At 66.4% G+C, this 53035-nt stretch carries 55 protein-coding genes and 1 pseudogene (1 of these 56 running past the window's edge); 46 read left to right on the top strand and 10 right to left on the bottom strand.

The window, feature by feature from the left end; genetic code table 11:
• From dprA to V9E98_03525, 17 genes are all read left to right on the top strand, one after another.
• A protein-coding gene (dprA, locus tag V9E98_03445) for a DNA-processing protein DprA (protein ID MEI2716043.1) crosses the window boundary here: on the top strand, positions 1-77 show its 3' portion. The gene continues 598 nt to the left of window position 1, outside the view; only the last 77 of its 675 coding nucleotides appear in the window; its start codon lies off the left edge, out of view; the stop codon is at positions 75-77.
• 98 nt (positions 78-175) lie between these two features.
• Complete coding sequence (locus V9E98_03450; protein ID MEI2716044.1) at positions 176-1081, top strand: tyrosine recombinase XerC; 906 nt, start codon at positions 176-178, stop codon at positions 1079-1081.
• On the top strand, positions 1056-1871 hold the full coding sequence (gene whiG / locus V9E98_03455; protein MEI2716045.1) for an RNA polymerase sigma factor WhiG: 816 nt from the start codon (positions 1056-1058) through the stop codon (positions 1869-1871). The genes V9E98_03450 and whiG overlap by 26 nt, the downstream gene beginning before the upstream one ends.
• A gap of 85 nt (positions 1872-1956) precedes the next feature.
• Positions 1957-2430, top strand: a complete 474-nt coding sequence (locus V9E98_03460) for a M23 family metallopeptidase (GenBank protein MEI2716046.1) — start codon at positions 1957-1959, stop codon at positions 2428-2430.
• Between the two features lie 284 nt (positions 2431-2714).
• Positions 2715-3725 carry a 30S ribosomal protein S2 gene (rpsB, locus tag V9E98_03465; protein ID MEI2716047.1) on the top strand — a complete coding sequence of 337 codons (1011 nt, stop codon included), beginning with the start codon at positions 2715-2717 and terminating at the stop codon, positions 3723-3725.
• Positions 3726-3776: 51 nt separating this feature from the next.
• Positions 3777-4595, top strand: coding sequence for a translation elongation factor Ts (gene tsf, locus V9E98_03470; GenBank protein MEI2716048.1), 819 nt, complete (start codon positions 3777-3779; stop codon positions 4593-4595).
• Between the two features lie 85 nt (positions 4596-4680).
• Positions 4681-5457, top strand: coding sequence for a UMP kinase (pyrH, locus tag V9E98_03475; protein ID MEI2716049.1), 777 nt, complete (start codon positions 4681-4683; stop codon positions 5455-5457).
• 18 nt (positions 5458-5475) lie between these two features.
• Entirely contained in the window at positions 5476-6033 is a 558-nt protein-coding gene (frr, locus tag V9E98_03480; GenBank protein MEI2716050.1) for a ribosome recycling factor, read from the top strand.
• 2 nt (positions 6034-6035) lie between these two features.
• Positions 6036-6890 (top strand): phosphatidate cytidylyltransferase, encoded by an 855-nt coding sequence (locus tag V9E98_03485; GenBank protein MEI2716051.1) that lies wholly within the window; start codon positions 6036-6038, stop codon positions 6888-6890.
• Positions 6887-8068, top strand: coding sequence for a 23S rRNA (adenine(2503)-C(2))-methyltransferase RlmN (gene rlmN / locus V9E98_03490; protein MEI2716052.1), 1182 nt, complete (start codon positions 6887-6889; stop codon positions 8066-8068). Before V9E98_03485 ends, rlmN begins: the two co-directional genes overlap by 4 nt.
• Positions 8065-9297, top strand: a complete 1233-nt coding sequence (gene dxr / locus V9E98_03495; protein ID MEI2716053.1) for a 1-deoxy-D-xylulose-5-phosphate reductoisomerase — start codon at positions 8065-8067, stop codon at positions 9295-9297. Before rlmN ends, dxr begins: the two co-directional genes overlap by 4 nt.
• A 143-nt stretch (positions 9298-9440) precedes the next feature.
• Entirely contained in the window at positions 9441-9725 is a 285-nt protein-coding gene (locus V9E98_03500; protein ID MEI2716054.1) for a site-2 protease family protein, read from the top strand.
• A complete protein-coding gene (locus tag V9E98_03505) occupies positions 9722-10753 on the top strand; it encodes a site-2 protease family protein (protein MEI2716055.1) in 1032 nt (343 codons plus the stop codon). The genes V9E98_03500 and V9E98_03505 overlap by 4 nt, the downstream gene beginning before the upstream one ends.
• A 68-nt stretch (positions 10754-10821) precedes the next feature.
• On the top strand, positions 10822-11973 hold the full coding sequence (gene ispG, locus V9E98_03510; protein ID MEI2716056.1) for a flavodoxin-dependent (E)-4-hydroxy-3-methylbut-2-enyl-diphosphate synthase: 1152 nt from the start codon (positions 10822-10824) through the stop codon (positions 11971-11973).
• Positions 11970-12839, top strand: a complete 870-nt coding sequence (locus V9E98_03515) for a GNAT family N-acetyltransferase (protein ID MEI2716057.1) — start codon at positions 11970-11972, stop codon at positions 12837-12839. Before ispG ends, V9E98_03515 begins: the two co-directional genes overlap by 4 nt.
• A 158-nt stretch (positions 12840-12997) precedes the next feature.
• Complete coding sequence (locus V9E98_03520; GenBank protein MEI2716058.1) at positions 12998-13822, top strand: matrixin family metalloprotease; 825 nt, start codon at positions 12998-13000, stop codon at positions 13820-13822.
• Positions 13823-13888: 66 nt separating this feature from the next.
• A complete protein-coding gene (locus tag V9E98_03525; GenBank protein ID MEI2716059.1) occupies positions 13889-15637 on the top strand; it encodes a proline--tRNA ligase in 1749 nt (582 codons plus the stop codon).
• On the opposite strand, the gene V9E98_03530 is transcribed toward V9E98_03525, so the two are convergent.
• Positions 15638-16147: a DUF4439 domain-containing protein gene (locus tag V9E98_03530; protein ID MEI2716060.1), complete on the bottom strand. Its 510-nt coding sequence runs from the start codon at positions 16145-16147 to the stop codon at positions 15638-15640.
• Positions 16144-16629, bottom strand: coding sequence for a hypothetical protein (locus V9E98_03535; GenBank protein MEI2716061.1), 486 nt, complete (start codon positions 16627-16629; stop codon positions 16144-16146). Before V9E98_03535 ends, V9E98_03530 begins: the two co-directional genes overlap by 4 nt.
• 95 nt (positions 16630-16724) lie before the next feature.
• Between V9E98_03535 and rimP the strand changes: the two genes are divergently transcribed.
• The 8 genes and pseudogenes from rimP to V9E98_03575 all read left to right on the top strand — a co-directional run bounded on the left by rimP (position 16725) and on the right by V9E98_03575 (position 23686).
• The gene (gene rimP, locus V9E98_03540) at positions 16725-17192 is read left to right on the top strand and encodes a ribosome maturation factor RimP (GenBank protein ID MEI2716062.1); all 468 of its coding nucleotides are present in this window, start codon (positions 16725-16727) and stop codon (positions 17190-17192) included.
• A gap of 4 nt (positions 17193-17196) precedes the next feature.
• A complete protein-coding gene (nusA, locus tag V9E98_03545) occupies positions 17197-18189 on the top strand; it encodes a transcription termination factor NusA (protein MEI2716063.1) in 993 nt (330 codons plus the stop codon).
• 24 nt (positions 18190-18213) lie between these two features.
• Entirely contained in the window at positions 18214-18498 is a 285-nt protein-coding gene (locus V9E98_03550) for a YlxR family protein (GenBank protein ID MEI2716064.1), read from the top strand.
• 86 nt (positions 18499-18584) lie between these two features.
• A pseudogene (locus V9E98_03555) lies at positions 18585-18725 on the top strand (translation initiation factor IF-2 N-terminal domain-containing protein).
• Positions 18726-19460: 735 nt separating this feature from the next.
• A complete protein-coding gene (infB, locus tag V9E98_03560; GenBank protein ID MEI2716065.1) occupies positions 19461-21302 on the top strand; it encodes a translation initiation factor IF-2 in 1842 nt (613 codons plus the stop codon).
• A gap of 115 nt (positions 21303-21417) precedes the next feature.
• On the top strand, positions 21418-21849 hold the full coding sequence (gene rbfA / locus V9E98_03565; GenBank protein MEI2716066.1) for a 30S ribosome-binding factor RbfA: 432 nt from the start codon (positions 21418-21420) through the stop codon (positions 21847-21849).
• Complete coding sequence (truB, locus tag V9E98_03570) at positions 21846-22736, top strand: tRNA pseudouridine(55) synthase TruB (GenBank protein MEI2716067.1); 891 nt, start codon at positions 21846-21848, stop codon at positions 22734-22736. Before rbfA ends, truB begins: the two co-directional genes overlap by 4 nt.
• Complete coding sequence (locus tag V9E98_03575; protein MEI2716068.1) at positions 22733-23686, top strand: bifunctional riboflavin kinase/FAD synthetase; 954 nt, start codon at positions 22733-22735, stop codon at positions 23684-23686. The genes truB and V9E98_03575 overlap by 4 nt, the downstream gene beginning before the upstream one ends.
• Positions 23687-23693: 7 nt before the next feature.
• On the opposite strand, the gene V9E98_03580 is transcribed toward V9E98_03575, so the two are convergent.
• Complete coding sequence (locus tag V9E98_03580; GenBank protein ID MEI2716069.1) at positions 23694-24302, bottom strand: TMEM175 family protein; 609 nt, start codon at positions 24300-24302, stop codon at positions 23694-23696.
• Positions 24303-24578: 276 nt separating this feature from the next.
• On the opposite strand from V9E98_03580, the gene rpsO reads away from it, so the two are divergent.
• The 7 genes from rpsO to V9E98_03615 all read left to right on the top strand — a co-directional run bounded on the left by rpsO (position 24579) and on the right by V9E98_03615 (position 31941).
• Positions 24579-24848 carry a 30S ribosomal protein S15 gene (gene rpsO / locus V9E98_03585; protein ID MEI2716070.1) on the top strand — a complete coding sequence of 90 codons (270 nt, stop codon included), beginning with the start codon at positions 24579-24581 and terminating at the stop codon, positions 24846-24848.
• Positions 24849-24998: 150 nt separating this feature from the next.
• Positions 24999-27206 (top strand): polyribonucleotide nucleotidyltransferase, encoded by a 2208-nt coding sequence (locus V9E98_03590; GenBank protein ID MEI2716071.1) that lies wholly within the window; start codon positions 24999-25001, stop codon positions 27204-27206.
• Position 27207: 1 nt separating this feature from the next.
• Positions 27208-28599 (top strand): pitrilysin family protein, encoded by a 1392-nt coding sequence (locus V9E98_03595; protein MEI2716072.1) that lies wholly within the window; start codon positions 27208-27210, stop codon positions 28597-28599.
• Positions 28599-29024 carry a hypothetical protein gene (locus V9E98_03600; protein MEI2716073.1) on the top strand — a complete coding sequence of 142 codons (426 nt, stop codon included), beginning with the start codon at positions 28599-28601 and terminating at the stop codon, positions 29022-29024. The genes V9E98_03595 and V9E98_03600 overlap by 1 nt, the downstream gene beginning before the upstream one ends.
• Positions 29002-29355, top strand: a complete 354-nt coding sequence (locus V9E98_03605; GenBank protein MEI2716074.1) for a dihydrodipicolinate reductase C-terminal domain-containing protein — start codon at positions 29002-29004, stop codon at positions 29353-29355. Before V9E98_03600 ends, V9E98_03605 begins: the two co-directional genes overlap by 23 nt.
• Positions 29352-29750, top strand: coding sequence for a hypothetical protein (locus V9E98_03610; GenBank protein MEI2716075.1), 399 nt, complete (start codon positions 29352-29354; stop codon positions 29748-29750). The genes V9E98_03605 and V9E98_03610 overlap by 4 nt, the downstream gene beginning before the upstream one ends.
• A gap of 73 nt (positions 29751-29823) precedes the next feature.
• The gene (locus tag V9E98_03615) at positions 29824-31941 is read left to right on the top strand and encodes a hypothetical protein (protein MEI2716076.1); all 2118 of its coding nucleotides are present in this window, start codon (positions 29824-29826) and stop codon (positions 31939-31941) included.
• Positions 31942-31988: 47 nt separating this feature from the next.
• On the opposite strand, the gene V9E98_03620 is transcribed toward V9E98_03615, so the two are convergent.
• A complete protein-coding gene (locus V9E98_03620; protein MEI2716077.1) occupies positions 31989-33569 on the bottom strand; it encodes a glycerol-3-phosphate dehydrogenase/oxidase in 1581 nt (526 codons plus the stop codon).
• Entirely contained in the window at positions 33566-34219 is a 654-nt protein-coding gene (locus V9E98_03625; GenBank protein MEI2716078.1) for a TetR/AcrR family transcriptional regulator, read from the bottom strand. The genes V9E98_03620 and V9E98_03625 overlap by 4 nt, the downstream gene beginning before the upstream one ends.
• A 137-nt stretch (positions 34220-34356) precedes the next feature.
• Between V9E98_03625 and V9E98_03630 the strand changes: the two genes are divergently transcribed.
• From V9E98_03630 to V9E98_03660, 7 genes are all read left to right on the top strand, one after another.
• Positions 34357-36000, top strand: coding sequence for an FAD-binding oxidoreductase (locus tag V9E98_03630; protein ID MEI2716079.1), 1644 nt, complete (start codon positions 34357-34359; stop codon positions 35998-36000).
• Positions 36001-36119: 119 nt separating this feature from the next.
• Positions 36120-36851: an FAD-dependent thymidylate synthase gene (gene thyX, locus V9E98_03635; GenBank protein MEI2716080.1), complete on the top strand. Its 732-nt coding sequence runs from the start codon at positions 36120-36122 to the stop codon at positions 36849-36851.
• Positions 36848-37738, top strand: coding sequence for an RDD family protein (locus tag V9E98_03640; GenBank protein ID MEI2716081.1), 891 nt, complete (start codon positions 36848-36850; stop codon positions 37736-37738). Before thyX ends, V9E98_03640 begins: the two co-directional genes overlap by 4 nt.
• A complete protein-coding gene (dapA, locus tag V9E98_03645) occupies positions 37735-38640 on the top strand; it encodes a 4-hydroxy-tetrahydrodipicolinate synthase (protein ID MEI2716082.1) in 906 nt (301 codons plus the stop codon). The genes V9E98_03640 and dapA overlap by 4 nt, the downstream gene beginning before the upstream one ends.
• Positions 38637-40307: a ribonuclease J gene (locus V9E98_03650; GenBank protein MEI2716083.1), complete on the top strand. Its 1671-nt coding sequence runs from the start codon at positions 38637-38639 to the stop codon at positions 40305-40307. The genes dapA and V9E98_03650 overlap by 4 nt, the downstream gene beginning before the upstream one ends.
• 46 nt (positions 40308-40353) lie before the next feature.
• The gene (locus V9E98_03655; protein ID MEI2716084.1) at positions 40354-40779 is read left to right on the top strand and encodes a DUF393 domain-containing protein; all 426 of its coding nucleotides are present in this window, start codon (positions 40354-40356) and stop codon (positions 40777-40779) included.
• Entirely contained in the window at positions 40766-41497 is a 732-nt protein-coding gene (locus tag V9E98_03660; GenBank protein ID MEI2716085.1) for a DUF2071 domain-containing protein, read from the top strand. The genes V9E98_03655 and V9E98_03660 overlap by 14 nt, the downstream gene beginning before the upstream one ends.
• A 40-nt stretch (positions 41498-41537) precedes the next feature.
• Here the strand turns inward: V9E98_03660 and V9E98_03665 are convergent, their stop codons facing one another.
• Genes V9E98_03665 through V9E98_03680 form a run of 4 tightly spaced genes read right to left on the bottom strand, consistent with a single transcriptional unit; the run spans position 41538 to position 43434 of the window.
• Complete coding sequence (locus V9E98_03665; protein ID MEI2716086.1) at positions 41538-41798, bottom strand: hypothetical protein; 261 nt, start codon at positions 41796-41798, stop codon at positions 41538-41540.
• A complete protein-coding gene (locus tag V9E98_03670; protein MEI2716087.1) occupies positions 41741-42493 on the bottom strand; it encodes a hypothetical protein in 753 nt (250 codons plus the stop codon). Before V9E98_03670 ends, V9E98_03665 begins: the two co-directional genes overlap by 58 nt.
• Before the next feature lies 1 nt (position 42494).
• On the bottom strand, positions 42495-43268 hold the full coding sequence (locus V9E98_03675) for a hypothetical protein (GenBank protein ID MEI2716088.1): 774 nt from the start codon (positions 43266-43268) through the stop codon (positions 42495-42497).
• The gene (locus tag V9E98_03680) at positions 43222-43434 is read right to left on the bottom strand and encodes a hypothetical protein (protein ID MEI2716089.1); all 213 of its coding nucleotides are present in this window, start codon (positions 43432-43434) and stop codon (positions 43222-43224) included. The genes V9E98_03675 and V9E98_03680 overlap by 47 nt, the downstream gene beginning before the upstream one ends.
• A 26-nt stretch (positions 43435-43460) precedes the next feature.
• On the opposite strand from V9E98_03680, the gene V9E98_03685 reads away from it, so the two are divergent.
• The 7 genes from V9E98_03685 (at position 43461) to V9E98_03715 (ending at position 50906) form a co-directional block, all read left to right on the top strand.
• Positions 43461-44531 (top strand): Ku protein, encoded by a 1071-nt coding sequence (locus tag V9E98_03685; GenBank protein ID MEI2716090.1) that lies wholly within the window; start codon positions 43461-43463, stop codon positions 44529-44531.
• Positions 44532-44581: 50 nt separating this feature from the next.
• Positions 44582-46963: a DNA translocase FtsK 4TM domain-containing protein gene (locus V9E98_03690; GenBank protein MEI2716091.1), complete on the top strand. Its 2382-nt coding sequence runs from the start codon at positions 44582-44584 to the stop codon at positions 46961-46963.
• A gap of 38 nt (positions 46964-47001) precedes the next feature.
• Complete coding sequence (locus V9E98_03695; GenBank protein MEI2716092.1) at positions 47002-48408, top strand: radical SAM protein; 1407 nt, start codon at positions 47002-47004, stop codon at positions 48406-48408.
• Positions 48405-48995 (top strand): CDP-diacylglycerol--glycerol-3-phosphate 3-phosphatidyltransferase, encoded by a 591-nt coding sequence (pgsA, locus tag V9E98_03700; GenBank protein MEI2716093.1) that lies wholly within the window; start codon positions 48405-48407, stop codon positions 48993-48995. Before V9E98_03695 ends, pgsA begins: the two co-directional genes overlap by 4 nt.
• A complete protein-coding gene (locus V9E98_03705) occupies positions 48992-49528 on the top strand; it encodes a CinA family protein (GenBank protein ID MEI2716094.1) in 537 nt (178 codons plus the stop codon). Before pgsA ends, V9E98_03705 begins: the two co-directional genes overlap by 4 nt.
• Before the next feature lie 172 nt (positions 49529-49700).
• Positions 49701-49982 carry a helix-turn-helix transcriptional regulator gene (locus tag V9E98_03710; GenBank protein MEI2716095.1) on the top strand — a complete coding sequence of 94 codons (282 nt, stop codon included), beginning with the start codon at positions 49701-49703 and terminating at the stop codon, positions 49980-49982.
• A 3-nt stretch (positions 49983-49985) separates the two neighbouring features.
• Entirely contained in the window at positions 49986-50906 is a 921-nt protein-coding gene (locus tag V9E98_03715) for a PAC2 family protein (protein MEI2716096.1), read from the top strand.
• 3 nt (positions 50907-50909) lie between these two features.
• Here the strand turns inward: V9E98_03715 and V9E98_03720 are convergent.
• On the bottom strand, positions 50910-53035 hold a 2126-nt coding region (locus V9E98_03720), incomplete at its 5' end, for a hypothetical protein (GenBank protein MEI2716097.1).

The raw sequence follows: 53035 nt of genomic DNA on the forward strand, positions 1-53035 counted from the left end.
GTCGCGCGGAGCTGGTGCGCGACGTCGCGGATGTACTGGAGGCGTTGCGAGCTGATGGCCCGCCGCAGCGGGAATGAGCGGGCAGTGCGCCACCTCGAGACAAGCGGTCGTCGAAACGGTTCGCTCGGAAGGCGATTCAAGGCGCCGGAGACCCGAATCGGGGCACTATGGGCAGGTGAGAGACCACGATCGCGACGTGCTGGTTGCGTTCGCGCGTCATCTCGAACTGGAGCTGGGGCGTAGCGCCGCAACCTGTCGTGCTTACGTTTCCGATATCACCGGACTACTCGATCATGCGGAGTCGATCGGGGTCGAGCTAGGGCAGTTGGACATCCGGCTGCTGCGTAGTTGGTTGGCCGCGATGAGCGCAGGCGGAGCATCGGTGAGGTCGATGCAGCGGCGCGTGTCGTCCGTGCGTGTCTTCACATCCTGGGCCACTGAAGCCGGCGTACTGGAGGTCGACCCCGGACTGCGGTTGCAGGCGCCCGCTGCCCCTGCCCGCCTGCCCGGGGTGTTGTCGACGGAGCAGGCGGACGATCTGATGGCGGCAGCGGAAACGGCTGACGACGATCCAGTGGCAACTGCCTGTGATCGAGCGATGTTCGAACTGCTCTACGCGACCGGTATCCGCGTCTCGGAACTGTGCGGACTGGACATCGATGACATCGACTGGAACCGACACACGCTTCGGGTCACGGGCAAAGGCAACAAGCAAAGGACAGTCCCGTTCGGGTCCCCGGCCGCCACAGCGCTGGACCACTGGCTGCAGGTCGGACGACCGAGTTGGGTCGGCGCGAACTCCGGCTCGGCCGTCTTCCTCGGGCCGCGCGGGCGACGCATCGACCAACGTCGGGTCCGCGAGCGGCTGCACCGACTTCTGGCCATCATCCCCGGCATGCCGGATCTGAGTCCCCACGCTCTGAGACACTCCGCCGCCACTCATCTACTGGAAGGTGGTGCCGACCTGCGCACCGTACAAGAACTGCTCGGGCACGCTAGTCTCGCAACAACGCAGATCTACACGCACGTGTCCGTGGAACGGCTGAGGACGACCTATGAGCAGGCGCACCCCCGGGCCTGAGCGACTCGACCCCGGGACAGACGACAACGAGTTGCATCTCGCGGATCTGTGGAAGTCGTACAAGGACAATGGCGATCGGGCCACCCGGGAACGGCTGATCCTGCATTACGCACCCCTGGTGAAATACGTCGCCGGCCGCGTGGGGGTGGGTCTACCCGCCAGCGTCGACCCGGCCGACCTAGTCAGCAACGGGATGTTCGGCCTGATCGACGCTATCGAGAAGTACCAGCCGGATCGCGCGATCAAGTTCGAGACGTACGCCGTCAGTCGGATCCGCGGGGCCATCATCGACGAACTGCGCAGTTACGACTGGGTGCCCAGGTCGGTCCGCCAGAAGGCACGAGACGTGGAGGGCGCCTACCACACGCTGCAACTCGACCTGGGGCGCACTCCGACCGATGAGGAAGTGGCTGAGCGGCTCGGGATCACGGTGAAGGCCCTGCGGCAGATATTCCGGCAGGTGTCCTACGTGCACGTCGCGGCCCTCGACGAACTCCTTACTATCGGCGGCGACAAATCGGACCGCGTCAGCCTGGGTGACACGATCGCGGATGACCGCGCAGACGACCCGGTCGCACTCCTGGAGGTTGAAGAGAGGAAAGACATCCTGGGGCACGCTGTCTCCGACCTGCCCGAACGGGAGAAGATCGTCATCTCTTTGTACTACTACGAGGGAATGACCCTCGCGGAGATCGGCCAGGTTCTCGGCGTCACCGAATCGCGGGCGTGCCAGTTGCACACGAAGGCCGTCATGCAGTTGCGTGCCCAGCTCTCCCCTGAGGTGGCCTGACCGTCCCCAGGGCCGGCGGCGCCTGGCTCATCCCCGGTGCGGATCCGCAGGCGCTCGAGCGCCGCAGCTACAGCACGGTGTCCCCATGGCCTTTCTGCGCTGGACGATCCTGACCGTCGTCGTATGCCTCGCTGCCGGGATCCTCGCCGTGAATCGGGCGGCGGCGGATCCGTTCTTCCCGGTTCCCGGACCGATTGTGAATGGGTTCGACCCACCCGACGTCGACTGGCTATCGGGGCATCGAGGCCTCGACGTGGCCGCCCCCGCCGGAACGCCGATCCGAAGTCCCCGGCCTGGCACGATCACCTTCAGCGGAACAGTCGGTGGGGTCGATGTCCTCGTCGTCTCCCACGGGGTCGTGCGTTCCACCTTTCAGCCTGCCCGAGCATCCCTGCCGGTCGGCACTGAGGTTCCGGCCGGCGCCATCGTCGGCAAGGTGACAGAGGGAACCTCGCACTGCGCGTCGACGTGTCTGCATTGGGGGGCGCGGATCGACGATCGCTATGTCGATCCTCGCCTTGTGACGGGGTCGGTCACGGTTGTCCTGAGACCGCTGTGACCCGGATGGCACGCCCGAGTGACCCGGATGGCACGCCCGAGTGACCCGGATGGCACGCCCGAGTGACCCGGAAGCACACCCGAGTGATTAGTGAGGAGGCAGAACCCCGCGATACACTTCCGGCACCGGTCGTAGACCGGAATTCGCGCGCCCCGCTCGACCCGAACGGGTCACCACCGAGCATCGGTCCTCAGGGAACCTTGGTGGTGGGGTGCCAGGGCGTCGGCCACAGTGGTCCGGCGCAGGAACCGACCGCGTCCTTCGGGGCGCCGAAAGGAACGCTCGTGGCTGTCGTCACCATGCGCCAAATGCTTGAATCCGGGGTCCATTTCGGCCATCAGACGCGCCGATGGAATCCCAAGATGAAGCGCTACATCCTCACTGAGCGCAATGGCATCTACATCATCGACCTGGCCAGTTCTCTGTCCTATATCGACCGGGCCTACGAGTTCGTCAGCCAGACCGTCGCCCACGGTGGGACGATCTTGTTCGTCGGCACCAAGAAGCAGGCCCAAGAGGCCATCGCTCAACAAGCGACTCGCGTGGGCATGCCCTACGTCAACAATCGTTGGCTCGGCGGCATGCTCACGAACTTCAGCACCGTGCACCAGCGCCTCGAGCGGCTCAAGGAACTCGAGGAAATGGACTTCGATGACGTCGCGGGCTCGAGCCTGACGAAGAAGGAACTGCTGTCGCTGTCCCGCGAGAAGGACAAACTCGAACGCACCCTCGGCGGCATCCGCAACATGGAGAAGGTCCCCAGCGCGGTGTGGGTGGTCGACACCAAGAAGGAGCACATCGCCGTCAAGGAGGCCCGCAAACTGGGCATCCCGGTGATCGCCATCCTCGACACCAACTGCGACCCCGACGAGGTGGACTACCCGGTCCCCGGTAACGACGACGCGATCCGCGCCGTCGCGCTGTTGACCCGGGTCATCGCTGATGCGGCTGCCGACGGGCTGCGGGCCCGCGCAGAACGCGCCGCCGGTGGCGCCACCGACGCCGAGCCGTTGGCGGAATGGGAGGCGGAAGTGCTGACGGGCGACGCGGCTGCGGCGGAAGCCACCGCCGAGCCCATCACGGACCAGACTCACACCGAGACGCCCGAGTCGGCGCAGACCGTCGCCGAGTCGGCGCAGACGGCAGAGCCGGGCGAGCCGGTTGGGGTCGACACTTCCACCGACACCCCAGAGACCACAGCGGAGACTCCAGCGGCCGCGCCGGATGCTGCGGCACCAGCTGACGCTGAGGGATCTGAGGCAGCCGCGGCGCCTGCTGACGCCGCCCAGTCCTGACCAACCACCGAGACCAGATCTCCGAGAGAACGAACGGATCCAAGGGAAGACATGGCATCGATCACTGCTGCGGACGTCAAGCGGCTGCGTGACCTCACGGGCGCCGGAATGATGGAATGCAAGAGAGCCCTCACAGAGGCCGACGGCGACCTTGACAAGGCTGTCGAGGTGCTGCGGATCTCTGGCGCGGCGAAGGCCGCCAAGCGTGGCGCGGAACGACAGGCCAGCAACGGCCTCGTCGCCCAGAGCGGCAATGCTCTGGTGGAACTGCGCTGCGAGACCGACTTCGTGGCCAAGAACGCGGACTTCATCGCTCTGGCCGGGGAACTGGCGGCAGCCGTCGACACGCAGCGCCCCGACTCCGATGCGGCGTTCGCCACGATGGTTCTCGGCTCAGGCAAGAACGCCGGCGATGCGGTATCGGACCTGTCGGCAATCATCGGCGAGAAGATCGAACTGGGTCGCTTCGCCGTGGTCGATGGAACGCTCGAGGTGTATCTGCACAGTCGTTCCGCTGACCTCCCCCCCGCCATGGGGGTCTTGCTCGGTTACGAGGGTGACAGCGATGCGGCCCGTGCTGTGGCCCTGCAGATCGCAGCGATGAAGCCCAGGTATCTGGCGCGTGAGGACGTTCCCGACGATGTCGTGGCCAACGAGCGGCGCATCGCCGAGGCCACCGCCCGTGAGGAGGGCAAGCCCGAACAGGCCCTGCCCAAGATCATCGAAGGTCGGCTGAACGGCTTCTTCAAGGACACCGTGCTCCTGGACCAGCCTTCCGTGCAGGAGAACAAGAAGACGGTCGCGCAGACACTGCAGGAGGCGGGCACTACCGTGACAGGGTTCGCGCTGATCGAGGTCGGTCAGGCTTGAGCCATCGGGCCTGAGCCAGCGAGGGCATTTCGGCGAGCAGGACCTGACAGCGGGGCACCGAGCAGCGGGAGAGGAGTGCGGACCAGTGGCGCAGACGGCTGGACCGTTGACCGAAGCCGACGACGACACCGCGGAGAAATGGCCTGAGGCCCCCTCCGGGGGATTCCCCATGGTGCTGCTCAAGTTGTCGGGCGAAGCGTTCGCCGGCGGTGGCGGCCTGGGTGTAGATCCCGACGTGGTCCGTTCCATCGCCCGTCAGATCGCAGACGTCGTACGAAGCGGTTCCGAGGTCGCCGTCGTGATCGGGGGTGGCAACTACTTCCGCGGAGCTCAACTGTCCGAGCACGGAATGGATCGGGCACGGGCCGACTACATGGGCATGCTCGGCACTGTCATGAACTGCCTGGCGCTGCAGGACTTCTGCGAGAAGGAGGGCGTCGAAACCCGGGTCCAGACAGCCATCGCGATGGGTCAGGTCGCCGAGCCGTACATCCCGCGTCGTGCGACGAGGCATCTTGCCAAGGGCCGTGTGGTGATATTCGGCGCCGGATTGGGCGCGCCGTACTTCTCCACCGACACCACTGCAGCTCAGCGCGCCCTCGAGATCGGGGCCCAGGTCGTGCTGATGGCGAAAGGGGTCGACGGCGTATACGACCGGGACCCCCGCACCGAGCCCGACGCCAAACTCTTCGATCGGCTGTCCTACGACGAGGTGCTGCGCCGCGACCTGAAGGTCGCCGATGCGACGGCCATCAGCCTGTGTCGGGACAATAGCCTGCCGATCATCGTCTTCAACCTTCTCGACGAGGGAAACATCGCCCGGGCCGTCCGGGGTGAGAAGATCGGAACGCTCATCAACTGAGCGGCAAAGGAGCCCACGGTGATCGATGACACGCTTCTCGAAGCGGAAGACAAGATGGACAAGGCCGTCGCGGTCGCGCGCGAGGAGTTCGCTGCCATCCGAACCGGACGACCCAACCCCGCCATGTTCGCCAAGATCACCGTCGACTACTACGGGACCCCGACACCTATCCAGCAGCTCGCCTCGTTCGCATCGCCCGAGGCGATGATGATGATCATCACGCCGTACGACAAGTCCATCATCGACTCCGTCGAACGCGCGATCCGTGACTCCGACCTCGGGGTCAATCCGGCGTCGGACGGAGTCATTGTCCGGGTCGTGATGCCGCAGTTGACCGAGGAGCGTCGGCGGGAGTACATCAAGAACGCCAAGCACAAAGCGGAGGAGGCGCGGGTGGCGGTTCGCAACATCCGGCGTCACGCGAATCAGACGCTGGACAAGATGGCCAAGGACGGAGACGTCGGTGAAGACGACGTCAAACGTGCCGAGAAGCATCTAGACGAGGTCACGCATTCGCACATCTCCCACATCGACGACATGTTGAAGCACAAAGAGTCAGAACTGCTCGAGGTCTGACCGTGGTGGACTCCGCGCCCGCAGCGGCCGGGACTCCTGACACTCCCGCGTCCAAGGCCGGGCGCAATTTGCCCGTTGCCATCACGGCCGGGGTGGTCCTCGCTGCGCTCGTCGTCGGAAGCCTCGTCTGGCAGAAGTGGCTGTTCATCGTTCTGGCCGTCGTGTGTTTGTGGATCGGGATCACCGAACTCGCCAACGGCCTGGCGACGCGCGGTATTCGCGTTACTCGATGGCCGCTGCTCGCCGCCGTGCCGCTGGTCGGCATCGTGGCCTATCTGTACGGGACCACAACGTACCTGGCGGTCTTTGCTGCCCTGGTCCTCGTGATTCTCGTGTGGCGACTCACCGAGGGTGTCGACAATTACGTGCGTGATGCCGGCGCCTCGATCCTCGTGGCCGCCTACGTCCCGCTGATGCTCGGGTTCGCGGTGCTGACCCTCGCGACCGACGACGGAGCATGGCGGATCGTCGCCTTCATCGCGCTGACGATCGGGAGCGACATCGGTGGTTATGCGGCCGGAGTCCTGTTCGGCAAACATCCGATGGCACCAGGTATCAGCCCCAAGAAGTCCTGGGAGGGATTCGCGGGGTCACTGGTCGTGCAGGTTGCGATCGGCGTCGGCCTGTTCGTCACAGTCCTCAGCGGATCGTGGTGGCAGGGAGCGCTGGCCGGTGTCGTGCTCACCATCACAGCAACGTTGGGCGACTTCATCGAGAGTGCCCTGAAACGCGATCTCGGGATCAAGGACATGGGTTCGATCCTGCCCGGCCATGGAGGACTGATGGACCGCCTCGACTCGCTGATCCCGAATGCCTTCGTGTCATGGGGGCTGTTCACCCTGCTGTTGGGGTCATGAGTTCCGTCGACCTTCCCGGAATCACCGCGCCCGGCAGGCGTGCCGCAGTGGTCCGCCCACCCCGGCACTGGGCGGACCTCGATCCCGACGAACGGCGCACCGCGGTGGTGGCGGCGGGGCTGCCGCAGTTCCGGGCCGATCAGATCTCTCGGCACTATTTCGGTCGCGACAGCGCCACTCCGCAGGCATGGACCGACCTCTCGTCAGATGTGGCCGAGCGGGTGGCGCAGGAGTGGTTCCCGGAGTTGCTCACGGAGGTCCGGACTCTGGCCTGCGACCACGGCGACACCGTGAAGGCGGTCTGGCGGCTCACCGGCGGCGCACTGGTGGAGAGCGTCGTCATGGCCTACCCACAACGCATCACGGCCTGCGTGTCCTCGCAGGCGGGCTGTGGGATCGGCTGCCCGTTCTGCGCCACCGGGCAGCAGGGTCTGACGCGAAATCTGTCAGCTGCCGAGATCGTCGAGCAAGTACGCAGTGCGCGGGTTCTGGCTGCCTCCGGAAGGTTCGGCGGTTCGCCGGGCGCGCGTGGGTCGCGTGGACCGGGCGGGCCGGGTGGGCAGGGTGGGTCGCGTGACCGACTGACGAACGTAGTGTTCATGGGGATGGGAGAGCCGCTGGCGAACTACCGTGCGCTCCTCACGGCACTGCACAGCATCATCGATCCGACGCCAGCCGGTTTCGGGATGTCGGCACGCAACGTCACCGTCTCGACGGTGGGACTAGTGCCCCGCATGCACCAACTTGCGCAGGAAGGTCTGCCAGTCACCCTCGCGTTGTCTCTGCACGCCCCCGACGACGAACTGCGGGATCAGCTCGTCCCCATCAACCACCGGTGGCCGGTCGCCGAGGTCATGGCGGCTGCCGACGCGTACGCCTCCGCCACAGGTCGCCGCTACAGCGTCGAATACGCCCTCATCCGAGACGTGAATGATCAGCCCGAGCGGGCAACCGCCCTCGGCGAAGTTCTGGCGGGTCGCCTCACACACCTCAATGTGATCCCGCTGAACCCGACCCCCGGGTCGCCGTGGACGGCTGCTGATCCCCACGTCGAACAGCAGTTCGTGTCGATCGTCCGATCGGCGGGTGTCGCAGTGACGGTCCGCGACACTCGTGGACGGGAGATCGACGGCGCCTGCGGTCAATTGGCGGCGGCTACGGCGGGCGGCAGCTCATGACCCCCCGCGACGTCGTCATCCTCGGCTCGACCGGGTCCATCGGCACTCAGGCGCTCGACGTCATTGCGCGCAACCCGGGTCTGTTCCGGGTCGTGGGACTCGCGGCCGGTGGTTCCGACCCCGATCTCCTGGCACGCCAGATCATCGCGACGGGTGCTCGCTGGGTCGCTGTCGCCCGTCCGGGTAGTGCTGCGATCGTCCGCGAGAGAGTCCGTGAACTACTCCGCGAGGCAACCCGGGAGAGAGCCCGCGAGCGAGCCGAGGGGGATGCCGGCGACGTCGTGGAGTCTCCCGTGGACGGCATCGCGGAGGGACCTCAGGCCGCGGCGGAACTGGCCGCCCTGGACTGCGATGTCGTGCTCAACGGCATGGCGGGGGCAGTGGGTCTGGAGCCGACCCTCGCGGCGTTGCGGGCGGGGAACCGAGTCGCCCTGGCCAACAAGGAGTCCCTCATCATCGGTGGGCCCGTCGTCACCCGACTGGCCCAGCCCGACCAGATAGTGCCGGTGGACTCCGAACACTCCGCACTCGCCCAATCGCTGCGGGGGGGCTCCAAGGCGGAGGTCCGGCGGCTCATCCTCACCGCCAGCGGCGGACCTTTCCGGGGGCGAAACCGGGCAGATCTCGCCGATGTGACGCCTGAACAGGCTCTGGCCCATCCCACCTGGTCCATGGGACCACTGGTGACCATCAACTCGGCGACGCTGGTGAACAAGGGCCTGGAGTTGATCGAGGCGCACCTGCTGTTCGACATCGGATTCGATCGCCTCGACGTCGTGATCCACCCGCAGTCGATCGTCCACTCGATGGTCGAATTCACAGACGGCTCGACCATTGCCCAGGCCAGCCCGCCGGACATGCGACTGCCCATCTCCCTCGGACTGTCGTGGCCCGACCGGGTCCCCGATGCGGCGCCGTCGTGCGACTGGAGCACCGCTGCGACCTGGACCTTCGAGCCGGTCGATGTGGACACGTTCCCCGCGATCCGACTGGCCGCGCAGGTCGGGGCGGCCGGTGGCGTCCACCCGGCCATCTTCAACGCCGCTGACGAAGTTGCCGTGGCCGCGTTCCTCGCCGGCCGAGTGTCGTTTCCCGGGATTGTGGATACGGTGGAGAGCGTTATCACCGAATATGACGGGCGTTTCGACGGGAACTCGCTGGACGTACAGGACGTCCTAGCGGCAGACCGGTGGGCGCGGACGCGGGCCACCGACCTGCTCAGCCGTTGATGTGATGTGTCCGCCGCGGCTTGACCGCCGCGGGGGAGCGTGGCTCGTCGGTCGAGTGAGACCCTTCGGTCGAGTGAGACCCTTCGGTCGAGTGAGACCCTTCGGTCGAGTGAGACCCTTCGGTCGAATGGGAGGAGAGAGTCATGGCGGATGTCCTCGCGAACATCGCGGGAATCGTCATCTTCATCTTCTTGATCTTCTTGTCCATCGGACTGCACGAGTTCGGTCACTTCGCCACTGCCAAGCACTACGGCGCCAAGGTCACCGAGTTCATGATCGGTTTCGGTCCCGCCCTGTTCGCCCGCACCAAGGGTGAGACCCGTTACGGCGTGAAGGCCATCCCGGTGGGGGGATACTGCCGGATCATCGGCATGTACCCACCGGGCGGGCCGATCGCGCCGAGCCGGGGGGCAGGTTCGGTCAGTTGATCGAAGAGGCCCGGCGGCAGTCGCTCTCCGAGGTCGAACCCGGCGACGAGAACCGCATGTTCTACCGGTTGCCGGTGCGGCAGCGGATCGTCGTGATGATGGCCGGCCCCTTCATGAATCTCCTCCTCGCCGTGATCCTGTTCGGAATCCTGCTCGTGGGTATCGGGTTGCCGCAGCCGACATCGAAGTTGGCCGCTGTGGTCCCGTGCGTTCCCACAGTGACCAACCCCGACGGCGCGCCGGCTGCTGACGGATCCTGTCAGGGCAGTTCGCCGACCTCTGCCACTCAGGCGGGACTGCTACCCGGTGACGAGGTACGAGCGATCAATGGCCAACCCATCGCAGCGTGGGAGGACATCAGTGCGTCGCTCGCGGGCGTCACCGGTGCCACCGACATCGTGGTGGTGCGCGACGGTGTCGAACTGACGCGGACGGTCCCCCTGGAGTCAGCGCAGTTGCCGGTGTACGACGACCAGGGCAAGGTCACCGGCGAAACCGTGGAACGAACCTTCCTGGGAGTGCGACCCGAGGTCGACTACGTGGGGCTACCCGTGAGTGCGGTACCCGGGTACATGTGGGACATCACCAGCCAGTCGGTGGCGGCTCTGTTCACCATGCCGCAGCGCCTGTACGAGCTCAGTGTGACTCTGGCCACCAACGGGGAACGCAGTCCCGAGAGCCCCGTGAGCGTGGTCGGGGTGACGCGGCTCGGCGGCGAGATAGCGGCCATGGACGAACCCATCGACGCCAAGGTCGGTTCGTTCCTGGGTCTCGCGGCCTCGCTGAATCTGTTCTTGTTCTTGTTCAACTTGCTGCCCGTCCTGCCGCTCGACGGGGGACACGTGGCAGCAGCGCTGTACGAGGCGGCGCGCCGGAAATGGGCAGCGTGGCGCCACCGGCCCGATCCCGGTCCGGTGGACACGGCGCGGCTGTTGCCGGTGACGTACTCGGTGGCGATCCTGTTGATCACTGTCGGTGCCGTGGTCATCTGGGCGGACCTGGTCAAGCCGATCACGCTTGGAGGCTGATGCGCGTCGGGTTGGCGCATCCGATGCAGCCGCGGTGATACTGGGACGGACAGACCGGAGGACAATCCGTGACCATCCCGCTGGGTACGCCAACCGTCGCTACTCTCGCCCCACGCCGCAAGAGCCGCCAGATCCTGCTCCGGCATCCGAGTCACCCCGTCGCCGTCGGCGGTGACGCGCCGATCTCGGTGCAGTCCATGACGACTACCGTCACTGCCGACGTCAACTCCACACTGCAGCAGATCGCCGAACTCACCGCCGCCGGTTGCCAGGTTGTCCGCGTCGCGGTCCCGAGCGCCGATGACGCGGAGGCGTTGCCCACCATTGCCAAGAAGTCGAACATCCCGGTCATCGCGGACATCCACTTCCAACCCCGATACGTCTACGCGGCCATCGATGCCGGGTGTGCGGGAGTTCGGGTCAATCCCGGCAACATCAAGAAGTTCGACGACCAGGTCGCCCAGATCGCCAAGGTGGCCGGCGATGCGGGCACCCCGATCCGGATTGGTGTCAATGCCGGCTCGCTGGACCCTCGTCTGCTGACCAAGTACGGCCGGGCCACCCCCGAGGCTCTTGTCGAGTCGGCCTTGTGGGAGTGCTCACTGTTCGAAGAACACGGCTTCCGTGACATCAAGATCTCGGTCAAACACCACGACCCGGTCGTCATGGTTCAGGCGTACCGGCTGTTGGCCGAACAGTGCGACTACCCCTTGCATCTCGGGGTCACCGAAGCGGGCCCTGCCCAGCAGGGAACCATCAAGTCCGCTGTCGCCTTCGGGGCCCTGCTCAGCCAAGGGATCGGTGACACCATCAGGGTCTCGCTGTCCGCGCCACCGGTCGAGGAAGTGAAGGTCGGCCGCGGCATCCTCGAATCGCTCAACCTGCGCGAGAGGGGCCTCGAGATCGTCTCGTGCCCTTCCTGTGGCCGGGCGCAAGTCGACGTGTACACGTTGGCCGAGCAGGTCACGGCCGGACTTCAGGGACTCGAGGTCCCGCTGCGTGTTGCAGTCATGGGCTGCGTTGTCAATGGTCCCGGCGAGGCCCGGGAAGCCGACCTCGGTGTGGCCAGCGGTAACGGGAAAGGTCAGATCTTCGTCAAAGGCGAGGTCATCAAGACGGTGCCAGAGGCAATGATCGTCGAGACCCTCATCGAGGAGGCCATGCGACTTGCCGAGGGGATGGACGCGACGGGCGCGCCGGAGGTCGGCGTCGCGCCGTGACCAGTAGCGTCACCGTGGATCGGGCGGGTACGCCATCGGACTCGGTGCGCGTCCTGGGCCCCGCCGACGAGCTCGGCCTGCGCGACCTGATGCGCAGCGACCCGGTCCGGCACTGTTTCGCGGAATCGAGGCTGGAGTCCGGAGGGCTCCGTGTCGGGGCCCCAGGCGGCCCCTTCTGGGGCGTCGGTCCCCCCGGGCACCCGAGGTCCGCCCTGCTGGTGGGAGCCAACCTCGTCCCCATCGCCACCGACGACACGACACGCAGCGCCTTCGCCGCCCACGCGATCCGGCAGGGCCGCCGGTCATCGTCCATCGTCGGCGCTGCCGATGAGGTCCTGGCACTGTGGGAACGGTTGGCCCCTCACTGGGGGCCCGCCCGGGAAGTGCGCGACGATCAGTTGATGATGGTCGCCACCGCCACCCCCCGGGTCCCCGCGGATGACGAGGTCAGAGTCAGCGAGCCGACCGATCTGGACCTGCTATTCCCGGCGTGCGTCGCCATGTTCACCGAGGAGGTGGGGGTCTCGCCGATCGCCGGCGGCATGGAGTACGCCTACCGTCGTCGGGTCGCCGAACTGATCCGACAGGGTCGTTCCTACGCGCGCTTCGACGACGTCGGTCCGATGTTCAAAGCCGAAGTCGGAGCGTTGTCCCGGCGTGCCTGCCAGATCCAAGGAGTCTGGGTGCGTCCGGAACTGCGGCGCCACGGGCTGGCCGGCCGCGGTATGGCCGCCGTCGTGGAACTCGCGCGGCAGATCAGCCCCATGGTGTCGCTGTACGTGAACTCCTTCAACGTCGGTGCGGTTCGGGCCTATGAAGCGGCTGGATTCCGCACGGTGGAGAGGTTCGCGACGGTGCTGTTCTGACCGATTCGATGGCATGGCATCCTGTCGTGGGACACGGAGGGGCTGTCGGGGAACTGACGAGGACCAGGCGAGGGGCGCGGGAAATCCTAATGGGCGGAACTGGCGGCAGGCGCGGTACCCGGACGCGCGCGGGTCGAGCCTTGGGAAACGTCATAGCCGTGATCGTCACCCTGGCTGTCGCTGCCGCAGGCGCCTACGGCATGGTCAACTTCGAGGAACTCAAAGGTCAGGTCTATTCCTTCGATGCGGCGGTGGACGAAGAGACCGCGCTGCGGCAGGCGGCCGACGATGCTGTGGGTTTCGCAGAGCAGTACGCGCGCCCACCCGAGTCCAACGGCGTCGGCAAGGGCTACCGGTTCAGCGCCCCCGCCCCCACCGGTATCGACGCGGACCCGGGTCACTGGTGCGGCGGCACCGTCATCGGCTATCGCATCGACTTCACCGGTGCGGTCCGGGCCGGATCAGACCGGGACAAGGAGATCGAGCGCTGGCGGTCAGCGTTCGCCCAGTGGACAGCCGCGAGCGGGGGCCGATACCAGTTCGAGTACCGCGGTGAGGCCGATTACCCGCTCGTCGACGCCCGGACCCAGACGTACCCCATCGATCCGGAACTGGTTCCGGACGGGGAGATCGCCATCAGCTACGGGGTTCCTCCGGAGATCGACGAGCCCCAGTGGCAGGGTTATCGCCATCCCGGCCTGACCGAGACCTTGGGCTTCGCCGGATTGGGACCGATCGAATGGAGTTCCGGACCTGGTCAGAGCCGAGTGACCAAGGCAATGATCGTCATGGATGCCCTGGACTCGCAGGCCGATCCTCGCCGAGTGCCGACGCCGTACCCGCACGAGGCCGGCCATGCCCTGGGGCTGAGCCATGTCCCCGATCCCGGTCAGCTGATGTACGACACCGCCGGAGCCACGACCGAGATGAACGACGGCGACCGGGCGGGCATCACTCGACTGGCCATGCTGCCCTGCAACTGAGCCCGGTTGGACCGGGCCGGTATTCTGCCAACCACGCCCACGGACGGAGGTAGCTCAGTGCTGCGCATGTCGAAACTCCTGCTGCGCACGCTGCGAGAGGACCCCGCTGACGCCGAGGTTCCCAGCCACCGACTGCTCGTCCGAGCAGGCTGCGTGCGTCGCGTCGCCCCCGGAGTGTTCGCGTGGCTTCCCCTCGGCTATCTCATCTACCGCAATGTCGAACGCATCGTGCGCGAAGAGATGGACGCCGCCGGGTTCCAAGAGGTCCACTTCCCGGCCCTCCTGCCGCGCGAACCTTACGAGGAGACCGGTCGTTGGACCGAGTACGGCGACACCTTGTTCCGCCTTCACGACCGCAAAGGTGGTGACTACCTCTTGGGGCCGACGCACGAGGAGATGTTCACCCTGATGGTCAAGCAGGAGTTCTCCTCTTACAAGGACCTTCCCTTGTCCATCTATCAGATCCAGACCAAGTACCGCGACGAAGCCCGCCCGCGGGCCGGGATCCTGCGGGGGCGCGAGTTCGTCATGAAGGACTCGTACTCGTTCGATATCGACGACGACGGTCTGCAGGCCAGTTATGACGCCCACCGAGACGCCTATATCCGCACATTCGAGCGGCTGGGTCTGGACTACGTCATCGTGAGCGCGATGTCGGGTGCCATGGGTGGCTCTGCGAGCGAGGAGTTTCTGGCTCCGTGCGATTCCGGCGAGGACTCGTTCGTGCGCTGCACGACCTGCGACTACGCCGCCAACACCGAGGCCGTGGCAACGGCGATCCCCGCTGCCATCACCTTCGCGGACGCGCCGGAACCGCTGGTGGGGGACACCCCTGACACCGAGACCATCGCGTCATTGGTCGACTTGGCCAACGCCCGTCCAGACCTGCGTCATCCCGATCGTGCGTGGCTGGCCGGTGACACGCTGAAGAACGTCGTTCTGCAACTGACGTGGCCCGACGGTCGTTCCGAGCCCTTGGTCATCGGGTTGCCGGGCGACCGCGACGTCGACCTGAAGCGGCTCGAGGCTGTCGTCGCTCCGGCGGAAGTGCGTCCGTTCGAAGAGTCCGATTTCGCTGCCCATCCCACCCTCGTGCGCGGTTACATCGGACCCCAGGTTTTGGGGGGCGACAGTCCCAGTGGGATCCGGTATCTCGTTGACCCACGCGTCGTGACCGGGACCAGTTGGATCACGGGCGCCAACGAGTCGGGACGCCACGTCTTCGGGCTGGTGGCCGGCCGCGACTTCACCCCCGACGGCACGATCGAAGCTGCCGAGGTCCTCGACGGAGATCCCTGTCCCCGTTGTGGCGGGTGCTTGAGCATCGCCCGCGGCATCGAGATCGGTCACATCTTCCAGCTGGGTCGGAAGTACGCGGAGGCGCTGGACCTGAAGGTCCTCGACGAATCCGGCCAACTCGTCACGGTCACCATGGGCAGTTACGGCATCGGTGTCTCGCGCGCCGTGGCGGCGATTGCCGAACAGACGTACGACGAGCGTGGTCTGTGCTGGCCCCGGGAGGTGGCACCGGCGGATGTGCACATCGTGGTCGCCGGCAAAGGCGACGAGACGATGGCGGCAGCCGAGGAACTCGCTCGCGAAGCCGAGATCGCCGGTGTGCGAGTGCTCCTCGACGATCGCACCGGCATCTCCGCCGGCGTGAAGTTCAACGACGCCGACCTGCTCGGGATCCCCACGATCATGATCGTCGGCAAGGCATTGGCCGAGGGTCGCGTCGAGTTGAAGGACCGGCGCTCCGGGGACCGCAGCACAGTGCCGGTGGGTGAGGCCGTCGCTCGCCTGGTACCGCGTTGATCACCCCACGCTGGCGCCGTCGTCCGGGCTGACGCTGCCACTGGCGGCGCTGCCGGTGGGGTCCGGAGTCGCCGAAGCGACGAGTTCGACCTCGGCTTCACCGGGGAACGCCGTGGGCCGCGCGCCCCACCGGACCGATCGGGCCGAGCACGCGGCGGCAGAGGCCGCCGCCCGGCGCCGCTCCTTGCCCTCGAGTTGCCCGACAGCAGCGCAGTAGACGTCGACCAGGCGGGATTCGACAACGGCGGCGAGGCGCCGAGCCGACGCCGGCCCGGTCATGGGGAAGGGGATCTCGAACGCCGCCGGGGAATCGGGTTCGACGGACTGTTCAGCCAGGGCGGCCCGGGCCCGATCGCGGTCGCGGGCATGGGTCACACCCAGGTCGATGGCCCGGGATCGCTCAGGGCCGTCGGGGAATTGTGCGGTAAGCACGCCGTACGCATAGACGGCGGCCTGTTCGCCCAACGCAATGCTCTTCCATGCTTCTGTGCGCGAGCCATCGGTGCTCATGCGAGATCCCCCGACAGGTAGGCGACATGCCCCGACTCCGCCGCCCCGATTCGGGCCAGGAGTTGCGCCAACTCGGGTTCTGCGGCTGCCACCGAGGCATCGATACGCTGCCGGGTCGCGGCGGACTCCAATCGGCGCAGGCTACGCAGCGCATCACTTCGGGGAACCGATGCCCGCGAGGGGGTGGAACTCGGCGTGGGCATGTCGAGGTCGTCGCCGATTGCCGCCACATGATCGCGGTGTTGATCGCGAAGGGGCCGCAGTTGGCCCGCCAGGGAGGGGTTGGCAGTGATGACCTCGTCGTACGCGGCGATGAGAGCCAGTTCGTCGACCAGCACCGACCCGCGAACCTCGTCGTCGGGATCGGGGTTGGACAGCACAGGGATCGAGGCCGACGAGCAACCCGCGACCAGCAACGCGGAACCACCAAGCGCGGACGCGAGGATGGCGCGCCGAGTCATCGGGTCAGAAGCTGGTGTCATGGAGTGCTCCGGGCCGTTGGGTATGTCGCTACCCTAAGTCTGGTCAGTCACCAACTGAACAACGGCCACGCCCGCGTGTGGTGCAAGGAGCGCGAATGGCGGACAATCTGGGCGATCGAATCCGGGCGGTCGTTGCCGGGCCCCTGGCCTCGGCGGGGATCGATCTCGAGGATGTCGAGGTGCGTACCGCCGGCCGCCGCCGCCTCGTCCGCGTCAGCGTGGACACCGACGCCGGGATCTCCCTCGACGAAGTCGCAGCCGCGACCCGGACAGTGTCGTCGTTGCTCGACGAGTCGGACATCATGGGCGAACGGTCCTACGTCCTCGAGGTGGGGAGCCCCGGCGTTGCCCGCCCACTGACCCTGCCCCGCCACTGGCGCCGCAACATCGGACGACTGGTCCGGGTTGTCCCTGTCGATGACTCCGAACCGTTCGTTGCCCGAATCTCGGCTGCCGACGAAGTCGGCGCCACAGTCGTCGGGGGCGAGGGTGAGCGGCACATCGACTACTCGTCGGTCGGGCGGGCGGTGGTCCAGGTGGAACTGAATCGATCGGAGGGATGAAGCGGTGGACATCGACATGGCGGCTTTGAAATCGCTCGTGCGGGAGCGCTCGCTCTCGTTGGACCTCGTGGTGACCAGCATCGAAGAAGCCCTGCTGAGCGCGTATCACCACCAACCGGGAGCCGCTGCGCGTGCGCGGGTCACCTTGGACCGCGCCACGGGGCATGTGACCGTCTACGCCGAACAGGTCGACGACGAGGGGAATCCGGGCGGCGAGTTCGACGACACCCCTGAAGGTTTCGGGCGGGTGGCGGCGGCGACGGCTCGCCAGGTACTCACTCAGCGCCTGCGGGAAGCGAACTCCGATCGGACGTTCGAGGAGTTCTCCGCGCGGGAGGGCGACCTGGTCAGTGGAACGGTCCAGCAGGGCCGTGACCCGGAGCTCGTCATGGTGGACCTCGGCAAGGTCGAAGCGGTACTCCCGGTCTCGGAGCAGGTGCCGGGCGAGGACTATGCCCATGGCCGACGTTTGAAGGTAATCATCGTGTCCGTACGCCGAGGTATGCGTGGGCCTCAGGTCACCGTCTCGCGGACCCACCCGGATCTGGTCCGGCGACTGTTCGCTCTTGAGGTACCGGAGATCGCCGACGGCGTGGTCACCATCGCTGCGATGTCCCGCGAGGCGGGACACCGCTCCAAGATCGCCGTGCAGAGCAACAACCCCTCGGTCAACGCCAAAGGTGCCTGCATCGGCCCCATGGGCCAGCGGGTTCGGCAGGTCATGGCGGAGCTGTCCGGCGAGAAGATCGACATCATCGACTTCAGCGACGATCCGGCCACGTTCATCGGCAACGCACTCTCGCCCGCGAAGGTGACCGCCGTCGAGATCGTCAGTGCCGAGGCTCGGGCGGCGCGAGTGATCGTGCCCGATTATCAACTGTCCTTGGCCATCGGACGGGAAGGTCAGAACGCGCGCCTGGCTGCCCGCATGACGGGGTGGCGCATCGACATCCGCTCGGACGCCGCGACTGAGGCTGGTACGCAGGCCGCGGACTGACCGCTATACTGGGCGACTGGAACGATGGTCCGATCCGTGGTTGAACGCACCTGTGTGGGATGTCGACAACGTGATGACCAATCCGACCTACTGCGCGTCGTGGCTGCGGGAACCGCATTGGTTCCCGATAGCCGGGTGCGACAGGCGGGGCGGGGTGCATACCTGCACCTCCGCGCCGAGTGTCTCCATCTCGCAGAACGCCGCCGGGCTTTCCCGCGCGCGCTGCGAGTGGACGGACCCCTGTCAGTGTCCGCTGTGGCAGCGGTCGTGCAGCAAGAAGAGATGACCGTCCGAGGATCGGGAGATTGAGATGAGCGCCCGATGACTTCCCAGTCATGAGTAAGAACCCCTACCACTGACGGCTCGGACGACAACCCGGGCCAGACAGGAGAACCGTGTCGAAGGTCCGGGTCTACGAACTCGCCAAGGAGTTCGGACTCGAAAGCAAGCAGGTCCTGGAGAAGCTGAACGAGATTGGCGAGTTCGCCAAGTCAGCCTCCTCGACCGTGGAAGCCCCGGTCGCGCGCAAGTTGCGTGAGGCCCTCGGCGGCAATGCCGCTCCCACCACGTCCGCCCCCCGGCGTACGTCCTCGGGGTCCAGCGTGCGCCGGGCGGCGCCTGCGCGCCCCGCTCCCGCGCCCACCCCTACTCCAAGTCCCGCCCCGACACCGAAGGAATCGGTTGCCCCGCCCGCGGCGCAGCCGACCCCCGAAGCGCCGCGGGACGAACCGGCGCAGCCGGCGGCCCAGGCCGCTCCACCGCGTCCGACAGGTCCCCGCCCCGGCAACAATCCCTTCGCCGGTAACGCACCGACCCGCACTCCTCGTGCGGGCGCCGGCAACAATCCCTTCACCGGCAATCGTGGTCCGGGTGGAGTCGCAGGTGCCCCTCGGCCCACGCCCGGTTCGATGCCTCCACGCCCGATGGGCCGCCCGACACCCGACCAGATGCGGCGCGGCCCTGGTGGTCCCGGTCGCGGTCCTGGTGGTCCCGGTCGCGGTCCCGGTGGTTTCGGGGGGCCGAGCCGCGGTCCCGGTGGTCCCGGTCGCGGTCCCGGTGGTTTCGGCGGGCCGAGCCGCGGTCCTTCAGGCCCCGGCGGCAGTCGTGGTCCCGGAGGATTCGGAGCTCCGGGTCGCGGTGGTCCAGGTGGTCCGCCTCCCTTCGGAGGTCCAGGCGGCCGTCCGGGTGGCCCCGGCGGTCGGGGTCGCCCCGGGGGCAAGCCAGCTCGGGCTCGCAAGTCCAAACGCGCGAAGCGTCAAGAGTTCGACAACATGGAAGCGCCGACCATCGGTGGCGTCCGTATCCAGCGCGGCGATGGGCAGACAGTCCGGCTGGCGCGCGGTTCGTCACTGACCGACTTCGCAGAACGCATCGACGCGAGCCCCGCAGATCTCGTGACGGTCATGTTCAAGCTCGGTGAGATGGTCAATGCGACCCAGAGCGTGGACGACGACACCTTGAAACTGCTGGGCGAGGAGCTCGACTACAGCGTCGAGATCGTGTCTCCGGAGGACGAGGACCGCGAACTGTTGGAGCGGTTCGATCTGGAGTTCGGCGAAGACGAGGGCATCGCTGCCGATCTTCGTGCCCGTCCGCCTGTGGTCACCGTCATGGGTCACGTCGACCACGGCAAGACCAAACTGCTGGACGCGATCCGATCCGAGGATGTCGTCGGCGGTGAGGCCGGTGGCATCACGCAGCACATCGGCGCCTATCAGGTTCACACCGACATCGGCGGTGAGGATCGCGCCATCACCTTCATCGATACCCCTGGTCACGAGGCATTCACTGCCATGCGCGCCCGCGGGGCGAAGGTCACCGACATCGCCATCCTGGTGGTGGCAGCCGACGACGGAGTCAAGCCGCAGACCATCGAGGCTCTGAACCACGCGCAGTCGGCCGAAGTTCCGATCGTGGTGGCGGTCAACAAGGTCGACAAAGAGGGCGCCGACCCCACCAAGGTCCGCACTCAACTGACCGAGTACGGACTGGTCGCCGAGGAGTTCGGCGGTGATGTGATGTTCGTCGATGTCTCCGCCAAGGCTCGCACCGGGATCCAGGAACTGCTCGAGGCGGTCGTGCTGACTGCCGATGCAGCACTGGATCTGCAGGCCAACCCCGATCAGGATGCACAGGGTGTGGCGATCGAGGCCCATCTGGACAAAGGTCGGGGCGCGGTTGCCACGGTCCTCGTGCAGCGCGGAACCCTGCGACCGGGCGAGTCGATCGTTGCCGGTGACGCGCACGGTCGCGTGCGCGCGATGCTGGACGAGAAGGGCGAGCCGGTCGACGAAGCCGGGCCGTCCCGCCCCGTCCAGGTCCTGGGACTCACGTCCGTCCCCGGTGCGGGTGACACTTTCCTGGTGGTGCCCGAAGACCGTGTGGCTCGGCAGATCGCAGCCACCCGTCAGGCTCGGGAACGCAACGCGCAGTTGGCGAAGTCTCGACCCCGGCGCACGCTCGAGGAGTTCCTCTCGCAGGTCGAGAAGGGCGAGGTGCAAGAGCTCAAGCTCATTCTCAAGGGCGACGTGTCCGGCTCGGTCGAGGCGTTGGAGGACGCTCTGCTCAAGATCGAGGTGGGCGACGAGGTCTCGCTGCGCATCATCCATCGTGGAGTGGGCGCCATCACGCAGAACGACGTCAACTTGGCGACCGTGGACGATGCGATCATCATCGCCTTCAACGTCGGTTATGCCGAGCGCGTCCGTGACCTCGCCGAGCGCGAGGGTGTCGATGTGCGGTTCTACTCCGTCATCTACTCGGCGATCGACGAGGTCGAGGCGGCGCTCAAGGGCCTGCTGAAGCCGGTCTACGAGACCGTTCGTACCGGGTCGGCCGAGGTGCGCGAGGTGTTCCGCTCCAGCAAGTTCGGCAACATCGCCGGATGTCTCGTGCGCGACGGGGAGATCCGCCGCAATGCACGGGCCAAGTTGTTGCGCGACGGCATCCTCGTGTCGGACACCCTCACGGTCGCGTCGCTGCGGCGGTTCAAGGACGACGCGACCGAGGTCCGGGAGGGCTTCGAATGCGGTATCGGCTTGGGCGCGTTCAACGACATCAAGGTCGGTGACGTGATCGAGACGTTCGAGGAGCGCGAGACGGAACGCGCCTGATCATCACGAGGCTGACCACCGCTCGGTAGTGGGCCATCGCCTGGGAGCGGGCCGCCGCCTGGGCGGTGGTCAGCCACCTCGGAGCGGGCCGCCGGAAGCAGAGAAGGAGAGTCCCATGCCTGATCATCAGGCGCGCGTACGGCGATTGGCCGACCGGATCAAACAGATCGTCGCTGAGTTGCTCGAGCGACGCATCAAGGACCCGCGGCTGGGCTTCGTCACGGTCACCGATGTCCGCCTCACGAACGACATGCGCGAGGCCACGATCTTCTACACCGTGCTCGGTGAGGAGGTCGATCGGGAGGCGACTGCTGCGGCGCTGGAATCGGCCAAAGGACACCTGCGCACCGAGGTCGGTCGGATCACAGGGGTGCGGTTCGCGCCGTCTCTGACGTTTGTACCGGACGCCTTGCCGACCACGGCGGCGCATATCGACGATCTGCTCAAACAAGCGGCAGAGTCGGACGCCGCAGTCCAACAGCAAGCGGCAGGCGCTCGACCCGCCGGTGATCCGGATCCCTACCGCCGGGAGTCGGACCAGGAGTGAACGGGGTCCTGCTGGTCGACAAGCCGACCGGCCTGTCCAGTCATCAGGTGGTGGCCCGGATCCGTGGGCAACTGCACGAACGGCGAGTGGGTCACGCCGGAACTCTCGACCCCGATGCCAGTGGCCTGTTGGTCCTCGGTATCGGAGCGGGCACTCGGCTACTGAGGTTCCTGGTCGGTTTGGACAAGACCTACGCGGCCACGATCCGCCTGGGAATCTCGACGGTCACCGACGACGCGAGCGGAGACATCCTTCGCGCGCCGGGATGCGATCCAACGACACCGATCGCAGCCGCCCTGGCCGAGTTCACCGGTCCACTCATGCAGCGCCCGTCGTCGGTCTCGGCGATCAAGGTCGGGGGCCGCCGGGCTCATCGCCGGGTGCGCTCCGGGGAGTCGGTCGATCTGCCCGAACGTCCGGTCACTGTGCACGACCTCCAACTGTTGGCAGCCACACCTCGAAAAGTTGCCGCCGTGGCAGTTCTCGACCTGGACGTGATTTTGACGGTGTCCAGCGGGACGTACGTGCGGGCCATCGCCCGTGATCTCGGCACGGTCCTGGGCACCGGCGGGCATCTGGTGGCGTTGCGTCGCACTGCTGTCGGGCCCTTCTCGGTGGCCGACGCCACCGCCGTGGACCACGTCGACTCCACCTCTGCGGTCTTGCCCCTGGGAATGGTGGCCGAGCAAGTGCTGCCCAGCGAAGTGCTGGCCGACGACGAGTGCGCAGCGGTTCGACATGGCACCCGGATCCCCTGTGGCAGCGATGTCCGCGGCCCAGTGGCCCTGCTGTCGAAGTCCGGGGATCTGCTGGCGGTGTCGGACTGCTCGGATGGGCGGTGGCGGCACCGATACGTCGTGTCGTCTGCCACTCTGGACGGACCATGACCGACTCTGACATCGCAGTGATCACGGGCCCTCCCGCAGACCACCAGGAAGATCCGACAGTCGTCACGCTGGGGGTGTTCGACGGCGTCCACCGCGGTCATCGCTACCTGATCGCCCGTGCCCGCGCCGCGGCCGATCGTGCGGATCTGCCGCTCACCGTCGTCACTTTCGATCCGCATCCTCTGTCGGTCGTGCGACCCGAACTCGCACCCTTGCGACTGGCGACACTTCGTCACCGAATTCGCCTGCTGGCCGGCGCCGGTGTCGACAAGGTTCGGCTGCTGACTTTCGACCGGCAACTGTCCGCCCTCGAGGCGCCGGACTTCGCCGCTCGCTACCTCGTGCGCGAGCTTCAGGCGGCCGTTGTGGTGGCGGGGGAGAACTTCCGTTTCGGCCACCGGGCCGCAGGAGACCTGGATCTCCTCGCGGCCATCGGTACGACGGCGGGTTTCGACGTCGTGTCCGTGCCGCTGGATGCCGACGAATCGGAGACGTGGTCGTCCACCCGGATCCGGGCACTGGTGACCGCTGGCGACGTTGCCGGCGCCGCACTAGGGCTGGCTCGTGAACATCGGGTGGAAGGTCCCGTCGTCGTCGGCGACAAGCGGGGCAGGACACTGGGTTATCCGACGGCCAATCTCGAGGTGGAACCGGGAACCTGCGTGCCGCTCGACGGTGTCTACGCTGGCTTCGCTGTCGTCGACCCGTATACGCCAGACGAGCGGCGCGTTCCCGCAGCCGTGTCGGTGGGAGCCAATACAACGTTCGGTGGCACCGAGCCGCGCGTCGAGGCTCATCTGATGGAACCGGGCGAATGGGACCTCTACGGCCGCGAGCTGGCGGTCGATTTCGTTGCGCGGCTGCGTGGGATGCACACGTTCTCATCACAGGCCGAGTTGGTGTCCGCCATGGCAGCCGATGTCGCGGCGGCGCGGCGTTTGCTGGCGTGACCGGCGATCAGTCGTCGGTGTCGCCCCTGCTGAGCAGGTAACCGAGAGGGATCATACCGAGCAAGACCCATGAGGCGATCGAGGGCGCGAACAACGACAGCACCCCGACCCCGAGGAAATAGGCCACATACACAACGGATTTCCGGATCCGCTGGGTGTTCGGATCGAAGTCCGGCGCCTGCAGCGATGGATGCGCGGACACCCACCACCCGATCAGCGCGAGGAATCCACCGATCGCGGCGAGATTGATCATGTACACCATTCCGGATCCCTGGCCGAACCCGTGGTTGGTCACCAACTCCGTCGTGAAGGGCAAAGTGATGATCGACAGCAGCCAGCCGAAGTTGATCCAGGCGAGGACGTTGTCGTAATCGCCGATGGCTTCGAACATCCTGTGGTGGACCAGCCAGTAGTTGGACAGCACGATGAAGGAAATCAGGAAGGCCGTCCACACTTCCTGGTTGGCGCCCAACCACGTCCATGCGGATTCCGAGGCCTTCACCTCGCCCGCCAGTTCGGTCAGCGGCAGGATCAGCAAGGTGATGGCCACCGCCATCACCGCATCGCTGAAGTTGACGAGCCGGTCGAAGCCGCGATCGGTGTGTCGACTAGCCATGCCGGATCCCCCCAGGTCCCAACTGGTAGATCGCAGACGCGCCCGTCCGTATCCGCGCCATCGTCGTCACCTCCGTCCCTTCCATCCACTTGCGGCTGCCGCATCCATTGCCGACTGGAGCCTAGTTGTTCCGCTATGCCTGGTTGGATGTAACGCCGCCGTTGGTCCCCCTGCTCGGTGTCGGCTACGCTTACCCCTGACGGTCATCGGGCGGGCGCCCGCTGACTCGTGTCCATCTACTCCACCGCGATGGTGGACTGCGCCCGGAGGTAACGCATGGCACTGGATGCCGCTGTGAAGCAAAGCATCATCGACGATTACGCCACTCATCCCGGTGACACGGGTAGTCCAGAGGTTCAGGTCGCGCTGTTGACGCGCCGGATCTCGGATCTGACCGAGCACTTGAAGGAGCACAAGCACGACCACCACAGCCGTCGTGGTCTGCTGCTGCTCGTGGGTCAGCGTCGCCGACTGCTCAACTACCTGTCCGACCGGGACATCGCACGGTATCGCTCCCTGATCGAACGGCTCGGCATCCGCCGCTGACGAAACCCACAACAGAAAACCCATCAACCACGCTGGCCCGCGACAAGATTTCGCTGTCGGTCCTCGGTGGTGGATTCCGGGTCAGACCCGGCATCCTCGATCGAAGGCCGACCCAGGCGGGCTCGCGTGTTCGACAGAACAGGAGGACCCGTGGAGGGTTCCACAATCCAAACCGCCCAGGCCGTCATCGACAATGGCGAGTTCGGCACCCACACCATCACGTTCGAGACCGGGCGCATGGCTCGTCAAGCCGGCGGCGCCGCTGTCGTCTACTTCGACGACGACAGCATGCTGCTGGCCACCACCACAGCCGGGAAGCACCCCAAGGAGCATTTCGACTTCTTCCCACTCACCGTTGATGTCGAGGAGCGCATGTACTCCATCGGCAAGATCCCGGGATCGTTCTTCCGACGGGAGGGCCGGCCGAGCGAGGACGCCATCCTGACGTGCCGACTGATCGACCGGCCACTGCGGCCCTCGTTCGTCAAGGGTCTGCGCAACGAGGTGCAGGTCGTCATCACGGTCCTGTCCCTGCACCCGGGTGTTCCCTACGACGTCGTGGCCATCAATGGCGCCTCCATGGCGACCATGCTGTCCGGATTGCCGTTCAGCGGCCCCATCGGTGGGGTGCGCGTGGCGCTCATCAAGGGCCAGTGGGTCGCGTTCCCGACGCACGGTCAACTCGACGAGGCCACGTTCGACATGGTGGTCGCGGGTCGCGTCGTCGGCGACGACGTCGCGATCATGATGGTCGAGGCCGAGGCCACCGACGCCACGGTTGAGCTGATCGGCGGTGGCGGTGTTGCCCCGACCGAAGAAGTGGTCGCGCAGGGCCTCGAGGCCGCGAAACCGTTTATCCGTGCGCTTTGTGATGCGCAGAACGAGTTGGCCGGCCGGGCTGCCAAGGAGACTGTGGAGTTCCCGACCTTCCCCGACTATCACGACGATGTTTTGGCTGCCGTGGATGCCGCGGCCGCGGGTCCGCTCGCGGAGGCGATGACGATCGCAGACAAGACCGAGCGCAACGACGAACTGGATCGGGTGTCGGCCGAGGTTCGTGACAGTCTCGCCGATCAGTTCCCCGAGCGGGACGCCGAGATCAAGGCCGCCCTGCGCGCCGTGACCAAGAAGGTCGTGCGCCAACGGGTCCTGCGGGACAAGGTTCGTATCGACGGTCGCGGACTCACGGACATCCGGCAGCTGAGTGCCGAGATCGAAGTTGTGCCGCGGGCCCACGGCAGTGCCCTGTTCGAGCGTGGGGAGACCCAGATCATGGGCGTGACCACACTGAACATGCTGCGCATGGAGCAGCAGTTGGACACGCTGAACCCGGTGACGCGCAAGCGCTACATGCACAACTACAACTTCCCGCCCTACTCCACCGGTGAGACCGGTCGGGTGGGGTCACCGAAACGACGCGAGATCGGACACGGCGCGCTCGCGGAGCGGGCTTTGATCCCGGTCCTGCCGACCCGCGAGGAGTTCCCCTACGCGATCCGTCAGGTGTCCGAGGCTCTGGGCTCCAACGGATCCACCTCCATGGGGTCGGTGTGTGCCTCGACCCTGTCGTTGCTCGACGCGGGCGTACCGCTCAAAGCTCCGGTGGCGGGTATCGCCATGGGCTTGATCTCCGACACGGTCGACGGTGACACCGAGTACGTCGCGCTCACCGACATCCTGGGCGCTGAGGATGCCTATGGCGACATGGACTTCAAAGTCGCCGGCACTCGGGAGTTCGTCACCGCCCTGCAGTTGGACACCAAGCTCGACGGTATTCCCGCGAGCGTGCTTGCCGGGGCGCTGAGCCAGGCCAAGGATGCCCGCATGACGATCCTCGATGTCATGGCGGAGGCCATCGATGCCCCGGACGAGATGTCGGAGCACGCGCCACGGATCATCACGATCCAGATCCCCGTGGACAAGATCGGCGAGGTGATCGGACCGAAGGGCAAGATCATCAATCAGATCCAGGAGGAGACCGGCGCAGACATCACGATCGAGGACGACGGCACGATCTATGTCGGTGCGGCCGAAGGGTCGGCCGCGGAGGAGGCACGTCGCCAGATCAATGCGATCGCCAATCCGGCAATGCCCGAACCGGGGGAGCGCTATCTGGGGACCGTGGTGAAGACCACGAACTTCGGGGCGTTCGTCTCGCTGATGCCGGGCAAGGATGGGCTGCTGCACATCTCTGAGGTGCGCAAACTGGTCGGGGGCCAGCGGATCAACGCTGTCGAGGACGTCCTGAGCGTGGGACAGAAGGTCCAAGTGGAGATCAAAGAGGTCGATCAACGCGGCAAGCTGTCCTTGATCCCAGTCCTCGAAGACAGCGACGGTGCGGAGCCGAGCGAGGGCTGACGTGGCGGGTTTCTTCCCTGCCTGCGAGCAGCCGGCGGGTACCACCCGGCAGTTGTTGCGGGAGGCCGACGGGTCCGTGGTGCGGCGCACTGTGCTGCCCACGGGCCTGCGTGTGGTCTCCGAGAGCGTGCCCGGCGCGCACTCCGTCACTCTGGGGATCTGGGCGGGCGTCGGCTCCCGTGATGAGACGCCCCGCAGCGCCGGCGCTGCTCATTTCCTCGAGCATCTGCTGTTCAAGGGGACGGACACCCGCACGGCGCTCGACGTCGCCGCGGAGGTGGACGCGGTTGGTGGGCAGATGAACGCCTTCACCAGCAAGGAGTACACCTGCTTCTACGCGAAGGTCTTGGGCGCTGATTTGCGTGTGGCTGTCGACGTCATGCTCGATATCACCAGCCGGCCCTCGTTGCGGGTCGGCGACATCGAAGCAGAGCGGTCCGTCGTGCTCGAGGAGATCGCGATGCACGACGACGATCCGGGCGATCGCGCCGGAGAGGCCATTGAAGCGCGGGTCCTGACCGGATCTCGGCTTGGTTTGCCCATCTTGGGCAGCCGGGAATCCATCGGCACGATGTCGCCGCGCACCATCCGCGCCTTCTTCCAGCGTCACTACCGGCCCGAATCACTCGCGGTGACCGCAGCCGGCAACGTCGACCATACGGAGCTCGTCCGCCTCGTGCGTACGGCGACAGCCGATCTCGATTGGGCGTGGGGGGTGACCCCTGCGCCCCTGAAGAGCCGCCGCGGTGGCGGGCGATCTGTCGTAGCCGGGGGAGTGACCGAACTGTCCTGGCCCGGCGAGCAATGCACCGTCGCCGCAGCCGCCGCGGGTCTGCCTCGCTCTCACCCCGATCGCCGCACCCTGGACGTGGTCAATGCCATCGTGGGCGGCGGGATGTCCTCTCGGCTGTTCCAGTCCGTTCGGGAGGAACGGGGATTGGCGTACGCCATCTACTCTGGCCACTCCGCCTACTCGGATGCCGGGGTGTGGAGTGTGGCCGCGGGCTGTCAGCCGGAACGCGCTGCCGAAGTGTTCGACGTCATCACCGGCGAGTTGGACCGAGTCCGGTCCGACGGTCTCTCCGACGAAGAGATCACTCGCGCGAAAGGCCATCTGTCCGGCAGCGTGGTCCTGTCCGGCGAAGACAGTGCCGCGCGCATGGCTTCCCTCGGACGTGCCGAGGTGGCCACCGGTGAGTTGATCAGCCTCGATGAGGCGGTGCAACGTATCGATGCCATCACGCCGGATGATGTCGCGCGCGTGAGTGAAGAGTTGTTCTCGCGACCGCGCGAGGTGTGCGCGGTCGGGGCGCCGCGCAACAGGCTCACCCGGGTGGCCATGAAAGCGGCGACGAACGGGGCGGCGTCCGGACCGATGAACGGAACACGCTGATGGGCGAAACCACACGAGTAGGAGTCCTCGGCGCGCGCGGCCGGATGGGATCGATGGTCTGTCAGGCAGTCACCGAAGCCCCGGACCTCGAGTTGGTGGCGGCGCTCGACGTCGGTGAACCGATGAGTGAACTGACCCGGCAGCGAGCCCGCGTCGTGGTCGACTTCACGGTCCCGGATGCGGTCATGGGCAACCTCGAGTTCCTCATCGACGCCGGCATCGACGCGGTGGTCGGCACCTCGGGCTTCTCACCCGAGCGGCTGGATCAGGTTCGAGCCATGCTGGGAACCCCACCTCGCAGCGGAGTCCTGGTCGCACCGAACTTCGGTATTGGCGCCGTGCTGATGATGCAGTTCGCAGGCCCAGGCCGCCCGCTATTTCGAATCCGTCGAAGTTGTCGAGATGCATCATCCCGACAAGGTTGATGCTCCTTCGGGAACCGCTCGGCAGACCGCTGTGCTGATCGCCGCCGAGCGCGAATCGGCGGGGTTACCGCCCAGCCCGGACGCGACGACAGGATCAGTCGCCGCCCGGGGTGAACGCGTGGCGGGCATCCCGGTGCACGCGGTGCGCCTCAGGGGTTTGGTGGCGCACCAGGAGGTCCTGCTGGGATCAGCGGGCGAGACACTGACCATCCGACACGACTCCTACGACCGAGGGTCGTTCATGCCCGGCGTCCTGTTGGCTGTTCGCGGCGTGTCGAGTCGGCCCGGACTCACCGTCGGGATCGACCCCCTTCTGGAGGCGACCGGGTGAATCCGCGCCTGACTGCGTGGCTCATGGTTGTTGCGGTCGCCGTCTACCTGGTTCTCCTCGGGCAGTTGGCCGTTCGCTTCATCCTCACCGGTGAGGCAGTCGGGGTGGTCCTCGGCCTGACCATCCTCGCGTTCCCGCTGATCGGTGCCTGGATCTTGTGGCGCGAAATGCGCTTCGGGTACCGCATGCAACAGGTTGCCGGGGCATGGAAGGAGTTGGGGGTGGACCCCGCAGGCTTGACCTACGAGGAGTCGCTTTCCGCCGTGGAGGCCGATCCCGACAGTTGGCAGCACTGGTTCGAACTCGGCCTGGCCTACGAGCACGCCGGCGATCGGCGGCGGGCCCGGGCGGCGATGCGGGAGGCGGGGGCGCGGTTCTCGCCCCCTGGGGCGTAAGGCACCTGCCAGGCGCGGCACGTTCGCGGTCAAGATTTCGGCGGTTCGCGCCGATGACAAGAACATGCGGGTCTTGTCGCGATCCATTGTCGTGTCCGTGGTTCTGATGATCGGGATGTTGGTGGGGGCGCCGACTCGAGCGGATGACTACCTTCGGCCGGGGGCTGAGGCTGGGTTCACGACACTGGATCCCTTCGACTACAAGTTCCTCGTCCGTGACGGAGAGACGGTCAAGAAGGTCGTCTCGTTCACGACCACGCAGGCTCGGATCTTCACGTCCTTCCAGCCGGCCGACACCAACCCGGACACAGCGCCGCTGTTCGTCATGCTCAACGGTGGCCCCGGAGCGGCCACGACAGCGAACCTTTTCGCAAACAATACGGCCCCCTACACGCTGAATCTGCAGGCCGTGAACAGCGACCCCGCAGGGTTCAAGGCGAACCCCTCGAGTTGGACCGCGATGGGCAACTTGCTGTACATCGATCCTCCCCAAACGGGATTCTCGTACAACATCTCGAAACGGGTCTTCCAAGGCACGTTGCACACCGCGTCAATGGTCGAGTTGTGGGATGAGTACTGGGATCGAGGCAACTTCAATCCCTTCATCGACGCCGATCAAGTTCTCCGCGTCCTGCTGGGGTTCCTGGACAGCCACCCGCAGTACCGCGACGCGCCTGTCGTGTTTGTCGCGGAGAGCTACGGCGGTGTCCGAGTGTCGCTCATGTTGAACATGCTTCTGTTCTCGGATTCATATGACGATGGCGGCTCGGCCTTCTTCCGCGATCCGGATCTGGCCAATGCGGTCCGTCGACACTTCGGCACGACCGAGGCTCCCGCTCCTGCGGAAGTGGCCGCGCAGTTCAGTCGGCAGGTCTTGATCCAGCCGCAGTTGTCGTCCTACCAAAGCCCGGTGCAGGGGAGAATGTATTGGGACGAAAAGCCCCCGACCGTCATCGACTGGATCGCTGAAGATGCCGGTGATGCCGGCGGCTACACCCGCAGCGAGTGGTTCTGCCGGACACACAAGCCCTTCCAGACCGACAAGAACGTGTGCACGATCATGGAGTACGTACCCTCCTGGGACCGCGACAGGTATGACTACGCCCAGCCGAAGAACTACAGCGACCTCCAGGACGACTACGTCAACAGGGCGATGCGCCGCATCCCGGTTCTCACCGCAATGCTAGGAGTGGACCCGGACTCCATCCCCGAACTCAAGCCGGCTGCCCGGAAGTACGCCTACCACACGATGGGCTGGCCCCTATTCGGCCATGATCAGTGGCCCAGTAGAGACAAGGACACGCTTGTCGGGAAGTTCGGCACGTTGAGATCGCCCGATGCTTACTACCTATCGTGGAACCAGGACGTGTACCTGGCGTCGACGATCAATCTGCACTCCTACGTCCGCGAGCATCTGCCGCTGTCTCCGGACAACGACCCCATCTTCGGCGACATCTTCTTGGCGAACCTGGCCTACGTGAAGACGTTCCTCACCAACGCGGCCAGGGATCTGGTGGTGTACTCCCCAGCTCTGCCGGTCGCGCTGTCGCGGCACACCGATGTGGTCGACCAAGTCTCGGTGGCGCTCGGCGATCACTCCGGGACTCCGGGACGCGTTGACATCACCTTCAAAGACGGCACTGTCGCTCACATCAACTACCCTGCCTACCCCGACTCCGGCCACGCTGTGGCGGCCACGGCACCGGGCGACCTTCGCGACGATGTGGAGTCCTGGATGTCGCTGCCGACTCTGCCCCTCATCACCGACCCGCAACGGGGAACCGCCTACTGGTCCATCCCTCCGGGTGTTCGCAAGTCCCTGCGACAAGCACGAATCGGAATGGAACCGATCAAGCCGGCCAGGGCCAGGGGATCAGTTGTCAGCCTCCCAGCGACGTTGTCGACGACCAGCGTCATCGGCAGTCGGGGAGGGATGCAGTTGACCCATCGCGGTGCGCGGCTGAATCTCACCCGACTGGCGGTGGACCTGTCCCGTGAGAGGGCGACAGCGCGGCTGGTCACCCGTGGCAAGACGAAATACGTCGCACTCGAGGTGGAGCGCGGGGCGGGAGAGGATGCGGCACTGCAACTGGCTCCCGGCCAGTCGAAGAGGCTCAACAAGGCGCTGGGTCAGAAGGTCTTCAGCCCGCGCTCGCCCCTGGGTCACGTCCGTTTCACTGCCGGCTCATGACCCTTCAGGCATGGCCCGCGAACACGTGCTGTCAGGGAACCGGTTGCTCAGACCATCAAGGCGTCGCCCCGTTCGAGGGAGGTCGGCAGTCGCCCGTCAGTGAGGCCTGCGACGCGGACTGCGGCCGGGATACGCGCTTCGTCGACCACACCGATGCGGGTGCGACGCTCCACGATGTCTGCCACGGTCAGTGCCAGTTCGGCGGCGATGCCGAACTCCGCTTCGACGCCGTAATGGCTGCTGCCCTCGACGATCGGTTCTCGCAACTCGCGGCGGGTCTCTCCCAGGTCCCACACGTGCGGTGCCTCGTTGCCGTAGCGCCGCCACAGGACTTCGGGGATGTCCTGACGTCGGACGAGGGGACCAGCCCCGACCAGGGCGATGTCGCGAGTCCGGCAGGGGGTTTCGCTGATCAGGTTGACGACGTCCTGGGCCATCCGTCGGAATGTGGTCAGCTTGCCCCCCGTCACGGTGATCATCCGGTCGGTCCTGCGCACCAGATGTTTGCGTGAGATGTCCGCCGACGATTCGTCGCCGGTGTCGTCGGCTTGCACGAGGGGGCGCACGCCGGCGAACGCTCCCAGCGCATCCGAGGGCGTGACGGGGCGTTCCAGCGCGGTCGAGAGGATCCCGAGGATCCAATCGATGTCTTCTGTCGGCGGGGTGGGAGCCGAATAGGAGTCGGTATCGGTCTCGTGGTCCGTCAGGCCCACGTAGCTGATCCCGCCGAGATGGGGGAGGGACAGGACGAATCGTCCGATCGTTCCCGGTACGGGGACGGTGAGTGACCCGTGGCCCGCCCCCACGAGGGCTGTCGGCACGACCACGTGGGTGCCCAGGCTCGGGTGCAAGGTGATGCTGTCGTCCAGATCGCTGGCCCACACGCCGGTGGCGTTCACGATGGTGTCGGCGTGCAAGGTGACGTTCTGCCCGGTCACCGTGTCGCGGGCCGCGACCTCGCCGAGTTGCGGGTCCACGGCGGTGACCTGCACCCGGGTGAGAATCCGGGCACCGTAAGCCGCAGCCGTTCGCGCCACGGACACGACCAGGCGAGCATCATCGACCAGTTGGCAGTCCCATCCGACTGACGCTCCGCGCAGGCCCTCTCGACGAATACCCGGTACCAGCTTGACCGTCATGTCGGGGTCGACATGACGCGCGCGCGGCAGCAGTCCGGTGGGAGTGCGAGCGGCCAGACGCAGGGCATCGCCGGCACGTTGACCCACCAGGGCCAGCGGCGCTGACCGGCGGTCGTCGTCGAAGTCGGGAACCACTTGGGCCAGGGGATGCACGAGGTGCGGGGCGACCCGGCCGGCCAGGATCGACCTCTCGACAGCGCTCTCCCAGGCAACCCCAGGGTCGCCCTTGGCCAGGTAGCGCAGCCCGCCATGGACCAGCTTGCTCGACCAGCGCGAAGTGCCGTTGGCGAGATCGTCCTGTTCGACCAGTGCCACCGACAGGCCTCGGGTCACGGCGTCCAGCGCGACCCCGACACCGGTGATGCCGCCGCCGATGACCAGTACATCGACGCGGGCGCCGGCCGCGAGGTGGGCGAGATCGCGTTCCCGCCGACCCGCACTCAGCAGTCCAGCGGGGTCCAATGGGGGGAGATACGTGACGTCGTTCATGAGGTTCCTTCCTGGGGGACAGGTCGTAGGAGGCCGGCGACCAGGGGCCGCAGTTGGGCGCGCGCCGCTGCGCCCTCGGGTCGCGTCTCCAGTGCCGGAGCGGCGAAGATGAATGACTGCACCGCCGTGACAGACGCCAACGCCAACGCATCCGGCTGGGTGTCGCGGATGGAACCGTCGCCACCCAGCGATGCCATCCCGGAGGCGAGCAGGGGTGTCAGCAGTTCGACTGAGGTCCTTTGGGTCTGCCCGAACCGCTGGACCATCAACGGGGTCAGGTATTCAGGATCGACGGCCAGCACACGACGCACGAGCGGATGATCTGCGATGGCGTCCGTTCCCGCGACGATCAAGTCGACAGCCTGCCGGTGGATAGGCCCGGTCCCGGGCCTCGGAAGAGGGATCGACGTGAGGATCTGCCGCAGTTCGAGGGTGAGCAGTGCGGAGATGAGTCGGTCGAACGACTCGAACCGGCGGTACACCGTCATGCGGCTGACACCCGCCTGGCGGGCGACCTCCGTCAGGGTCGCGCGCCGCGGACCGTGGGTCATGATGACCTCGCGGGCGGCCCTCAGGAGGGGATCGGTGTCATTGATCTCGTCGGTGGTCCCCACGTCGGGAACGGCGCCGATGTGACGGATAGACGTCATGTGTAACACTGTAACATCGGTCGTGCGCCGAGCGGGTCGATGATTTCCGCCATCAACCGGACTCGGATGCACCAAGTGCCCACGACCCCAAGGGACACGCTCCGGCGGCGCCGCCGCCGGGGAAGGGAAGGACTGTCATGGCCATCGCATCGGCGACCACATACGGACGATGGGGAACCCCCCCACAACCGGTGGAACTGTCCGCCGCCGCCGAGGAGTTCCTCACGGGAACACTCGGTGATCCCGCGCCCCGTCCGCCCCACCCGGCGGCCGACCTGACTGTGCCTGCCACCAGGCTCTCCGCGGAACCCATCGGGCGGTTGAGCGCCATCGTCGGCGATGCCGCGGTCAGCACCAGCGCGGGGGATCGGCTCGGCCACAGCGTCGGCTGTTCACTGACCGACTATCTCCACCTGCGCGCTGCCGACCTCGACCCCCGCGCGATCCCCGACGCCGTGGTCCGACCGTCCTCCCACGATCAGGTCCGAGAACTGTTGTCCCTGTGCGCCAACGAGGGCATCGCGGTCGTGCCCTACGGCGGGGGGACTTCGGTCGTGGGCGGAGTCACGGTGGCGGGTGACCAGCCCCGGGTGGCGATGGCCTTCGATCAGATGGCTGACGTCGTGAGTATCGATGAGGACTCCATGACCGCCACCGTGCAGCCGGGCATCACCGGACCTGTGCTCGAGCGAATCCTGCAGACCCGAGGCCTCACGCTGGGACATCTACCGCAGTCGTGGGAGCGGGCCACGATCGGTGGCTACGCCGCGACCAGGTCGGCGGGGCAGGCCTCCACGGGCTACGGCCGCAGCGACGAGATGGTCGAGTCCCTCCGGGTCGCGACGCCGATGGGTGACCTCACATTGGGTCGCGGTCCGCGCAGCGCCGCCGGCCCGGATCTGCGCCAACTGTTCATCGGATCGGAGGGGGCGTTCGGCGTCATCACCGAGATCACCCTGCGCATTCGTCATCTGCCCACCGTGACCCGCTACGAGGGCCTCATGTTCCCCTCCTACGAGGCGGGGGTAGCGGCGTTTCGTGACCTCGCCCAGCACCGCGTCACCGCCGACGTCATGCGACTGTCGGACACTCCCGAGACCACTGCCACGTTGGCCATGTCCGGTCCGAAGGGCCGCACCGGTGACTTGTTCGAGCGCTATCTGAACCTGCGCAATGTCGAGGGTGGTTGTATGGCGATCCTGGGCTGGGAAGGCTATTCACGCAGGTTCCTGGCCGCTCGTCGCTCGGCCGCGTGGGCGGTCATGAAGGACCACAAGCCAGCCACCCTCGGGGCGGGGGTCGGGGGCTCGTGGCGCAAGCATCGCTACGACGGGCCGTACCTGCGTGACGTGCTGCTCGATCGCGGCTACATCGTGGAGACTCTCGAGACCGCGAGTCACTGGTCGGACCTGCATCGCGTTCGAGACGATGTGGCGACCGCGCTCAAGGCCGCACTGCACCACGAGGGTCGCGATCCCTACGTCATGTCGCACATCTCCCACGTCTACGAAACGGGCGGCTCGCTGTACTTCACGGTGATCGTCCCGGCCCAAGACGACCCGGTCGCCCAATGGGCGACCGCCAAGGCAGCTGCCATGGATGCCATCGCGGCGGGAGGAGCCACCATCACCCACCATCACGCGGTGGGGCGTGACCACGCACCGTGGCTCGAAGCGGAGATCGGGTTGGAGGGGTTGCGGCTGCTGCGCGGGATCAAGTCACTGGTCGACCCCCAGGGTGTGTTGAACCCGGGTGCACTGGTCCCGGTATCCGAGCGCTGACGCGTTTCGCGGCTCCAGCCGACCGGTGGAGCGGGTTACCCCTGATCTCACTGGTGGCGCGCGGGAGCCGAGGGATCGGTGGATCAGGGGTTAGCCTTGGCCCGGCGAAAGGAGCCCCGATGGCCGATGCCCCCGAGGTCGCTGTGCAGTACCGCAGCGACATGACCGTCGATCTGGTCAAGGCGAGTGCCTCGGATGCCGATGTCGTGTGGGCTGCACGTGTGTCGACCAAAGGGGAGTCTTCGCTCGACGACGTCACCGCTGACCCCGAGCGCTCCCGGGGATTGATCAACTACCTCATGCGGGACCGCCACGGCACCCCGTTCGAGCACAACTCCATGACCTTCTTCGTGTCGGCGCCGATCTTCGTCTTCCGGGAGTTCATGCGTCATCGCATGGCTTCCTACAACGAGGAGTCGGGCCGCTATCGCGAACTCCAGCCGGTCTTCTACGTCCCCGGCCCGAACCGACGCCTGGTCCAGCAGGGCAAACCCGGGGCCTACGACTTCCTGCCCGGCACAGGGGAGCAGCACCAAGTAGTGGTCGAGCAGACCACTGCTGCTTGTGCTCACGCGTACTCCGCCTACCAGGCCATGCTGGCTGCGGGAGTCGCTCGCGAGGTCGCCCGTGGTGTGCTTCCGGTCGCCACGTATTCGTCGATGTACGTGACCATGAATGCGCGCAGCCTGATGAACTTCCTGTCGTTGCGGACCAAGCGTGACGATGCCCACTTCCCGTCATTCCCCCAGCGCGAGATCGAGATGGTCGCCGAGTTGATGGAACGCGAGTGGGCCCAACTGATGCCGCTGACTCATGCCGCGTTCGAGGCCAACGGCAGGGTCTCCCCGTGACCGAGCCGGCGGCCGGTTGGTACCCCGATCCGGGTGGGTCCACCAAGCTTCGCTACTGGAACGGTCGGGCGTGGACTCAGCATGTGTCACCCCCCGACGTCCCCCCGGAACCCGCTGGCCTCCCGGATCCCGACATTCCCGCCTCGACACCTTCAGCCCCCGCCTCGACCGCTTCAGCCCCCGCCTCGACACCTTCAGCCCCCGTCACGCTGCCTGCAGACGCCCCGCCGCCGGCGCCACCGATCGTGGCCCCTCCGCCGTGGCAACCGGGACAGCCCGCAACCCCCGCTGTCGAGCGACTCGGTCCTGATGGTCAGGTGCTGTCGGGTTGGTGGCGCCGGTTCTTCGGCTACCTGATCGACAGCCTGATCATCAGCGTCATCGCCGCGATCGTCGTCTGGATCATCGCCTCGCTCACGGGTGGATTCGGCGACGTCATCAACACCGAACTGTGGAACGAATGGCTGACCAGGATCGAGCAGAACCCGAACTACCAACCCAGTCAGGCTGAGTTGCAGCAGATCATCGGTCCGGGGTTCCTGGCATTCGTGGGGTGGTTCAGCCTCGTCACGATCGCGCTCGGATTGCTCAACGGTGTCCTCCTGGTCGCGATATCCGGGCAGACTGTCGCCGATCGACTCGTGGGGACCCGGAAGGTCCTGGCGGGGCGGAGAGTCCCGGGATTCGGTCCCGCACTGCTGCGATGGCTGATCCCCGGCGTTCTCAACATGCTGCAAGTACTGCCCCTGATCGGGTTCCTGGCGCTGTTCGGGTGGATACTCGACTATCTGTGGCCCCTGTGGGATCCGCAACGGCAGGCCTTGCACGACAAGGCCGCGAAGACGTACGTCGAACGCTCGGCGTTGGCAGGACCGGTGAACCCATGACAACCGAGACGAACGCCCCCTTCGGCCGGGTGCTGACCGCCATGGTCACTCCGTTCACCGACCAGGGGGCTGTCGACCTCACCGCAGCAGCCGAACTCGCTTCGGACCTAGTCGATCTGGGCAACGACGGACTGGTCATCAGCGGCACCACGGGCGAGTCACCCACCACGTCCGACCAAGAGAAGTACGAACTGCTGTGTGAGGTCATTCGAGCCGTGGGCGACCGCGCCACGGTGGTGGCAGGTGTGGGCACCAACGACACCGCGCACACGCTCGAGTTGGCCCACGCCGCAGAAAGGGCCGGTGCCGACGGCCTGCTGGTGGTGACGCCCTACTACAACAAGCCACCCCAGAACGGGCTCCTGGCGCATTTCCGGGCCGTCGCGGATGCCACGCAGACCCCGATCATGATGTACGACATCCCCGGTCGATCCGGGGTTCCCATCGCGCACGAGACCCTGGTGAGTCTCGCGGAGCACCCGCGGATCGTCGCCAACAAGGACGCGAAGGGTGATCCGTTCGCGGCCACACGGGTGATCGCCGAGGTCGGCGACTCGCTGGCGTGGTACTCCGGCGACGATGGCCTGAACCTGTCCCTGATCAGCATCGGGGCCGCGGGGGTTGTCAGCGTCATCGGACATGTCGTGGCCGATCGACTCGCCGCCATGATCGCTGCCTTCGACTCCGGTGACACTGCGACTGCGGCGACGATCAACCTGTCCCTGGTGCCGGTGATCACCGGCGTCATGACCCGAACCCAGGGAGTCATCATGGTCAAGGCGGCTCTCGACCTGCTCGAGCGTCCGGGCGGGGGGTCATTGCGGCTGCCGCTGGTCGCGGCCGATGATGCCCAGCGGCAGGTGTTGCGGCAGGATCTCAAAGCGGGCGGATTCGAACTGTGACACTCAAGACACCGCCACCCTTGCCGAAACACGGTCTGCGTGTAGTCGCGCTGGGTGGACTCGGCGCCATCGGGCGCAACATGACTGTTCTCGAGTACCGCGGCAAGCTCCTGATCGTCGACTGTGGAGTGTTGTTCCCCGAGGAGCAGCAACCCGGGGTCGACCTGATCCTGCCCGACTTCAGTTATCTCGATGATCGCTGGGACGACGTCGTGGCGCTGGTCCTCACCCATGGGCACGAGGACCACATCGGGGCAGTTCCGTTCCTCCTCCGGGAACACGACAAGTTCCCGATCTTCGGGTCCAAACTCACTCTGGCGTTCCTCGAAGCCAAACTTCGCGAACATCGGCTCACAGCGGACCTTCGTGAGGTCCAGGCCGACACGGAAGTCACCATCGGGCAGTTCACGGTGGAATTCCTCAACGTCACGCACTCGATCCCGGATGCCCTGGCGCTCGGCATTCGAACGCCCGACCATGTCGTGATCCACACCGGCGACTTCAAGATCGACCAGCTCCCGTTGGACGGTCGTACCACCGACCTCAACGCGTTCGCGCAACTCGGCGACGAGGGCGTCGACCTGCTTCTCGTTGACTCCACGAACGCCGAAGTCCCCGGATTCCTGATCAGCGAACGAGACATCGCCCCGGTCCTCGACCGGGTGTTCGCACAGGCGAAGGGCCGGTTGATCGTGGCCTCGTTCGCCTCCCACGTCCACCGCATCCAGCAGGTTCTGGATGCCGCCGTCGCTCACAACAGACGCGCTGCTTTCGTCGGTCGTTCGATGGTGCGCAACATGAACGTGGCCCGTGACCTCGGTTATCTGAAGGTGCCGGGCAACACCCTGATCAGTCTCGACAACATGAAGGATCTGCCCGACGATCAGGCCGTATTGATCTGCACGGGTTCCCAGGGCGAACCGATGGCGGCCCTGTCCCGGATCGCCAATCGCGACCATGAGATCGAGGTCGGTCCCGGCGACACCATCGTCCTGGCGTCGTCCTTGATCCCCGGCAACGAGAACTCGGTCAACCGCGTCATCAACGGCCTGATCAAGCAGGGCGCGACGGTGATCCACAAGAACAATGCCCGAGTGCACGTTTCGGGGCACGCGTCGGCCGGCGAGTTGCTCACCCTGTACAACATCGTGAAACCGCGCAACGTGATGCCCGTGCACGGTGAATGGCGGCATCTGCGCGCGAACGCCGCGTTGGCCGAGCTGACCGGGGTAGCGGCCGACCACATCGTGCTCGCCGAGAACGGCACGGTCGTCGACCTCGTGGCGGGCGAGTTCACAGAGGTCGGCCACATCCCCGTCGGCTACGTCTACGTCGACGGCTCCAGCGTGGGCGACATCACCGAGTCGCAGTTGAAAGACCGCCGCATCCTTGGCGAGGAAGGGTTCATCTCGGTTTTCGTCGCAGTGGATGTCAACAGCGCCAAGGTGGTCGCGGGCCCCGAGCTGCACGAGCGTGGATTCGCGGACGACGACGAGATCTTCGATGACATCCGGCCCGAACTCGCCAAGGCCCTCGAACGTGCGCTGGCCGACGACGTCACTGATGCGCAGCAGTTGCAGCAAATCGTGCGGCGCATCGTCGGGCGCTGGGTTTCCAAGACCCATCGCCGCCGCCCCATGATCGTGCCCATCGTGGTCGAGGTCTGACCGACTCGGAATCGACAGCGCTTCGTAGGCGTGCGACGGTGGCTACATGACAGTCGTCACTCGACTCGATCCCGCACGTCGGCAGTCCCCGGTTCTCCTGTTCGACGGTGACTGTGGGTTCTGCACCGCCACCGTGCAGTGGGCCGAGCGATTCGTCCGCCCGACGGCCACTGTCATCGCCTGGCAGTTCGTCGATCTCGCCGAACTCGGGATATCCGCCGAGCAGTGTCAGACCTCTATCCAGTGGGTGTCGGCGCCTGGTGATGTCAGGTCCGAGGCGAGAGCCGCGGCTGCGCTGTTGGCGACCGGACGGCAACCGTGGCCCATCGTGGGCGCGCTCATGTCGCTTCCCGGGGTCGTCCAGTTCGCCAACGCCTGCTATCGCCTGGTGGCGCGTAACCGCTATCGGTTGCCCGGATCGACACCGGCGTGCCAGGCCCACCGGCCGGGTGGCTCGCGTGCTGCCGTCTGAGTTCACGGTTTCCCCACCCCCGTTGCCGGACCGGCCCGTGGTGTTCGAGCAGGACTGGCGCGATCTGGCGTTCCTGCATTGGCGGGTCGACCCGGACGAGATCCGAGCCCTGTTCCCAGCCGGAACCCGGCCCGACGTCTTCGACGGTGCCACCTATGTGGGGCTCGTCCCGTTCGAGATGCGCAATACCCGCGCCTACGGGTCGCCGCCGTTTCCCTACCTGGGTGACTTCCTCGAGACCAACGTGCGCCTGTACAGCGTCGATGACTCAGGTCGTCATGGTGTGGTGTTCCTCAGTCTGGAGTCCAGTCGCCTGCTCGTGTCTTTGTTCGCCCGGGGAACCGTTCGGATTCCCTACACGTGGTCACGGCAGCGCAATGATGTGGACGGAATGCGGCGTCGTTGGGTCACACGGCGCCGTTGGCCGCACCGTGGCCTGACCTCCCGCGTCATCGTCGACGTTGGGGAGAGCATCGCCGAACCGGATGATCTGGCGGTGTTCTTGACCGCTCGTTGGGGCCTGCACGCCCGGTGGGGTGGTCGGACCGCATGGATTCGAAACACGCACCCGCCCTGGCAGTTACTCCGCGCGACGGTCGTCGACTGCGACGATCAGTTGGTCCGCGCAGCGGGGGTGGCGGTCAGCGGGCCTCCAGATGTGCCGACGCTGTTCTCAGCGGGTCTGCACACACGATTCACGGCTCCCGAGTTCCTGTGACGACTCGACTGTGATCCGCGCACGGACCTGGGCGATCCGGCTAGACAGGGAGCAGATCCCCAAGTACATCGAGGCGGGCCAGAACCTCGTCGGGGCCGAACTGGTGCAACTCACCGGACTCAACTTCTTCCCAGGTGATGGGGGTGGCGACATGAGCGTGGTCGGTGCCGCGCAGCGAGTACGGCGCGATCGTCGTCTTGGCGACATTGTTCTGGCTCCAGTCGAGAAGTACCTTGCCCGGTCTTAGTGTCTTCGCCATCCGAGACACCACCAGATCGGGCCTGGCCTGCTCCAGGGCCACGGCAAGTGTGCGCGCGAACTCGGCGGTGTGCTCCGCCGCCTGGCGACCGGGATGTGATCCGTCGGTATTCGTCGAGGGCGCGTCCTTCGCCGGGGGCGCCTCCTTGCCGCCAGGGGCGCCTCCTTCGCCAGGGGCGCCTCCTTCGCCAAGGGCAGGTACAACTGCATCCCTTTGCTGCCCGACAGCACGGGATGGCAGGGCAGTCCGAGTTCGGTCACAGCGTCACGGACCGCCAACGCGACCTCGCTGCATTCGTTCAGTCCGGCGGGGGGACCGGGATCGAGATCGACGACCACCTGGTCCGGTGGCAGGGGAGTGCCGGACAGGGTACAGCGCCACTGGGGAACGTGGAACTCCAGTACTCCGAGTTGGGCGAACCATGCCAGAGCGGCCGCCGGTGCGCGATCGCGCATGACGGGATAGCGCACGGGGTCTCGGCCCAGCGTGACGGTATCGATCCAGTCCGGCGCCCCCGCGGGGAGGTTCTTCTCGAAGAAGGCCTGCTCCCGCACTCCGTGCGGCCACCGCTTGCGGGTCAGGGGGCGATCGTGGAGCCGGGCTCCGATTGCGGGCGCAGCGGCAAGCAGATAGTGCAGGACCTCGGCCTTGGTGATGCCGTCGGCGGGATACATGACGCGGTCGAGATTGGTCACGCGGATGGTCCGACCCGCGACGGTGACGAATTGTGCCGACATCTCAGCCATCCTCAGAGGTCAGGTCCACGTCGGACAGGTCAGTGAGGGTCAGATCAGGGCGGATCGCCACGATAGTGGGTTGCCGCAGACGTCCGTCGCTCGTTCGACCGAGGCTGCGCACGGCCACCACCAAGGCTGGATCGACCCAGCGCACATCGCTCGGCACGTCCGACACCGCAGTTGGCGGCTGTGGGCGAGCCAGTTGCGGCAAGACCGACAACAGCGCTTGGGACAGGTCCGACGTCATGCCCGAGCCGACCGCGCCGACGGGTTGCAGCGTGCCGGAGCGAGGTTGTGCCACGACAAGGGAGCCGACCCGTCGGGGGTCACCGGACTGTGGGCGCCACCCGATGATGACCAGGTCCTGGGTCGAGCGGTGGACGGACTTCACCCAGTCGGCGCTGCGCACACCGGGCCGATAGCGAGAGTCCCACCGCTTGGCGACCACCCCCTCCATTCCTTGTTCAGCGGTGGCTCGCCACAGTGCATCGCCGTCATCGAAGACATCGATCACGCTCCACGCGGTTCCGGAGGGGAGCAGGTCTTCTAGTTGGGCCCGGCGCACACGCAGTGGCTGCATGATGAGATCCAGCCTGGAGAGTCGAAGCAGATCGAACAGTACGTATCGAACCGGCCGATTCCGGATCAGAGCTGGCGTCGGATGGGCTCGGTGGATTCTCGAGGCGATGTCCCCCAAGCGGGGAACTGCGACCCCGGCGGCCACCAGTTCACCGTCCAACGAGCGCGTCGGTCGTCCCCTTCCGCGCCAGGGCATCGCCGAGACCGAAGACCTCGGGAAAGCTGCTGGTCAGGTCGCGGCCGGAGCGACTGGTGAGCCGGATCCCTGCCTCGGTGATGTCGCAAATGAGCCGAATTCCGTCGAATTTCGGTTCGAAGGCCCATTGCGTGCCGCTGGGAAGTGGTCCGGGGGTAGCCAGCATGGGTCGCACGGCGACATGCTGGCGCAATGAGAGCGTTGTGGAAAGGGGCCGTGACCTTCGGGTTGGTGAATGTGCCCGTCCGTCTGTACGCAGCAACGGAGGACCACGACGTCAGGTTCCACCAGGTCCACGCCGAGGACGGCGGCAGAATCCGGCTGAAACGTGAGTGTGAGGTCTGCGGTCGACAGCTGTCCTACAGCGAGATCGCCAAGGGCTATGAGGACTCGTCCGGTCGGCGGCTGATCATGGATCCCGAGGAGTTGACCGACCTCGCCGTGCCCGGTGGGCGTGACATCGATGTCATGGAGTTCGTCCCCGCCGAGCAGGTGGACCCCACGCTCTTCGATCGCACGTACTACCTCGAGCCGGATGCTCGCGCCACCAAGCCGTACGTGTTGTTGCGGGAGGCGCTGGCGTCCACCGAACGGGTCGCGATCGTCAAGGTGGCGATCCGGCAGCGCACGCAGTTGGCGTGCCTGCGGGTGCGGGATGGGGTGATCGTGCTCCAGACCCTCAAGTGGCCCGACGAGGTCCGTGCGGCGGACTTCGGATTCCGGGATGAGGAACCCCCCATCCGGCCCCAGGAACTGCGCATGGCCGAGAGCCTGGTGGAGTCCATGGCGGGGGACTTCGATCCCGCGGAGTACCACGATGACTACCGCGAGGCCCTCCTGGCCTTGATCGACGCCAAACTTGCCGGTGGCGAGGGCATGGTGCCGGAAGTTGTCGAGGGGCGAGACGAGCCGGCGCCCGTCGTGGACCTGATGGCCGCCCTGCGCGAAAGTGTGGCACGCAGTCAGGCAGCGCGGGGCAAGTCCTCGGACGGTGCGGCTGCCGCGGTCCAGCGATCAGCGAGCACCCGGACTGCCGGTACGCCGACTGCGAAGAAGTCCACCGCCAAGAAATCCGCCCCCAAGAAGCCCGCCGGGAAGAAGTCGACCGCGAAGAAGCCCGCAGCGAAGAAGCCCGCCGCCAAGAAATCCACTGCCCGGAAGCCCGCCCCCGACACGGGGACCCAGACAACAGCCAGGACAACAGCCAGGACAGCAGCCAGGACAGCCACCAAGCGGACCGCTACCCGCAAACGGTCGGCCTGACGCGCGTTTCGGTCCCGCCTGGGCCCCTGCGCGCCACTTACAGTCGGACCATGGCCAGTCGGTCCACCGCATCTTCGCGTCCCCGCAAGTCCACGGCGACGCCGAAACCGCGTGCCTCTAAGGCTCCCCCCTCCGACCCCGGCCCCGGGTTTTTCAGCCGCGCCCTGCGGGGTCTGGGCCGCGGCATCGCCGCCGCGTGGCTGGGGCTGGCCCACCTGATCGGTCGGTTGGTCCGGTCCGTCGGTCGCGACGAGGACATCGACCCAGACCTTCGTCGGGACGGCTGGGGCCTCACCGCCATCCTGGCAGCGATCGTCGTCGCCACAGTGTCCTGGTTCTCCGCCGATGGCCCCCTCGCCGGTGTCATCGAGCTGTTGACGCAGGGCCTGTTCGGACTGGCCCACTGGATCCTGCCCGCCTTGCTGCTGTGGCTGGCCTGGCGATTGCTGCGCCACCCCGACCAAGCGCAGCTCACGGGCCGCCTCTTGGTCGGATGGGTCGCCGTCCTCGTGTCGTTCCTCGGTCTGCGCGCAGTGGCAGCCGGCTCCCCCAGCCCCACTCGTGGCCTGGACGCCATGGGTCAATCAGGTGGGGTCATCGGCTGGGTCGTCACGGCGCCGTTCGTGACATCGGTCGGCACCATCCTGGCCGTCATCTTGATGCTGCTGCTGTTCGTCGTTGGTGTGCTCATCCTCACCGCGACCCCGCTCAATCAGATTCCGGGTCGGCTGCGCGCTGCGGGCGCCAAGGTCACTGCGCGCCGCTCGTCCCCGGAGCCCGATGGCCCGCTGGATGGGGATGAACCGTTCGCGTCTCCCGTGGTCGACCTCACGGTCACCGACGTGCCGGATGACCCGCCCACTGAGGAGATCGAGGTCGTCGACCAGTCCGCGCCTCCGCGCAAGTCGCCGGTACTTTTACCCGAGGGCCCACCCACGCGCATCGAGCAACTGCGGCTCACCGACGACGACTCCTACAGCCTGCCGGATCCCGCGGTACTCGCGTCCGCCCCTCCGCAGAAGAAGGCGACGGCCGCCAACGAATCTGTCGTCGCCGCTCTGACCGAGGTGTTGCGTCAGTTCGAGATCGATGCGCAGGTCACAGGGTTCCTGCGCGGACCGACCGTCACCCGCTACGAGATCGAACTCGGTCCTTCCGTCAAGGTCGAACGGGTCACCGCGCTGTCGCGGAACATCGCCTACGCGGTGGCGTCGGCGGACGTGCGCATCCTCAGTCCGATCCCGGGCAAGAGCGCCATCGGCATCGAGATACCCAACACCGACCGTGAATGGGTCACGCTGGGCGACCTGCTGCGGTCGCGCAGTGCCACTGCCGACCACCATCCGTTGTTGGTGGGCCTGGGTAAAGATGTCGAAGGCACGCACGTGTGCGCGAATCTGGCCAAGATGCCCCATCTGCTTGTTGCCGGGGCCACCGGCGCGGGCAAATCGTCGTGCATCAACGCGTTCATCACGAGTCTCTTGATGCGAGCGACCCCGAGCGAACTGCGCCTGATCCTGATCGACCCCAAGCGGGTCGAACTCACTGCCTATGACGGTGTCCCGCACTTGGTCACGCCGATCATCACCAACCCCCGACGAGCCGCGGATGCGCTGCAGTGGGTGGTCAAGGAGATGGATCTGCGCTACGACGACCTGTCGCAGTTCGGGTTCCGCCACATCGATGACTTCAACCGGGCCGTACGGTCCGGCAAACTGCAGCCCAAGCCCGGCACCGACCGGATCCTGGAGCCCTACCCCTACCTCGTGGTGGTCGTCGACGAACTCGCCGACCTCATGATGGTGGCTCCGCGGGACGTCGAGGAATCCGTGGTTCGCATCACCCAACTCGCCCGGGCGGCCGGTATCCATCTGGTGCTCGCCACGCAACGCCCCAGCGTCGATGTCGTCACCGGTCTGATCAAGGCCAACGTCCCGAGTCGGCTCGCCTTCGCGACCTCCAGCCTGGCCGACAGCCGGGTGATCTTGGACCAGCCGGGAGCAGAGAAACTCGTCGGCCAGGGCGACGGCTTGTTCCTTCCGATGGGGGCCAGCAAAGCCGTCCGCATCCAGGGAGCTTTTGTCGCAGAGTCCGAGATCCGCGCCGTTGTGGCGCACTGCAAAGAGCAGATGACGCCGCACTACCGCGACGATGTCACAAACAGTTCCAGCGGCAAACGCGAGATCGACGAAGAAATCGGAGACGACCTCGATCTGCTGTGTCAGGCGATCGAACTGGTCGTCGACACCCAGTTGGGCTCGACCAGCATGCTGCAGCGTCGCCTGCGAGTCGGGTTCGCCAAAGCGGGCCGGCTGATGGACATCATGGAGGTGCGCGGCATCGTCGGGCCCTCAGAGGGATCCAAAGCCCGTGAGGTGCTGGTCAAGCCCGACCAAGTGGGGGAGATCATCACGTCGCTCCGCGGCGAGTGACAGTGCGCTCCGGTCCGGCGGGGCAATACCCTCGACCTGTGACCGAACCGCGCACGGTGGCGCTCCTGACGCTCGGTTGTGCGCGCAATGACGTGGACTCGGACGAACTCGCCGCCACCCTGACCCGGGCCGGCTTCACAGTCGTCAATGACGTCGGCGACGGCGACGGCGGCGGACATGTCGAACCCGATGTCGTCGTCGTCAACACCTGCGGATTCGTCGCCCAGGCCAAGGCCGAGTCGATCGCCACGTTGCTGGAGGCCGCCGGTGACGGACGGCCAGTTGTGGCGGTGGGATGTATGGCCGAACGCTACGGCCGCGAATTGGCAGCCGAACTGCCCGAGGCGGCCGCGGTCGTGGGCTTCGACGGGTACGTCACGATCGCGGACACTTTGTCCCGCGTGATCTCGGGGGAGCCCGTCGAATCTCACGATCCCTTCGACCGGCGCACCCTGCTTCCGTTGACGCCGGTCGAACGGCCAGGTTTGACGCAACCACCAGGCCATGGGCCGGTCCTCGACCTCCCTGGCAGCAAACGGCTGCGTCTGCGCCGTGGGCCGGTCGCTCCGGTGAAGATCGCATCGGGCTGCGACCGCCGATGCTCGTTCTGCGCCATCCCGCGGTTTCGCGGGTCGTTCGTGTCCCGGTCGCCCGGTGACATCCTGGCCGAGTCAGCGTGGCTTGTGGCTGACGAAGGGGTCCGCGAGATCGTCCTGGTCAGCGAGAACTCCACGTCCTACGGCAAGGACCTCGGCGACCCCCGCCTGCTGGAATCCCTGTTGCCGCAGTTCGCTTCGTTGCCAGGTCTGGCTCGCGTCCGAGTGTCGTACCTCCAGCCGGCCGAGATGCGTCCCACACTCCTGCATGCCATGACCGACACCGAGATCGTGGCCCCCTACTTTGACCTGTCGTTTCAGCACGCCAGCGGCCCCCTGCTGCGCCGGATGCGTCGGTTCGGTGACATCGATTCATTTCTCGGCCTCATTGCGGCGATCCGCGAGCGCTCACCGCAGGCGGGGATCCGCAGCAACGTCATCGTGGGTTTCCCCGGCGAGACCGAAACCGACGTCGAGATTCTGGAGGAGTTCCTGTCCGCGGCCGAGTTGGATGCCGTCGGTGTTTTCGCCTACTCGGATGAGGACGATACCGAGGCCGTCGAACTGCCCGATCACATCGACCCCGACGAGATCTCTGCCCGCGTCGATCGGGTCGCCGCACTGGCCGAGGTCGTGAGCGCGCAGCGGGCAGCGGACCGGGTGGGAAGTACGCAGCGACTGGTCGTGGAACGATCACAGCGCACCCGGGCGGTGGGGCGGTTGGGCTTCCAGGGCCCGGAGGACGGCGAGACAAGCGTTGTGGTGCAGGGCTCGACACCCGGAGATGCGTTCGACGTCCGGGTCGTGGCATCGCAAGGTGTGGACCTGGTGGCCGAGGTCATCTCATGAGCAGCAGCGGGCCTTCGAACCTGAACGTCCCCAATGCGCTGACATTGACCCGCTTGCTGCTGGTTCCGGTCTTCGGTTGGCTCCTGCTCGCCGAAGACGGACAGAACACCCAACTGCGCGTGGCGGCAGCCATCGTTTTCCTGATCGCTTCTCTGACTGACTGGGTCGACGGCTGGCTTGCCAGGCGCCACGACATCGTCACCACTTTCGGCAAGGTGGCCGACCCCATCGCCGACAAGGCACTCACGGGCGTGGCACTCATCGGATTGTCCCTGCTCGGCGAACTGCCCTGGTGGGTGACCGTGCTCATCATCGGGCGCGAGATCGTCGTCACGATCCTGCGTTTCGCTGTGATTTCCGACGGGGTGATTCCCGCCAGCCGCGGCGGCAAGGCCAAGACCGTCAGCCAGATGGTGGCGATCACGCTGTATCTACTGCCGCTCGCCGGACCGTGGCTGACAATTCGAGCGGTGGTCATGGGTGTGGCCGTCGTCCTCACAGTGGCGACCGGGATCGACTACGCCGGTCGAGCCTTGGCCGTTCGTCGCAAGGGCGACCTGATCCGCGAGGCGTTTCCTCCGTCATGACTGCGCTCGCGCGGCAAGCCGTCGCAGCCCTGGGTTCCGCCTCGGCCACCGTTGCCGTCGCCGAGTCCCTCACCGGGGGATTGGTGTGTTCCGCGCTCACTGCAGTGCCCGGGAGTTCGGCGTGCGTGCTCGGCGGGGTGGTCAGCTACACGGTTGGTGCCAAGGTGAGACTGCTGGGCCTGTCGCCCCAGCTCTTGGCCGAGGTGGGACCTGTGCACCCGTGGGTCGCGGAGGCAATGGCTCGCGCCGTTGCGGACCACGTCGGGGCGGACATAGGCGTATCCACCACGGGTGTCGCCGGACCCGAGCCCCACGGCGGTCACGATCCCGGAATCGCGTTCATCGGGTGGCGGAGCACCCGTGGCAAGGAACCACGATCCGGCTGTCTGGAGGTGCGGACCCAGGGTGATCGTGACACGGTCAGGGCAGTGGTGACTCAGGCAGCACTCGAAGTGGTCACCCTGTGTGCGCGACAGGGCACGGCCAGTGCCACTGAGCTCACGGGGAATGCGGTCTTCTTCGATCGGGAATGACCCGGCGGCGTGGGAGGTTGCACCACTCGCAATGCGCGTATTGTGTCCCAATCCGGCACATGTCGGAGGTAGGCGGTACGGTCGCATTCATGGCGCCGATCGGGAGGATCCCGGCGGTACTGCAGTACTCGGCAGAGTCTGCGGTGGAAGTGACGCAAAGGAGGTGGGACCCATGATCGTTGTGCGCAAGATCATCGGTGCGGAACTACGCAAGCGCCGTCAGGACCAGGGGCGGACCCTTCGTGAGGTGTCCAGCGACGCCAAGGTCAGTCTCGGATACCTGTCCGAGGTCGAACGGGGCCAAAAAGAGGCTTCATCGGAATTGTTGTCGGCGATCTGTGGGGCGCTCAGCGCGCCGCTGTCGGAGGTGCTCGCTGCTGCCGGCCGCGAGGCAGCTCTGCAAGAGGCCCGACAGCAAGGACTCACCCGGGCTGCACACATCCTGGCCGCCTGACACATGAACGAGAATTTGTTCCGTTGGCATGCTGAACCCACGCCGGGCGACGGGCGCACGGTTCTCGTTCATAGTCTCTCGGGCTTCATGGACGCGGGTTCCGCCGCCCATATTGCCGTCAATCACCTTCTCGAGACCTGTGAGACCCGGCTGATCGGGGAATTCGATCCGGACGCGATCATGGACTACCGAGCTCGGCGTCCTCGCATGACCTACAACCGGGACCAGTTCACCGCTGTCGAGATGCCCACGGTCCGACTCCATGAGGTCACAGACGAGCGAGGTACTCGCTTCCTGGTCCTCAGTGGCCCAGAGCCCGACTACCGCTGGAATGCGTTCATCGATGAGATGCTCGATGTCATCGACGAACTCGGCGTCAACCTCACTGTCGGCCTCATCGGAATCCCTTGGCCCGCGCCCCACACGCGTCCGGTCGGGGTCACATTCCACGCGACATCACCCGAACTGATCACGGGTCACTCGTCCACGCTCGGCGAGTTGGAGATCCCGGGACACATCGCCGCACTGCTGGAGTTGAGGCTGGGCCAGGCTGGTCGCGACGCCATGGGGCTGGCTGTCCAGGTCCCGCACTATCTGGTCCAGTTCGAATACCCGAGGGCCGCGATCGCCCTCCTTCGGGCCTTGGCCGGCGCTGCGGGGCTGGTGCTCCCCACCGATGAGCTCGAGGATGCGGCAGTGCGAGCCGAGACCGAGATCGACCGCCAGACCCACGAATCCGAGGAGTTCGCCCCGCTCTTGACGGCTCTGGAGACCCAATACGACGCCGGAGTGGCGGGCGATGCCGACGCCGCCGAGGAAGGTGGTGGCGTTCCGCTGCCAGACGCCGATCAGATCGGCGCCCAGGTCGAACGTTTCCTCGCCGAGATGGACAGTCATCGCCCTGAGGGTGGGTCGGCCGGCTGACCGTCACCGGCGGATTCTCAGGCCCCCTGGCGAGGCGACTGCACCATGCCTTTCGAGTTGTTCCGTCAAGTCGCCCTCGGCCGGTTGGCCGTTGATCCGGCGGATGGCGAGCGGACTCAAGAGGCCCTCGTGCGTTGCCGCGACCAGAGCCGCACATGCAGTGTCCAGGCCGTCGACTTCCCACATGAGCAGACTGCCGCCGCCCCGCTCTACGAAGATGGCCGGTTGTCCGGCGACGATGACCACCGTCGCCCCGGCCTTGCGGCCCGGTCGTGACGGACCTGGAGAATCCGGCCACGGCAACGCGCTGCCGAACGGATTCGCGGGATCGGCGGCTGCGAGCACCAGTGCCTGGGGATCGGGGGTCTGGACCGATCGGATCAGGTCGGTCGCGGCGCTCAGCGCGAACTGTGCCCCGCCGAGTCCATCCACGATGTAGCCGCGCTGGCACAACCCTCGATCCTCCAACCCGGCCAATGCCCGATACGCATCGGCGAACGGCCGATGCTCACCGGCCACCACACCTCGGGTGACCAGCCCGTGTCGGTGCAGCATCGTCTCGGCCACCGTCACTGGGCGCAAGGGATCCGTGAGGTCAGCCTCGGGAAGCACCCACCAGCGCCCACCTGTCTCCGGTCGCTGCACCCGACCGTTTCTGAGTCTGTTGCGCATCCCCGGACGAGACGTCGTGCGCCGCGGTCGGTGACGTCCGACGCGGCGCCGCAGGGGTGCGATCGTGTCGTTGCTGACCATCCCCGCCCACAACAGACGAAGCAGGGATTCGGTGACTTCGGCGGCGCCTTTGGCGTCCGAGAGCCTGGCAGCCAACTGGTCGGCGAACCACCCACCGCCCCCGGCCAACAGCGCCAGGGTCTCGATGTCGACAGGCAGGTCCGGCACGACGGCCGGTGGCCGCAGATACCCGGCCAGGTCCCTGGGGGCCAGCGCGACCCACGCGTCGCGAGGCAAAGGATCCAGTGCCCACCAGACGACGTCGCCGCTGCTGGTCAGTTCGTCGAGCAGTCCGGGCTCGTAGCCGGTCACTCGGGTCGGCAGGATCTGCGACTCCAGTTGGGACGCGGGCAGCGGCGCGCCGGCGAGTTGTTCGATGACGTCCAAGAGACCGTCGCGGCCGTGGGCGCGCCGCGCACCCACTCCCTGCCACTGGGCCGGGAAGCCCGCGAATACTGCGGTATCGACCGGCTCGATCTCATCGGCATACCGTGCCGCCGATGTACGGCGCACTGTGCGCAGAACGTCGGAGTGGACGTACTCGGTACCCGAGCCGTCGGGCAGAAAGGCGCCACTCAGCAGCGATCCGGTGCGGGTCAGGGCATCGAGCTCGTTGCGGACCACGCTGGCGCCCAGACCGAATCGTTCTGCCGGCGCGCTCGCCGGGAACGGAGCATGGGTGCGGGCGTAACGGGTCATGAGGTCCGACAGCGCGGTGGGGCGCGCGGCCAAGAGGGCGTCCGGGAGCCCGACCGGCAAGGCGACGCCGAGGGCGTCGCGAACCATGGCGGCGTCTTCAGTGACCGCAATCCACTGTTGGCCGCGGTGGGTGAAGGGGAACACCCGGCGCGCTGCGATCAACTCGGACCGGAGCTCGTCAGTGAGGCCGCGGGAGTCGCAGTCAGTGACAACCAGGGGACCTACTTCGCGCAGCACATCCCACGCCTGTTCCGCGGAGGTGGCCCGCCGGTCGCCCAACCTCTGGAGCCGACGGGCGACCTCGGCGACGGCATCGGGATGAAGCAGTGAACGCAGGTCCGCAGTGCCGAGCAACTCGGTCAGCAGTGCGTCATCAAGGGCGAGGGCCGCCGACTTGCGCTCGGCCAGGGGGGAATCGCCTTCATAGAGGAATGCGGCCACGTAGCCGAACAGCAGGGACCGCGCGAAGGGTGACGGACTGGTGGTGACAACCTCGGTCACCTGCACGGCACCCGACTCGATGCCGGACAACAAACGCGTCAGCCCTGGTAGGTCGTAGACATCCTGCAGGCACTCGCGCACGGTCTCCAGCACGATCGGGAAGTCGGGGTAGCCCGACGCCACGGACAACAGTTGGGCTGAGCGTTGGCGCTGCTGCCACAACGGGGATCGGCGCCGCGGATCCCTGCGGGGGAACA

This window comes from Candidatus Nanopelagicales bacterium (assembly GCA_037045355.1).
Classification (GTDB): Bacteria; Actinomycetota; Actinomycetes; order S36-B12.

Excerpts from the sequence above, each read along its gene's own strand:
- whiG (MEI2716045.1), top strand. The coding sequence starts at position 1,056 with ATGAGCAGGCGCACCCCCGGGCCTGAGCGACTCGACCCCGGGACAGAC.
- V9E98_03460 (MEI2716046.1), top strand. The coding sequence starts at position 1,957 with ATGGCCTTTCTGCGCTGGACGATCCTGACCGTCGTCGTATGCCTCGCT.
- tsf (MEI2716048.1), top strand. The coding sequence starts at position 3,777 with ATGGCATCGATCACTGCTGCGGACGTCAAGCGGCTGCGTGACCTCACG.
- rlmN (MEI2716052.1), top strand. The coding sequence starts at position 6,887 with ATGAGTTCCGTCGACCTTCCCGGAATCACCGCGCCCGGCAGGCGTGCC.
- dxr (MEI2716053.1), top strand. The coding sequence starts at position 8,065 with ATGACCCCCCGCGACGTCGTCATCCTCGGCTCGACCGGGTCCATCGGC.
- V9E98_03500 (MEI2716054.1), top strand. The coding sequence starts at position 9,441 with ATGGCGGATGTCCTCGCGAACATCGCGGGAATCGTCATCTTCATCTTC.
- V9E98_03525 (MEI2716059.1), top strand. The coding sequence starts at position 13,889 with ATGTCGAAACTCCTGCTGCGCACGCTGCGAGAGGACCCCGCTGACGCC.
- V9E98_03530 (MEI2716060.1), bottom strand. The coding sequence starts at position 16,147 with ATGAGCACCGATGGCTCGCGCACAGAAGCATGGAAGAGCATTGCGTTG.
- V9E98_03535 (MEI2716061.1), bottom strand. The coding sequence starts at position 16,629 with ATGACACCAGCTTCTGACCCGATGACTCGGCGCGCCATCCTCGCGTCC.
- rimP (MEI2716062.1), top strand. The coding sequence starts at position 16,725 with ATGGCGGACAATCTGGGCGATCGAATCCGGGCGGTCGTTGCCGGGCCC.
- V9E98_03550 (MEI2716064.1), top strand. The coding sequence starts at position 18,214 with ATGGTCCGATCCGTGGTTGAACGCACCTGTGTGGGATGTCGACAACGT.
- infB (MEI2716065.1), top strand. The coding sequence starts at position 19,461 with ATGGAAGCGCCGACCATCGGTGGCGTCCGTATCCAGCGCGGCGATGGG.
- rbfA (MEI2716066.1), top strand. The coding sequence starts at position 21,418 with ATGCCTGATCATCAGGCGCGCGTACGGCGATTGGCCGACCGGATCAAA.
- V9E98_03575 (MEI2716068.1), top strand. The coding sequence starts at position 22,733 with ATGACCGACTCTGACATCGCAGTGATCACGGGCCCTCCCGCAGACCAC.
- V9E98_03580 (MEI2716069.1), bottom strand. The coding sequence starts at position 24,302 with ATGGCTAGTCGACACACCGATCGCGGCTTCGACCGGCTCGTCAACTTC.
- rpsO (MEI2716070.1), top strand. The coding sequence starts at position 24,579 with ATGGCACTGGATGCCGCTGTGAAGCAAAGCATCATCGACGATTACGCC.
- V9E98_03600 (MEI2716073.1), top strand. The coding sequence starts at position 28,599 with ATGGGCGAAACCACACGAGTAGGAGTCCTCGGCGCGCGCGGCCGGATG.
- V9E98_03605 (MEI2716074.1), top strand. The coding sequence starts at position 29,002 with ATGCATCATCCCGACAAGGTTGATGCTCCTTCGGGAACCGCTCGGCAG.
- V9E98_03620 (MEI2716077.1), bottom strand. The coding sequence starts at position 33,569 with ATGAACGACGTCACGTATCTCCCCCCATTGGACCCCGCTGGACTGCTG.
- V9E98_03625 (MEI2716078.1), bottom strand. The coding sequence starts at position 34,219 with ATGACGTCTATCCGTCACATCGGCGCCGTTCCCGACGTGGGGACCACC.
- V9E98_03630 (MEI2716079.1), top strand. The coding sequence starts at position 34,357 with ATGGCCATCGCATCGGCGACCACATACGGACGATGGGGAACCCCCCCA.
- thyX (MEI2716080.1), top strand. The coding sequence starts at position 36,120 with ATGGCCGATGCCCCCGAGGTCGCTGTGCAGTACCGCAGCGACATGACC.
- dapA (MEI2716082.1), top strand. The coding sequence starts at position 37,735 with ATGACAACCGAGACGAACGCCCCCTTCGGCCGGGTGCTGACCGCCATG.
- V9E98_03655 (MEI2716084.1), top strand. The coding sequence starts at position 40,354 with ATGACAGTCGTCACTCGACTCGATCCCGCACGTCGGCAGTCCCCGGTT.
- V9E98_03670 (MEI2716087.1), bottom strand. The coding sequence starts at position 42,493 with ATGTCGGCACAATTCGTCACCGTCGCGGGTCGGACCATCCGCGTGACC.
- V9E98_03675 (MEI2716088.1), bottom strand. The coding sequence starts at position 43,268 with ATGCCCTGGCGCGGAAGGGGACGACCGACGCGCTCGTTGGACGGTGAA.
- V9E98_03680 (MEI2716089.1), bottom strand. The coding sequence starts at position 43,434 with ATGCTGGCTACCCCCGGACCACTTCCCAGCGGCACGCAATGGGCCTTC.
- V9E98_03685 (MEI2716090.1), top strand. The coding sequence starts at position 43,461 with ATGAGAGCGTTGTGGAAAGGGGCCGTGACCTTCGGGTTGGTGAATGTG.
- V9E98_03690 (MEI2716091.1), top strand. The coding sequence starts at position 44,582 with ATGGCCAGTCGGTCCACCGCATCTTCGCGTCCCCGCAAGTCCACGGCG.
- pgsA (MEI2716093.1), top strand. The coding sequence starts at position 48,405 with ATGAGCAGCAGCGGGCCTTCGAACCTGAACGTCCCCAATGCGCTGACA.
- V9E98_03705 (MEI2716094.1), top strand. The coding sequence starts at position 48,992 with ATGACTGCGCTCGCGCGGCAAGCCGTCGCAGCCCTGGGTTCCGCCTCG.
- V9E98_03710 (MEI2716095.1), top strand. The coding sequence starts at position 49,701 with ATGATCGTTGTGCGCAAGATCATCGGTGCGGAACTACGCAAGCGCCGT.
- V9E98_03715 (MEI2716096.1), top strand. The coding sequence starts at position 49,986 with ATGAACGAGAATTTGTTCCGTTGGCATGCTGAACCCACGCCGGGCGAC.